Below are 57,671 nucleotides of genomic sequence, written 5' to 3'. Positions count from 1 at the left end.
GTATTGTTTATATTTCTTCCGATATATGCTTTTTATACAGATTTAGCTCCTAGTGCTGTGAGATCAATTTTAGCAGCCTTAATAATCATTTTAATTCCTAAAACTATTATAAAGAATTCAATGAATGTACTCGCACTTTTATTTATAATATTAACGATTATTTATCCTGCTTATGTCTATAATATAGGCTTCCAATTTTCATTTTTAATTACATTCTGCATATTATTTTCACTACCCCTAATAACTCAAGCCTCACCAGTCAAATCGCTTCTAATTATTACTGTAATTGCTCAGTTAGGGTCATTTATGATTAGTGCTATTAATTTTAACCAGATTCAATGGATTGGTTTCTTAGCAAATCTAATTTTTGTTCCTTTTTATACCATAATACTATTTCCACTAGTAATTTTATTTTTTATTCTAAATCATTTTCCATTTGAAATAATTCCACTAACTTATTTACTTAATTTTATTTTAAACTTGCATGATTATATATTAAAATTATTCCTTTATTTAAGTTCGTATAAATGGTATATACCAGAATTAAATGATTTATATATTACTTTAGGATTTGCGTTTTTATTAGCATGTGTAATATTATTTGCACATCAATTTTATAGTTTGTTTATATGTTCCTTTGTTTTATTGTATATAGTTGTTACGGTATTGCCATTATCTAATGATTATAAATTAACAATGCTTGATGTTGGTCAAGGAGATTCAATTTTATTTGAGACAAATAAACAAGAGAGTTTATTGATTGATACAGGGGGCAAGTTATTACAAGAAGGAGAATCAAACCAACATAATATATCAAAATTTCATATACTGCCGACTTTGAAAAAACATGGTATTAAAAAAATAGACTATTTGATTGTTACTCATCCGCATATAGATCATATGGGAGAACTTAATTTTTTGATTGAGAAATATCCTATAAGAAATATAATAATTAATAAAAGCAGCTACTATTTGAAAGAACTAAAGTCACTAGCTATTTTATGCAAGAGCTTTAATATCAAATTATTAGACTTTAAATCAATTCAAAGTTTTGCACTTAATAAAGCGAAAATAAAATTATTAGACGCCACAATTACAAGGTCAAATGATTTAAATGAACAATCAATTATAACTTTAATTGAATATGATAAATTTAAGATTTTACTTATGGGTGATGCTTCAAAAAATAACGAGCAGTTGTTGTTAAATAAATATCAAATTGAAAATATTGATATTTTAAAAGTAGGGCACCATGGTAGTAAAACAAGTTCTAGCTCATCTTTTATAAATGTACTTCAGCCGAAAATAAGTTTGATTTCTGTTGGTCAAAATAATAGATATAAATTACCTAATGAAGAAATAATTGAACGCTTAAAAAGCATTAATTCTCAGATTTTGCAAACAAGTGAAAATGGAGAAATTTCTATTACATTAAATTCGAATTCTGGACTTAGTGCTAATCTAAATCAATGATTTTATGTAGAGAGATAAAGCACTGCATGATATAATGATTAAATGTGTAATAGTGATGAAAGGGTGCTACATATGAGCAATAATATAATTACAATATACGGAGAAGTGCCTGAATTAATTGAAAAGAAATCTACAGAAGTAATAGAAAAATATTTAGATACTCCAAAAGATGATTTCAATTTTGTTAAATATAACCTATATGAAAGCGATTTAGCTCCAATTATAGAAGAAGCTTTAACGATGCCATTTTTCTCAGATAAAAAAGCAGTATTAGTACAAAATGCATATGTATTTACTGGTGAAAAAGCACCTAAAGATGTAAATCATAATATAGATCAACTTATGGAATTTATAGAAAAATACGACGGCGAGACTATGATTGTATTTGAAGTTTATCATTCTAAACTTGATGAGCGGAAGAAGTTAGTGAAAACTTTGAAGAAGAATGCTCAATTGAAAAAAATTGAACAAATGTCTGAAGATGAAATTAAAAATTGGATTAAAAAAGAATTACACGGAAATTATAAAGATATAAAACAAGATGCTCTAGATCTATTTGTAGAATTAACAGGTATTAATTTCAATATAGTAAAACAAGAAATTGAAAAATTGATTCTTTTTCTAGGAGACAGACCAACGATAAACAAACAAGATGTGCAACAAATTGTAAATAGGAGTCTTGAACAGAATGTGTTTTTACTGACAGAATACATTCAAAAAAATAATAAGGCAAAAGCAATACGATTAGTAAAAGATTTGATTGCAATGAAAGAAGAGCCTATTAAATTATTAGCACTTATTACGAGTAATTATCGTTTGTTTTATCAAAGCAAAATTTTGAGTCAAAAGGGTTATAGTGGACAACAAATTGCTAAAACAATAAATGTACATCCATATAGAGTGAAATTAGCATTAAATCAGGCAAGACATTATCAATTGGAAAGTTTATTGAATATCATTGATAATTGTGCGGAAACAGACTATAAATTAAAATCTTCTTATATGGATAAACATTTAATACTGGAATTATTTATTCTATCACTTTAATTATAAATGATTGCGCTAATATTTTTGAAAGTTAATATAGGCTTAAAATCATATAATTATATAAAAAAGCCTGAAACCACGGTGGCTCAGACTTTTCTGGTATACATATAAATCATTTTGCTTAAGCAAATAAAAAAAGTTCAAGCCTTGGCTTGAACTTTTTTATTATTTAGCAGCTGTCATAAGTGAAGATTTGATACGACCAGCTTTGTTTGTGTGGATCAAGTTGCGTTGAGCAGCTTTATCTACTTTTTTCAAAGCGAAGTTTACTAAGTCAGCTTTGTTGTCAGCATTTGATTCAATTGCTGTGTGTGCTCTTTTAACTGCTGTACGCATTTCATTTTTTTGTGAAATGTTACGCTCTTCAGCAGTACGGTTTGTATTAACACGTTTAATTGCAGATTTGATGTTTGGCATGTGTGTCACCTCCTAATAATGATTTCGCTATCAAAATGAATTTGATTACAACAAGAAATATTTTATCAAAACGAGCGCCATTCTGCAATCATTTATTTATCGCAGACGCATAGAATCGATGAAAATGGTACAATACTATTTGGAAAAGAAGAACATTCACTCTATAATGCAAAGTGGAACTTAATATCAAGTATAGCAATTATTTACGGAAAATAGTTGAAAATCGTAGTAAGTTTGCAATTACCTAGTAAAAACGTTATTATATCAAAGAATGTCATACATATTTACGGGCTAGAATTATGAAAGTGAGAAGGATAATACATGGATAAACAAGATCGTTTTAATAAACGCGAAAATATTAGGAACTTTTCTATTATCGCACATATAGACCATGGTAAATCTACGTTAGCTGATAGAATTTTAGAAAACACGAAATCAGTTGAATCGAGAGATATGCATGCACAATTGCTAGATTCCATGGATTTAGAACAAGAACGTGGTATTACGATAAAATTAAATGCTGTGCGCTTAAAATATGAAGCTAAAGATGGTGAAATTTACACATTCCACCTTATTGATACACCTGGACACGTAGATTTTACATACGAAGTGTCTAGATCATTAGCAGCATGTGAAGGTGCAATCTTAGTAGTTGATGCTGCTCAAGGTATCGAAGCGCAAACGTTAGCTAACGTTTACTTGGCTCTAGATAACGAATTAGAGTTACTACCTGTAATCAATAAGATAGACTTACCAGCAGCAGAACCAGAACGTGTAAAACAAGAATTAGAAGATGTCATCGGCATCGATAAAGAAGAGGTAGTGCTAGCAAGTGCAAAATCTAATATCGGTATAGAAGATATTCTAGAAAAAATTGTGGAAGTTGTTCCACCGCCACAAGGTGATTCTGAAGCACCGTTGAAAGCACTTATTTTTGATTCTGAATATGACCCTTACAGAGGCGTTATATCATCTATAAGAGTTATGGAAGGTACAGTTAAACCTGGAGACCGCATCAGAATGATGGCTACAGGCAAAGATTTTGAAGTTACTGAGGTTGGTATTAATACACCAAAGCAATTATCTGTCGATGAGCTTACAGTTGGTGATGTAGGATACATTATAGCTAGTATTAAAAATGTTGATGATTCACGTGTGGGTGATACGATTACTCATGTAAATCGTCCAGCAGAGCAAGCCTTACAAGGTTATAAAAAAATGAACCCGATGGTTTTTTGTGGTTTATTCCCTATAGATAATAAAGATTACAATGATTTGCGTGACGCATTAGAAAAATTACAATTAAATGATGCCTCGTTGGAATTTGAACCTGAATCATCACAAGCGTTAGGATTTGGTTATCGTACTGGTTTCTTAGGTATGCTTCACATGGAAATTATCCAAGAACGTATAGAACGTGAATTCGGTATTGCTCTTATCGCAACAGCACCATCAGTAATCTACCAATGTATTATGAAAACAGGTGAAGAAGTTACTGTTGATAATCCAGCTAATATGCCTGAAAGAGATAAAATTGATACAATCTATGAACCATTTGTTAGAGCTACTATGATGGTACCTAATGATTATGTTGGTGCTGTAATGGAATTATGTCAGCGTAAACGTGGACAATTTGTAAATATGGAGTACATGGATGATATTCGTGTAAATATTATTTACGAAATTCCATTATCAGAAGTCGTCTTTGATTTCTTCGATCAACTTAAATCTAATACAAAAGGTTATGCTTCTTTCGATTATGAATTTATTGATAACAAAGAAAGTGACTTAGTAAAGATGGACATATTGTTAAATGGCGAAAAAGTAGATGCTTTAAGCTTTATAGTGCATAAAGAGTTTGCATATGACCGTGGAAAAATGTTGGTTGAAAAATTAAAAACACTTATTCCAAGACAACAATTTGAGGTTCCTGTTCAAGCAGCAGTTGGCCAAAAAATTGTTGCGCGTACAAATATTAAATCGATGGGCAAAAACGTATTATCTAAATGTTACGGCGGAGATATCAGTCGTAAGAAAAAATTACTAGAAAAACAAAAAGCCGGTAAAGCTAAAATGAAATCTGTAGGGAACGTTGAGATTCCTCAAGATGCATTCCTAGCAGTTCTTAAGATGGATGAAGATTAATATAAATTAAACATTGGGGCCTTAAATCCATTCGATTTATGCCCCAGTTTTTTGTTGTGTTCTCACAACTTCAAAAAATGAAAGTAGGTGAACGCAATATGGAAGTGAAAAGTGCTTATATCCATATTCCTTTTTGCGTGAGGATTTGTACGTATTGTGATTTCAACAAGTACTTTATACAAAATCAACCAGTTGATACGTATTTAGATTGTCTAATCACTGAAATGCAGCAAAGCGAAGTAAGAAAATTAGAAACAGTTTTTGTTGGCGGCGGTACGCCTACAGCACTTGATTATCAACAACTCGAAAAATTATTGGCAGCTATTACAGATACTTTTGAAATAAAAGGTGAATTTAGCTTTGAAGCAAACCCTGATGAATTAACAATTGAAAAAGTTCAATTACTTAAAGATTATGGTGTCAATAGGCTCTCTATGGGCGTTCAAACATTTAAACCAGAATTATTAGAAATACTTGGTAGAACACACAAAACAGAAGATATTTACCAATCTGTTGCTAATGCTCGTCAAGTAGGTATTCCGTCTATTAGTTTAGATTTAATGTACCATTTGCCAAACCAGACTCTAGAGGATTTTCAAGATAGTCTAGAAAAGGCTTTGTCGATGGACATTGATCATATTTCTAGTTATGGTTTGATATTAGAACCCAAAACAAAATTTTATAATATGTATAGAAAAGGCCAATTGAAAGTTCCTAATGAAGATATTGGTGAAGAAATGTATGAATATCTTTTAGAAAGAATGGAACAAACTGAGATGCATCAATATGAAATATCCAATTTTGGTAAAGTTGGACATGAATCTGAACACAATAAAGTATATTGGAAAAATGAAGGTTATTATGGCTTTGGTGCTGGCGCAAGTGGTTATGTAAACGGAGAGCGTTACAATAATGTGAATCCAGTGAATCATTATATTAAAAAAATACAAAACAATGAAAGACCTGTATTAGATTCAACATTTCCTACTGAAACAGAGCAAATGGAAGAAGAAATGTTTTTAGGATTAAGAATGAATATAGGTGTTGATAAAGAAAAATTTTCACAGAAATTCGGAAAAACTTTAGAAGAAGTTTATGGTCAAACAATAGAAGACTTAATTCAACGTGAACTTTTAATTGATCAAGACGGACATATCACGATGACGGAACGTGGAAAAGTTATTGGAAATATTGTCTTTGAATCGTTTTTATTAAATGTATAAAAAATTTTAAAATTGAATGCTTTAACATTGACTTACTTTGACCAATTTGATAAATTAGGATTAGCACTTGGAACAAAAGAGTGCTAATGAGGTGAAAACATGATTAGCGATAGACAATTGAGCATACTTAATGCAATTGTTGAAGATTATGTTGATTTAGGTCATCCAATTGGTTCAAAAACACTGATTGAGCGACACAAATTGAATGTTAGTCCTGCAACTATTCGAAACGAGATGAAGCATCTCGAAGATCTTGAATTGATTGAGAAGACACATACTTCATCAGGGCGGTCACCATCACAGTCAGGCATCAGATATTATGTGAATCAATTATTGCAACAAACATCTCATCAACAGCAAACAAAAATTCAACGTTTGAGTGATTTATTAGTTGATAATCATTACGACATTTCCTCAGCACTGAGCGAATTTGCAAATGAAATTTCAATTGCGTCTCAATATACAACGTTGGTAATGCGTCCAAATCACAAAAAAGATATAATTAATAACATTCATTTGATTCGAGCGAATGCCTATTTGGTTATAATGGTAGTTGTGTTCACATCAGGTCATGTGGAACATCTGCATTTAGCATCCGAAGTTCCATTATCAAATGATGAACTTACAAAAATTTCGAATTTTGTCACTGCTAAATATGATGAATGGAATCATCATCGTTTTGAAAATGAGTTAGATGCTTTTGTTAATTCTGAATTAGAAAAGCATTTTATCAAAGATATGCTAAGCACAATCGAGATTCATTTTGATAATCAAAGTAATGGCATTTTTATGGGCGGAAAGGTTAAACTAATTGATGCGTTGAATGAAACGAACGTGTCATCGATTCAACCTATTTTGCAATATATAGAATCGAATAAAATCACACAATTGCTTGATGACATGTCTAATTCGACAATAAACGTTAAAATTGGACACGAAATAGAATCAAGTTTGAGTGGTATTTCTATTGTCACGAGTCAATATCATATTGATGATAGACTAAAAGGTCAAATTGCGGTTATCGGACCAACGGCAATGAATTATCAGAACGTAATACGATTACTAAATACGATTTGGTAATTAAGTATTGTATTGGAGGGCGGAAAATGACAGAAAAAAATGAATCAGTATTTGATCAAGAAGCAAATGAAGATGTAACTGATAACGAGCAAAATATATCTTCTGAAAATACTGATGAAACTACAGAAGCATCACAAGATAATCTGCAGGAGGACGATTCACAAGAAACTACAGAAGATTTAGATCCTAAAGATGAAGAAATTCAACAATTAAAACAAGATGTTCAAGAAAATGAAGAAAAGTATTTAAGATTATATGCAGAGTTTGAAAATTATAAGCGTAGAATTCAAAAAGAAAATCAAACAATGAAAGCATATAAAGCGCAAGATGTGCTTAATGATATCTTACCAACAATTGATAACATCGAGCGTGCGCTACAAATTGAAGGCGAAAATGAACAATTCCAATCACTTAAAAAAGGTGTAGAAATGATTCGTGAAAGCTTGATTAGTGCATTAAAAGAAAATGGTTTAGAAGTAATTGAAACAGAAGGTCATCAATTTGACCCAAACGTTCATCAAGCTGTAGTTCAAGATGATAATCCTGATTTTGAATCAGGCGAAATCACTCAAGAACTACAAAAAGGTTATAAACTGAAAGAACGTGTATTAAGACCTTCAATGGTTAAAGTAAATCAATAGGTTTTAATATTGATGAAAACACCAATTTATATAAACAAACAGGAGGAAATTATTTATGAGTAAAGTAATAGGTATTGACTTAGGTACAACAAATTCATGTGTTTCAATTTTAGAAGGCGATGAGCCAAAAGTAATCCAAAACCCTGAAGGTGCAAGAACTACACCATCAGTAGTTGCATTTAAAAACGATGAAACTCAAGTAGGTGAAGTTGCTAAGCGTCAAGCAATTACCAACCCTAATACAATCCAATCAATTAAACGTCATATGGGTACTAATTACAAAGTTGATGTTGAAGGTAAATCATACACACCTCAAGAAATCTCAGCAATGGTATTGCAAAATCTTAAAGGTACTGCTGAAGATTATCTTGGTGAAAAAGTAGAAAAAGCAGTTATTACTGTGCCTGCATATTTCAACGACAGTGAACGCCAAGCAACTAAAGATGCTGGTAAAATTGCTGGTTTAGAAGTAGAACGTATTATTAACGAACCAACTGCAGCAGCTTTAGCATATGGTTTAGACAAAACAGAACAAGATGAAAAAGTATTAGTTTTTGACTTAGGTGGCGGTACATTTGACGTTTCAATCCTTGAATTAGGTGACGGCGTATTCGAAGTACTTTCTACTGCAGGTGACAATAAATTAGGCGGAGATGACTTTGACGAAGTAATCATTAACTATTTAGTTTCTGAATTCAAAAAAGAAAACGGCGTAGATTTATCAAAAGATAAAATGGCTTTACAACGTCTTAAAGATGCTGCTGAAAAAGCTAAGAAAGATTTATCAGGCGTATCTCAAACTCAAATTTCACTACCATTTATTTCAGCAGGTGAAAATGGTCCGTTACACTTAGAAATTAATTTAACTCGTGCTAAATTTGAAGAATTAGCTGACGATTTAATCAGAAGAACAATGGTACCAACTCGCCAAGCAATGAGCGACGCAGGTTTATCAAGTTCAGAAATTGATGAAGTTATCTTAGTAGGTGGTTCAACAAGAATCCCAGCAGTTCAAGAAGCTGTTAAAAAAGAAGTAGGTAAAGAGCCTAATAAAGGCGTGAACCCTGACGAAGTTGTTGCTATGGGTGCGGCAATTCAAGGTGGCGTAATCACTGGTGATGTTAAAGACGTAGTATTATTAGACGTTACACCATTATCATTAGGTATCGAAATCATGGGTGGGCGTATGAATACGCTTATCGAAAGAAATACAACAATCCCAACATCTAAATCACAAGTATACTCAACAGCAGCAGATAACCAACCAGCAGTTGATATTCATGTGTTACAAGGTGAACGTCCTATGGCATCAGATAATAAAACACTCGGTAGATTCCAATTAACTGATATCCCAGCAGCTCCACGTGGCGTGCCACAAATCGAAGTTACTTTCGACATCGATAAAAATGGTATTGTAAACGTTACGGCTAAAGACTTAGGTACAAATAAAGAACAAAATATTACAATCCAATCAAGTTCTTCATTATCAGATGATGAGATCGACCGTATGGTTAAAGATGCTGAAGAAAATGCTGATGCTGACCAAAAACGTCGCGAAGAAAGTGATACAAGAAACGAAGCAGATAGCTTAGTATTCCAAGTTGAAAAAACGATCACTGACTTAGGTGAAAATATCAGCGAAGAAGATAAACAAAATGCTGAAGATAAAAAAGAAGCATTAAAATCAGCACTTGAAGGCGAAGATATTGAAGATATCAAAGCTAAAAAAGAAGAATTAGAAAAAGTAGTTCAAGACTTATCAACAAAAGTATACGAACAAGCTGCTCAAGCTCAACAACAAGCACAAGGTGAAGAAGGAAATGCTTCTCAAGATAGTGATGTTGAAGATGCTGATTTCAAAGAAGTAAAAGATGACGACAACCAAGACAACCAAAAATAAGTATAGTCATTGACTAATTAATTGTTATTAATAGAAAAATATGACACAATTGCTTAGCCAAATTAAGTCAAAGTCAATTGAACATTGGCTTTGACTTTTTCCTTTTTTTTAAAAGATTTAATAATACAGTAAAAGGAGAGATATTAGTGGCCAAAAAAGATTATTATGAAGTCTTAGGTGTCAGCAAAGGCGCTTCTAAAGATGAAATTAAAAAGGCTTATCGTAAATTATCAAAGAAGTATCATCCAGATATTAATAAAGAAGAAGGTGCCGATGAGAAGTTTAAAGAAATCTCTGAAGCCTATGAAATATTAAGTGATGAAAATAAACGCGCAAATTATGATCAATTTGGACATGATGGTCCTCAAGGTGGCTTTGGTGGTCAAGGATTCGGCGGCCAAGACTTTAGTGGCTTTGGTGGCGGCGGTTTCGAAGACATATTCAGTTCATTCTTCGGTGGCGGACGTCAACAGCGTGATCCTAACGCCCCAAGAAAAGGCGATGACTTGCAATATACGATGACAGTTACGTTTGATGAAGCTGTATTTGGTAGTGAAAAAGAAATTTCAATCCGTAAAGATGTGTCTTGTCACACTTGTGATGGTGCAGGCGCTAAACCAGGAACTAAAAAGAAAACATGTCAATATTGTAGTGGTGCTGGACATGTTTCTGTAGAGCAAAATACAATCCTTGGCAGAGTTAGAACTGAAAAAGTTTGTCCAGTATGTAGTGGTTCTGGCCAAGAGTTTGAAGAACCATGTCCAACATGTAAGGGTAAAGGTACTGAGAACAAAAACGTTAAAATCAGTGTCACAATACCTGAGGGTGTAGATAATGAACAACAAATTCGATTAGCTGGAGAAGGTGCACCTGGAGAAAATGGTGGACCTCAAGGTGATTTGTATATTGTATTTAGAGTTAAACCTTCAGAAAAATTTGAAAGAGATGGCGATGATATTTATTATTCACTTGATATCAGTATCGCTCAAGCATCACTAGGTGACGAAGTTAAAGTGCCGACACTTAATAGTAGTGTGATGTTAACAATTCCAGCAGGTACGCAAACTGGAAAACAATTCCGTCTAAAAGAAAAAGGAATCAAAAATGTTCACGGCTACGGCTATGGTGATTTGTTCATTAATATAAATGTCGTAACGCCAAGTAAAATGAGTGATCGACAAAAAGAATTATTAAGAGAATTTGCCGAAATTGATGGTGAAGAAATTTCTGAACAAACATCAAATTTTAGAGATAAAGCTAAAAGATTCTTTAAAGGAGATTAGAATATGAACTGGACCGAAGTATCAATCATTGCTAATCATGAGGTAACACCTATAATTACTAATATATTAGAAAATTTTGGTTCGAACGGTGTCGTTATAGAGGACTCTCATGACTTAAATCATGACTTTGAAGATAAATATGGCGAGTTATATGCTCTTAATGCCAACGATTACCCTAAACAAGGGGTGAGGCTAAAAGCGTATTTTAACGAATTGAAATATACTGAAATATTTAGAAAAGATCTTTTAAATACAATTTCGGAAGTTGAATCTCTAGATAACTCTATTTTTAACTACGAGGAACAAATGCTTCAAGAACAAGATTGGGAAAATGAGTGGAAAAATTATTTTCATCCATTTCGTGCGTCAAAACAATTTACAATAGTTCCCAGTTGGGAAACATATCAAAAAGAAGATGTAAGTGAATTGTGCATAGAATTGGATCCAGGCATGGCATTCGGTACAGGTGACCATCCTACAACGAGCATGTGTTTAAAAGCGATTGAAACTTATGTGAAACCAAGTGATTCAGTCATAGATGTTGGTACAGGTTCAGGGATATTGAGTATTGCTGCACATCTTTTAGGTGTTAAACGAATCAAAGCATTAGATGTTGATGAAATGGCAGTAAAAGTTGCTAAAGAAAACTTTTCGAAAAATAATTGTGACAATGCAATTGAAGCAGTTCCTGGTAATTTACTAACGCAGGAAACTGAAAAATTTGATGTTGTTGTCGCCAATATTTTAGCTCATATTATTGATGAAATGATCGAAGATGCTTATAATGTTTTAAACAAGGATGGTTATTTTATAACTTCTGGTATTATAGAAGAAAAATATGAAGCTATTGTTAATCATATGAAGTGTAGTGGTTTTGAAATTGTTTCTATTAATCACGATAACAGCTGGGTTTGTATCGTTGGACAGAAAGTGAGCGAATAACAATGCAAAGATACTTTATTGACCAAAACGCTGATGAAAATCAGCGTTTTTTCATTACAGATAAAGGTGACATACATCATATCGCCAATGTGATGCGTCATCAGGTTGGCGATAAAATAATCATTACATTTGTGGATCATAACGTATATAAGTGTGAAATTATCGATATAACTTCTGAAGGTATTGCACTTTCATTAGTTGAAAAAATTGAAATTGATACTGAATTACCACAACATATTACAATTTGTAGTGGTTTAATTAAAGCTGATAAATATGAGTGGATGCTCCAAAAATCAACAGAATTAGGCGCAAATCATTTTATAGCTGCTGGTATGAAACGTTCAGTGGTTAAATTTAATGATAGTAAGATTGATAAGAAATTAGAGCGCTGGCAAAAGATAATTAAAGAAGCAGCTGAACAAAGTTACCGTTTAGCTATACCATCCATAACTTATGAAGCAAGTTTAAAAGTAGTTTATGATCGTATTGATGAATACGATTATGTACTCATTGCTTATGAAGACGCTGCAAAAACAGGTGAAACGCGCAATTTTAAGTCTGTGGTTCGTGAAATGAAACCTGGTGCACGGGTGTTGGTTATTTTTGGCCCGGAAGGTGGCTTATCAGAGGAAGAAGTAGCATTGTTCGATGGTAGGGCATATCAAATTGGTCTAGGTCCCAGAATATTAAGAGCAGAAACTGCACCACTTTACGTATTAAGTGCTGTAAGTTTTCAAAAAGATTTATTAGATTAAAATTGAAAAATATAGTGTATTAAGTTATACAATGCTTACATTTTAGTGCAAATTTTTGCTTTAAATTAAAAAAATGTAAATTTTACTAATTGACCGCTCTAATCAGATATATTATACTGATTAATACATGGTCTTAACCATGAAATGATAATAAAGTTTCGTTGATATTTGGAGGGAGGGAAATACACATGTCTAAAACAACAGTTAAAAATAACGAATCACTTGAAGATGCGTTACGTCGTTTCAAACGTACAGTTTCTAAAAGCGGTACAATTCAAGAAGTTCGTAAGCGTGAATATTACGAAAAACCTAGCGTTAAACGTAAAAAGAAATCAGAAGCTGCGCGTAAACGTAAATAGTATTTACTAACGGTAGCTTGCACGTAAACGAATATTCTTATAATTAATTGTGTCGTTGACTCCCTCAACACCAACATTAATTATAAATGGTAATAGTCTTAGTTGTTCGACAGCTAAGACTATTATTTTTTTATATAAATTCAGGTTCATGATTTGAAAAGTTTAATATAATTAACTTTTATGCTATAAACGCTATAATCACACATTCATTTCATGTATAATCAAGTTGAGAGCGAGGTGATAGAGTGATTCCTTTGAGTAGTATACATACAATATTTTCAGTCAACTTTGTTGAAAAAGGAAATTGGGTTGATAATGTCGCAAGCGTTATCGTCAGTCCGTTTGGGGCTTTAATTTTAACTTGTATTATCTTCCTAGGATTTTTATATCAATTATACTCTAGTAAGATAAATATTGTGGGTATCGTTGCCACATTAGCCTTATTGATACTCTTTTTAGGGTTTTTTGTAAAAGGCGATGTTAACTTGTATTCAATCATCTTATTTGGAATCGGTGTCATATTAGTAATAATAGAACTTTTTGTTGTTGGTGCGATTATCGGTATTATAGGCATGGGACTAATAATTTTTAGTATTATTACTTTAGGTGACAATTTAATTTATATGATTGCTAGTGTGGTTGTAGCATTGATATTATCAATCATAGAGTGGGTGATACTAGTGAAAATTTTCAAACGTAAGATACCGTTTTTAGATAAAGTGGTTTTGAAGGATTCTACAAATGCAGAGTCAGGCTACACTTCACATGAAGATCGCTCTCATTTAGTTGGGCTTACTGCTAATACATTAACAGATTTAAGACCAGCAGGAATCATTACACTCAATAATGAACGTATCGATGCAGTTTCTGATGGATCATTTATTTTACGAAATAAAGCAGTAACCATTTTAGAAGTTGAAGGTACTAGAGTTGTTGTTAGAGAAAACGAATCATAAAGGAGAGAAAGTATGATCGGATTAGTTGTTATCGTCGTCATAGTAGTAATAGCTTTATTATTACTATTTTCATTTGTTCCAGTCGGATTATGGATTTCAGCAATAGCTGCAGGCGTTAAAGTAGGTATTGGAACATTAGTTGGTATGAGACTTCGTAGAGTTTCACCAAGAAAAGTTATCTCGCCGTTAATTAAGGCGCATAAAGCTGGTTTGAATTTAACAACAAACCAACTTGAATCACATTACTTAGCAGGAGGAAATGTTGACCGTGTTGTTGATGCTAACATTGCAGCACAAAGAGCGGACATCAACTTACCATTTGAACGTGGTGCAGCCATTGATTTAGCTGGCCGTGATGTATTAGAAGCAGTTCAAATGTCAGTTAACCCTAAAGTAATAGAAACACCATTTATCGCAGGTGTAGCGATGAACGGTATCGAAGTAAAAGCTAAAGCACGTATTACTGTTCGTGCTAACATTGCTCGTTTAGTGGGTGGTGCTGGTGAAGAAACAATTATTGCACGTGTTGGTGAAGGTATCGTTTCGACAATTGGTTCTAGTGAGCACCACACGCAAGTTTTAGAAAACCCAGACAATATTTCTAAAACAGTACTTAGCAAAGGTTTAGATTCTGGTACAGCGTTTGAAATCTTATCAATTGATATTGCTGACGTAGATATCAGCAAAAACATTGGTGCAGACTTACAAACTGAACAAGCACTTGCTGACAAAAACATTGCACAAGCTAAAGCAGAAGAACGTAGAGCAATGGCAGTAGCTCAAGAACAAGAAATGAAAGCTAAAGTTCAAGAAATGCGTTCTAAAGTTGTTGAAGCAGAAGCAGAAGTTCCACTTGCTATGGCAGAAGCTTTACGTTCTGGTAACCTAGGTGTTAAGGATTATTATAACCTTAAGAATGTTGAAGCAGATACAGGTATGAGAAACTCAATCAATGAACGTACTAATCAAAAAGATGATGAATCACCGGATAAATAATTAGGGGTGATTAAATGAATATAGGTATTATTATCTTTGTAATATCTGTGATTGTTACAATAATCGGCGCTATTAGCGATAATAGCCATAAAGAAAGAAAAAACCAAAAACCACCAATAAACAATCAACCTAATCGAAATGGTCAACCACATAAAAAAGGCGGTTTCCTTGATGAAATTGGTAAAGCATTCAAAGAAATCGAACAACAAATGAATGAAGGTCCAACGAGGAAAGATATTGAACAACAACCGCAAAAGAGTGCAGAACCTGCTAGGCCAGTTGAAACTAGATCTGAAAAAATGGAATCGCCAAATCCTCAACAATCGACTCGAACAATGCGTACAGACAACGAGACTGAAGCAGAAAAGTTAAAACGTTCGCAAGAGCAAAAAGAGGATAAGCTGCAAAAAGAACTCGAAGCAGATTTGATGGGTGAATTACAAGATGTGCGTACAGAAATAGATCGTGAAAACGAGAAAAAACTGAAGAGAACTGAAAGAAGAGCACGTGCTATTATCTCAGATAAATATTTATCTGAGAGAACAAAACGTTTTCGTTTAAAACAGTTAATGGATGCACAAGCAATTCAGAGTCCAGTTACCAATGAAAAATACAGGTTTGCCAAAGATGAAGTTGTAAATGGTATTATTTGGTCAGAAGTATTAGAAAGACCAAAAAGACTATAACACAGTATAGTTTATAAATTAAACGCCTTACGGAGTCGATATATCGTCTCTCTGTAAGGCGTTTTTGTGTTTTTTCAGTAATTTTAATTAAAAAACTAATCATAATAAATTAAACTAATAGCTCGCGACTAATAAGAATGTAAACATCATGTAAAATTTGATAAATCAGCCTCTATTTAATACACTTTGAAATAATATATAGTTAATTCGTGATATAATGAAGGTGTAATCATCATAGTATGATTGAATTGTTAAATGTTTAAAATAATTTAATGAATGATAATAATTTTTTGTAAGTTAAAATCTAATAGGATAAAATAAGATGAAACGAATATATTTGTAAAGGAGCACCTATATGCCTGGAATTATTCAAATAGATGACATCAATGAAGCTCAAGCGCTCATTGGTAATAATGATGAACACCTTAAATTAATTGAGGAAGGGCTTGATGTCATTGTACATGCTCGAGGTCAAGAAATTTCCGTAAAAGGAGAGCAAGTAGAGCATGTTAAAAAAGCAGAATCAGTACTCATTAACCTTTTGAAAGTTATTCAACAAGGTATTTCAATCTCTTCAAAAGATGTTGAAGCAGCAGTGAAAATGGCAAATAATGGTACGATTCAATACTTATTAGATTTATATGAAGAAGAAATAACTAAAGATGCCTTCGGAAAGACCATCCGTGCAAAAACAATGGGTCAACGTATGTATGTAAATGCTATGTACCATAATGATTTAGTATTTGGCGTAGGACCAGCTGGTACTGGTAAAACTTTCTTAGCTGTAGTTTATGCTGCGAAACAGTTACGAAAAGGAAATGTTAAACGTATAGTGTTAACAAGACCAGCAGTGGAAGCAGGAGAGTCACTGGGCTTCTTACCAGGAGATCTAAAGGAAAAGGTAGATCCATACTTACGACCTCTGTATGACGGTTTAAACACCGTTCTAGGAAGAGAACAAACAGCTCGCTTTATAGAAAGAGGCATCATAGAAATTGCGCCACTAGCCTATATGCGTGGTAGAACATTAGATGATGCCTTTGTTATTTTAGACGAGGCACAAAATACAACGCAGGCACAAATGAAAATGTTCTTAACTCGACTAGGTTTTGATTCGAAAATGGTAGTTACTGGGGATCAAACGCAAGTAGACTTACCTAAAGGTGTTAAAAGTGGCCTTAAAGAAGCTGTTAAAAAATTAAAAGAAGTTAAAGGGTTAAGTGTGCATTACCTAGATCAAAGTGATGTTGTGCGTCACCCATTAGTCAGTAAAATTATTGACCGTTATGAAGGAGAAGAGTAAATGTTTACAATAGACTTTAGTGATCACACTGAAATAGTTACAAGTGAATGGTTAACTCAGATTGAGAAACTCCTCACTTTTGCAAAAGAACAAGAACAAATTGATAATGATGCAGAGTTATCTGTAACTTTTGTAGATAAAACTGAAATTCAAGAAATTAATAAAATGTATCGTGATAAAGATAAAGTAACAGATGTTATATCGTTTGCTTTGGAAGAAGATGAACCAGAAATTATTGGACTTGATATGCCAAGAGTATTAGGCGACATTATTATTTGTACTGACGTAGCTCAGGAACAAGCTGATTCTTATGGTCATTCTTTCGAAAGAGAATTAGGCTTCCTTGCGCTCCATGGTTTCTTACATCTATTAGGTTATGATCATATAGATGAACAAGACGAAAAAGAAATGTTTGGCCGACAAGATCAAATTCTAAATGCTTATGGTTTAACAAGAGATTAGAGGTAGACATGAAACGTTTTAAATACGCTTTTCAAGGTATGTTAGTACTATTAAATAAAGACAGCAAATTTTTAATGCATCTTTTATTAGGGATTGTCACCATCATTTGTGGTGTGGTTTTTGGTATTAGTCAAATAGAGTGGCTTTTTATTATTGTAGCGATAGGAATTGTACTTGCTTTCGAAGCTATCAATACAGCCGTTGAATATGTGGTTGATTTAGTTACAGGTGATTATCATATATTAGCAAAAAAGGCTAAAGATATCGCTGCTTTTAGTGTTGTGCTAGCTTCTATTAGTGCACTTGCTATTGGACTCTTTGTTTTTTTACCATATGTGTTCTAAATTATAGTGCAATTTTATAGAATTTGTTTATACTTAAAGAACAAAGTAATAAAACATTAAACAGATAATTAAGTGAGTTTTTAATTAACGCTTAATCTGGAATAGGAGAGTGTTAACTATGGCTTATCAATCACACTATTTTACAGAAGTAAGAAATGCTCAAGCCAAGTCATATTCACCATACAGTCATTTTAAAGTTGGTGCATATTTAAGAACGAAAGACGGTAAAGTCTATCATGGAGCAAATGTTGAAAACGCCGCGTATTCAATGGCAATTTGTGCAGAGCGATCAAGCTTGGTGGCGGCAATATCAGATGGTTATAAACCTGGTGATTTTGAATCAATTACAGTTACTGTTGATGCAGATGCGCCATCTTCACCATGCGGCGAATGTCGTCAGGTGTTAAAAGAACTGTGCGATGACGACATGCCAGTTTATATGACGAATCATAAAGGCGACATGATAGAATCAACCGTAAATGACTTATTACCATTAGGATTTTCTGGAAAGGATTTAAATTAATGACAGGACATAAATCAGGATTTATATCAATTATAGGTAGACCCAATGTTGGGAAATCTACGTTTGTTAACCGCGTAATCGGACATAAGATAGCTATTATGTCTGATAAAGCACAAACTACAAGAAACAAAATTCAAGGCGTTATGACACAAGAAGATGCTCAAATCATTTTCTTAGATACACCTGGTATTCATAAACCGAAACATAAATTAGGCGACTACATGATGCGTGTCGCTACTAACACGTTATCTGAAATAGATGCTATTATGTTCATGGTAAATGTAAATGAAGATATAGGTCGTGGTGATGAGTATATAATGGATATGCTTAAAACGATTAAAACACCTGTCTTTTTAGTATTAAATAAAATAGATTTAGTACATCCAGACGAACTTATGCCAAGAATTGAAAAATACAAAAAATATATGGATTTCACTGAAATTGTACCGATTTCAGCACTAGAAGGTTTAAATGTAGATCATTTTATAAATGTAATAAAATCTTATCTACCAGAAGGACCTAAGTATTATCCAGACGATCAAATCTCTGACCATCCAGAACAATTTGTTGTTGGAGAGTTAATTCGTGAAAAGATTTTACATTTAACGAGTGAAGAAATCCCTCATGCTATTGGCGTAAACGTAGATCGCATGGTTAAAGAAGATGAAGATAGAGTTCGGATTGAAGCAACAATATTTGTTGAACGAGATTCACAAAAAGGTATTGTTATTGGAAAAGGCGGAAAAAAACTTAAAGAAGTTGGTAAACGGGCACGCCAAGATATCGAAATGTTATTAGGATCTAAAGTTTATCTAGAGCTTTGGGTAAAAGTCCAAAAAGATTGGCGAAATAAAGTTAACTTCATCCGTCAAATGGGCTATTTAGAAGATCGAGATTAATTTGAGAGTCGGTGAGCTAATGTGTTAATCAAGCAAAAAGGTATCATTATTAAAACGGTTGATTATGGCGAATCCGATAAAATTATCACAATTTTAAATGAGCATGGTGCAAAAGTACCACTAATGGTACGAAGAGCTAAAAAAAGCAAAAGTGGTTTACAAGCTAATACACAATTATTTGTGTATGGCTTATTTATTTATTCTAAATGGAAAGGTATGGGAACACTGAGTTCTGTTGATGTAATAGACCAAAATTACAACCTTCGTTTAGATATTTATGAAAGTAGCTTTGCGAGTTTAAGTGCTGAAACAATCGACCGCTCAATTGAAAGTGATGAAATTTCTCAATATAGCTATGATTTGTTACATTTTGTATTATCGAAAATTAAAGAAGGTGTATCTGCACAACTCATGTCAGTCGTTGTTTTACTAAAATGTATGACAAAATTTGGTTTTAATGCAATTTTCGATAAATGTGTGGTCACAGATAATTATGATCAATCTCGTTTGATAGGTTATAGTTTTAAATTTGATGGTGCTATTTCTGAGAATGTGAGACATCAAGATCCACATGCTTTAATTTTAATGAATAAAACACTTTATTTATTGGATATACTGCAAAAATTACCTATAAGCCAAATGAGTTCATTGAGTATTCATGATGATGTGGTTGATGAAATGTCGGAATTAATGATTATGCTATATAGCGAATATGCAGGTATGTTTTTTAAAAGTCAAAAACTAATCAACCAACTACATAGGCTGGATAGTAATTTATAATTATTTATATATCAGAAGAATGTATATATCAAAAAAAAGAGTACAACTTGGATTTTAAATTCAAGTTGTACTCTTTTTATATTAGTTATCTGCTATATCGCAGATATACACTTAATTAGAAATTTAGAATTTTACTTTTTCAGTTAAGAAGCCTTCTAATTCTGAAATTGGCATACGTACTTGTTCCATTGAATCACGGTCACGTACTGTAACTTGTTGATCTTCTAATGAATCAAAGTCAAATGTAATACAGTAAGGTGTGCCGATTTCATCTTGACGACGGTAACGTTTTCCAATAGATTGTGATTCATCGAAATCTATTGCAAAGTTAGCACTTAGCTCTTCAAATATTTTGATAGCTTCACTAGATAATTTTTTACTTAATGGTAAAATAGCCGCTTTATATGGTGCTAGAGCAGGGTGGAAGTGTAATACAGTTCTAGAATCTTTACTTCCTTCAACGCCTTCCTCACTATATGCATCACATAAGAAAGCTAATGTAACACGATCAGCACCTAATGAAGGTTCGATACAATACGGAATATATTTTTCGCCTGATTCTTGATCATGATATTGGAAATCTTCACCTGAATGTTCACTGTGTTGTTTCAAGTCGAAGTCTGTACGGCTTGCGATTCCCCATAATTCACCCCAACCAAATGGGAAACGGTATTCAATATCTGTTGTAGCATTAGAGTAGTGAGATAATTCATCTGCATCATGGTCACGTAAACGTGTAGCTTCTTCGCTTAAATTTAAATCTTTTAACCATTGACTTGCAAATGTTTTCCAATAGTTATACCATTCTATTTCTTCACCAGGTTTACAGAAGAATTCTAATTCCATTTGTTCGAATTCACGTGTTCTGAAAATGAAGTTACCAGGTGTGATTTCGTTACGGAATGATTTACCAACTTGGCCAATACCAAATGGTAATTTCTTACGCATTGTTCGTTGAACGTTTTTATAGTTAACGAAAATACCTTGTGCAGTTTCAGGACGTAAGAAAATTTCATTTGTTGAACTTTCAGTTACACCTTGGAACGTTTTGAACATTAAGTTGAATTGACGAATATCAGTCCAGTTTGCTGTACCACTTACAGAACAAACAATACCTTCTTCATCGATAATACGTTTCATTTCGTCAAAACTTAAGCCATCTGCTACAAAGTTTTCATCACCTTTAACATTTGCCATGTGGTCTTCAATAATTTTGTCAGCACGATAACGAATCTTGCTGTCTTTGTTATCAATCATAGGGTCGTTGAAGTTACCTAAGTGACCTGAAGCTTCCCAAGTTTTTGGATTCATTAAAATAGCTGCATCAATACCAACGTTATATGGTGATTGAGTGATGAATTTTTGCCACCAAGCTTTTTTAATATTATTTTTTAATTCTACACCAAGTGGACCGTAATCCCATGTGTTTGATAAACCACCATAAATATCACTACCAGGGAATACGAAACCTCTATGTTTTGCTAATGAGACAATTGTTTCCATATCTTTTGTCATAAAAACTCTCCTTTTTAACATAAAAACGCCCCAAGACAAAGAAAAAGCCAAAAAAACTTAATCATTGTCTTGGGACGAGTTAATCATTTTTAATCACATATAAAATATACGTGTTTATTTAAATTATTCTTGATAACCCGCGGTTCCACCCAACTTAGTGTGTACACTCGCTTTTGTCTATCATTTAATTGTGGCCAATAGTTCTTGTTAGGCTTTCACTATCCCTAACTCGCTTTAATTTCAATATTAATGTATTGTGCGTTTATTAGCAAGTAATTATATGTATTTGTAGCAATTAAAAATTCCATGTATAATTAAGAAGAATGAGTGAAGGGGTGAAGTCCAATAGAACTAAGTAAAAGACAACAGCAAATAGTTGAAATTGTCAAAAACAACGGTCCTATAACTGGCGAGCATATAGCAGAAAGACTTAGTTTGACACGTGCAACATTAAGACCTGACTTAGCCATTTTAACAATGTCCGGTATTTTAGAAGCTAGACCACGTGTAGGTTATTATTATTCTGGTAAGCCGAAGAATAAATTATTAGCTGATCAATTAAAACAATATATAGTGAAAGATTATGCATCACATCCTGTTGTGGTCAAAAATGAAATGTCAGTTTATGATGCAATATGTACAATATTTTTAGAAGATGTCAGTACATTATTCGTAATCAATAGTAATGGAGATTTTATTGGTGTTTGTTCACGTAAGGATTTACTACGAGCATCTATGATTGGTGAAGATATACACACTATGCCTGTAAATATTATTATGACACGCATGCCGAATTTAAGTTTTATTCTTGAAGATGAAAGAGTCGTTTTTGCAGCTAATTTAATGATTGAAAAAGAAATTGATTCGCTACCCATTGTAACAAAAAAAGAAAATGGCAAGTATGAAGTTAAAGGACGTATATCAAAAACTACAATTACAAAAATCTTTGTATCATTATTAAACGAATAGGTGGTATTTAACTTTATGGAAAATATAAAAATTATAGTCGCATCAGACTCGGTAGGAGAAACAGCCGAACTTGTTGCAAGAGCATGTATTTCACAATTTAATCCAAATCAATGTGATAGTGAGATTAATAGATATCCATACATTGAGTCTTTAGAAAATGTAGATGAAGTTATCCAAGTAGCTAAAGATACAGAAGCTATTGTTATTTACACATTAGTCAAACCTGAAATAAGAAAATATATGGAAGCAAAAATTAAAGAGGATGAAATCAAATCTGTAGATATCATGGGACCATTGATGAATATTCTCTTAGATAAAATTGATGAACAACCTTATTTCGAACCAGGTTTAGTACATCAATTAGATGAGGCTTATTTCAAAAAAATTGATGCAATTGAGTTTGCCGTAAAATACGATGATGGCAAAGATCCTAAAGGCTTATCAAAAGCAGATATCGTATTACTAGGCATCTCTAGAACTTCAAAAACCCCACTATCACAATATCTTGCACATAAAAGTTATAAAGTGATGAATATACCTATCGTCCCAGAAGTAACACCACCGGATGACTTATTTAATGTTGATCCATCAAAATGCATTGCCTTAAAAATAAGTGAGGAAAAACTAAACCGCATTCGTAAAGAACGTTTGAAACAACTCGGTTTAGGTGATAGTGCAAGATATGCAACCGAACAACGTATCGAAGAAGAATTAAATTACTTTCATGAACTCGTAGATAAGATAGGATGTCCGATTATTGATGTTTCTGATAAAGCGATAGAAGAAACTGCCAATGATATTATTAGCATTATTGAGCAAAATAGTTTCAAAAATCAATGAAAAAAGCTATAATGTTGTAATTAATGTCTAATAGGTGATTAAGTTGCGAATTGAACAATCAACAATAAATGAAATAAAAGAAAAGACTGACATACTCGACTTAGTAAGCGAGTATGTCAAATTAGAAAAAAGGGGACGCAATTATATTGGTTTGTGTCCTTTTCATGATGAGAAAACACCGTCATTTACAGTATCAGAAGACAAACAAATTTGTCATTGCTTTGGTTGTAAAAAAGGTGGCAATGTTTTTCAGTTTACTCAAGAAATAAAAGATATACCTTTTACAGAAGCAGTAAAAGAATTAGGTGAACGTGTAAATATTGAAGTTGAAACAGACCAAAGTGCTTCAGGGCAAGATGATACACATCAAGTTGCATCTGAAGATTTGCAAATGATTGAAATGCATGAACTTATGCAAGAATATTATCACTATGCATTGAAGAAAACAGTTGAAGGTGAAGCAGCTTTAAATTATTTAAAAGAACGAGGATTTACAGATGCATTAATCGATGCAAGAAAAATTGGTTATGCACCAAAGAACTCTCATTTTTGCCATGACTTTTTACAAAAGAAAGGCTACGACATTCAATTAGCTTATGAAGCGGGTTTATTGTCTAGAAATGAAGAGAATTTTAGTTATTATGATCGCTTTAGAGATCGAGTTATGTTTCCACTGATGAACGCTCAAGGTAGAACAGTAGGTTATTCCGGTAGAACATATACGAATCAAGAACCTAAGTATCTTAATAGTCCTGAAACACCCATCTTCCAGAAACGAAAATTGTTATACAATGTTGATAAGGCTAGAAAGTCGATACGAAAAAATGATGAAATTATATTATTAGAAGGATTTATGGATGTTATTAAAGTTGACCAAGCAGGAATTAAACAAGTCGTTGCCAGCATGGGTACACAAATTTCACAAGAACATATTGCCTTCATAAAAAAACTTACATCTAATGTAACTTTAATGTTTGATGGTGACTTTGCAGGTAGCGAAGCAACATTGAAATCAGGTCAAGCATTATTAGAGCAAGGATTTAATGTATTTGTGGTACAACTTCCAAAAGATATGGATCCAGATGAATATATTGGAAAACACGGCGCTGATGCATTTAACTATTATGTAGAACATGAAAAGAAATCATTTATTTTATATAAAGTGCATATACATCAAGACGAAATAGACAATAATGATTTATCTTATGAAAGATATTTAAAAGAGATAACAAATGATATATCACTCATGAAGTCATCTATACTTCGTAAAAAGATATTGCAAGAAGCATCGGAATTGTTTAAAGTTAGCCTGGATAGTCTAAATAATGAAGTAGGACACCAACAAGATTATTATCAACCTCAAGCGTACCAATTACCAACAATCCCACAATTTAATAACTTAAACAAAAACGAAAAAGCAGAACGTGCTTTATTAAAACATTTTATGAATGACAAAGACACTTTCTTGAATTATCACAAATTACTTCAAGTAGAAGACTTTACAAATGAGTATTTTAAGCGTATATTTAATGTTTTACACCAGTTTTACTCTGAGAATGATACATTTAATATTAGTGACGTTTTACAGTACATTGATTCCAATGAAATCAAGGAAGCATTTATATCATTAGATAACTATATGATAAATGAAGAACCATTTGAATATGAAATTGATGACTATGTAAATACACTAACATCTAATAGAAATGAAGAAACGATAGAATCGCTTAATCATAAGCTACGGGAGGCTTCAAGGTTAGGTGATTTAGAATTGCAAAAATATTATTTAGAAAAAATTGTAAATCATAATAAAAATAGAATGAATTAATTCAATAATGAATGTATGTGTATATTAATAGGATTAACAGCCTGTATACTAGAATATTATTTTAATTCAGTTTTATAAATTTTGACTATAAAATATTTTGGTATCAAGTTGATATTATATATTCGGGAGGCCTTTTCATGTCTGGAAATAAAGTTAAAGTTAAAAAGCAAACCATCGACCCATCTCTAACTTTAGAAGATGTAAAAAAACAATTGATTGAAAAAGGTAAAAAGCAAGGACACCTAAGTCATGAAGAAATTGCTGAAAAAATGCAAAACTTCGAAATGGATTCTGATCAAATGGACGAACTTTTTGACCAATTAACAGATAACGATATAAGTTTAGTTAATGAAAAAGATAGTTCAGACAAAGATTCAAAATTAAATCCAAATGATTTAAGTGCACCTCCAGGTGTGAAAATAAATGATCCAGTCCGTATGTATTTAAAAGAAATCGGACGAGTGAATTTATTAAACGCACAAGAAGAAGTTGAATTGGCTAAAAGAATTGAAAAAGGCGATGACATTGCTAAATCACGTTTAGCTGAAGCGAATTTACGTCTTGTAGTAAGTATAGCCAAAAGATACGTAGGACGCGGTATGCTGTTCCTTGACCTGATCCAAGAAGGTAATATGGGACTTATTAAAGCCGTGGAAAAATTTGATTTCAATAAAGGCTTTAAATTTTCAACTTATGCAACATGGTGGATACGTCAAGCTATCACGCGTGCGATTGCTGACCAAGCACGTACGATTCGTATACCTGTTCACATGGTCGAAACAATTAATAAATTAATCCGTGTACAAAGACAATTATTACAAGATTTAGGCCGTGATCCAGCACCAGAAGAAATTGGTGAAGAAATGGATCTACCACCTGAAAAAGTAAGAGAAATACTGAAAATAGCTCAAGAGCCAGTATCTTTAGAAACGCCTATAGGTGAAGAAGATGATAGTCATTTAGGTGACTTCATAGAAGACCAAGAAGCGCAAAGCCCTTCAGATCATGCAGCTTATGAGTTGTTAAAAGAACAGTTAGAAGATGTGTTAGATACACTTACTGACCGTGAAGAAAACGTATTACGCTTACGTTTTGGATTAGATGACGGTAGAACTCGTACATTAGAAGAAGTAGGTAAAGTGTTTGGTGTAACTAGAGAACGTATTCGTCAAATCGAAGCTAAGGCACTTAGAAAATTAAGACACCCAAGCAGAAGTAAACGTCTAAAAGACTTTATGGACTAACTTTTTAGCTCTTTTGTACAACGATGTACAAAAGAGCTTTTTACATATACATAGAGGAGAACTTTTTATGATTCCATTAAATCAAAGATTAAAAAAAGTAAGTACTTATATACAAGGTGATTGTTTAGCGGACATCGGTTCGGACCATGCATATTTACCAATTTTTGCAATTGAAAACAACTTGACGCTAAAAGCAATCGCTGGGGAAGTAATTAAAGGACCCTTTGAAGCATCAAAACGCAATGTCGTTGAACATCAACTATATTCAGTTATCGATGTTAGACTCGGAGACGGTTTGTCCGTAATACAAGATAGTGATGATATTTCATCGATTACTATTTGTGGTATGGGCGGACCTTTAATTGCTAAAATATTAGCTGAGGGTTCTGGAAAATTAACAAAACACCCGAGATTAATTATGCAAAGTAATATCCAATCTAGTGCCATACGAAAACAACTTGTAAAAATGAATTATAGTATTATAGCTGAAGATATACTAGAAGAAAAAGGCCATATTTATGAAATTATAGTTGCAGAATATTTAGAAGATGTTGAAACATTATCATCACAAGCATTAAAATTCGGACCTGAATTATTGAAACATAAGAATAATTTATTTTACAAAAAATGGGAACGCGAACGTGATGCATTATATAAAATACAGCAGAATTTAAATCCGCAACATCATGCCGAACGCTTAAATGAAATCAATAATGAAATTAATTTAATCAATGAGGTGATATAAATGAATATTGAACAATTACTTCGTATTATTAATAAACATGTACCATTGAACACGGCTGAATCGTGGGATAATGTTGGCTTACTTATTGGTGATACTTCTTCTAAAGTTACAGGGATTCTGACAGCGCTTGACTGCACTGTTGATGTAGTTGAAGAAGCGTTGATCAATCATTGTAATACAATAGTTTGCCATCATCCACTTATTTTTAAAGGTGTTAAAAGTATTACACAGCAAGATGGCTATGGTGCTATCATACGTAAGTTAATTCAAAATAACATTAACCTTATTGCCTTGCATACCAATTTAGACGTCTATCCAAATGGTGTTAATGCGATGCTTGCCAATAAAATCCAATTACACAATCAACATATTTTAAACCCAGAAACAATTCCGTATTTTAAAGTCCAAGTTTTTATTCCAAAAATAAATTTAGAAACTTTTAAAAATAGTCTAAGTGAAGCTGGTTTAGCACAAGAAGGCGATTATGAATATTGTTTCTTTGAAAGCCCAGGTAATGGACAATTTAAACCAGTAGATAATGCGAATCCACATATTGGTGAATTAGGTTCAGTAGAACATGTTGAAGAGTATAAATTAGAATTTATGATTGAAGACCATCAACGCATTTTAGCTCAACAATTAATCACACAACATCATCCATATGAAACGCCCGTTTATGATTTTATAAAAATGGAAAAAGAAGCAAATTATGGTTTAGGTATGATTGGTGAACTTAAAGAATCTATGTCTGCAGAATCATTTGTTAAACATGTTAAAACACAATTGCATATGCCAAGTGTTCGATTTACTGGTGATTTAAATTCACATATTAAAACGGTTGCGGTTATTGGTGGCTCAGGTATCGGTTTTGAATATGCTGCAGCTAAAAAGGGCGCAGATATATTTGTGACTGGAGATATTAAACATCATGATGCTTTAGATGCTAAAATTGCAGGTGTTAATTTATTAGATATTAACCATTATAGTGAATATGTGATGAAAGATGGATTGCGCCAACTTTTACTAACATGGTTAACCAATGAAAAAATTAATTTCAATATAAACGCATCCCAATTAAATACAGATCCATTTGAATATATATAATACGTGAATAACTCGAATTTACTTATGACAGGTAGATTCGAGTTATTATTATTTACACCGAATGAGTACGACATGCAATATGATTAAATAATTTAGTTCAAAATTAGAAGCTAATGCTTTATAATAGATAAGATGAAGATTTAAGGAGGCCAAGACATGGCGAATCACCCATTTGAGAAATTTAATTTAGAACCAAGTCTATTAGACGCTGTGAAGGATTTGAATTTTACTCAACCAACTGAAATACAAAGTCGAGTAATTCCAAAAATAATGAAACAGGTAAATTTAATAGGTCAATCACAGACTGGTACAGGTAAATCACATGCATTTTTATTACCATTAATGAATGCAATCAATACAGACTATAAAGAACCACAAGCAATTATCGTAGCCCCTACACGAGAGCTAGCACAACAATTATTTGATGTAGCTAGTCACTTAGCCAAATTTAAAGATGAAGTCTCTGTAAAGCTATTTATTGGTGGTACAGATATAGAAAAAGACCGTAATCGAGCAAAAAATCAACCACAACTTATTATTGGTACGCCGACTCGTATAAATGACTTAGCCAAAAATGGGGATTTACATGTTCATTTAGCTTCTTATTTGGTTATTGATGAAGCAGATTTAATGATTGATTTAGGTTTAATCGAAGAAGTAGATTATGTGGCTACAAGATTAGATGAAAATGCACATATTGCAGTTTTCAGTGCCACTATACCAAAATCATTGCACCCATTTTTAAACAAATATTTAGAAAATCCTGAGTATGTTGAAATTGAAAATACTCAAAAAAATAAAAAGAATATCGAATTCTATTTAATTCCAACAAAAGGTGAAGCAAAAGTTGAAAAAACTTTAAAACTTATTGATATTTTAAATCCATATCTATGTATTATTTTCTGTAATAGTCGTGATAGCGCAGACGAATTAGCAAAACAATTAGCTGCGTCCGGTTTGAAATTAGGAATGATTCATGGTGGTTTAACACCAAGAGAGCGTAAACAACAAATGAAACGTGTTAGAAACTTAGAATTCCAATTTGTTATAGCCAGTGACTTAGCTTCACGTGGTATAGACATCGACGGTGTGAGCCATGTAATTAACTTTGACGTACCAAGAGATATTGATTTCTTTACTCACCGTGTCGGACGTACAGGACGTGGTCAATACAAAGGTGTTGCAATTACATTATATAGCCCAGACGAAGAAGAAAATGTTACTTTGATTGAACAACGTGGCTATGAATTTGAAAATGTAGACATCAAAGATGGTGAATTAAAAGCTGTAAAAGCCCATAATACTCGTCGAAAACGTAGAAATAAAGATGATCATTTAACAAATGAATTAAAACATAAAGTAAAAAGTAATAAGAAAAAAGTTAAACCTGGTTATAAAAAGAAATTCAAGCGTGATTTAGACGATCTAAAAATTAAAGAACGTAAACAATTTAGTAAACAACAAAGCCGACAACAGAGGAAAAATAAAAAAGGATAGGTGACTACTATGTTATTGGGATCTCATGTATCTATGAATGGTAAAAAAATGTTAGAAGGTTCAGCAGAAGAAGCACATAAATTGGGCGAATCTACTTTTATGATTTACACAGGTGCGCCTCAAAATACTAGAAGAAAGCCTATCGAAGAATTAAATATTGAAAAAGGTCATGAAATTATGGAACAACATGGTCTTTCAAATATTGTTGTTCATGCGCCTTATATTATTAATATTGCTAACACTATAAAACCACATGTTTTTGACTTAGGTGTGGAATTCTTACAAAGTGAAATAGAACGTACACAAGCGTTAGGTGCAAAAGATATCGTACTTCATCCTGGGTCACATGTAGGTGAAGGCGCTGATGTAGGTATTAAAAAAATCATTGAAGGCCTTAACGAAGTGCTGACTAATGACAATAATGTAAGAATTGCTTTAGAGACAATGGCTGGTAAAGGTTCCGAAGTTGGAAGAAATTTTGAAGAAATAGCCCAAATTATCGATGGCGTCAATCATAATGAAAGATTGTCAGTGTGTTTTGACACATGCCATACGCACGATGCAGGTTACAATGTTAAAGAAGATTTTGATGGTGTACTAAATGAATTTGATAAAATCGTTGGCGTGGATAGAATTAAAGTTGTACACGTGAATGATAGTAAAAACGATATTGGTGCGCATAAAGATAGACACGAAAACATTGGCTTTGGTTATATCGGCTTTGACGCTTTAAATTACATTGTTCATCACGAGTCATTTAAAGATATACCTAAGATTTTAGAAACACCTTTCGTGGGTGAAGATAAAAAGAGTAAAAAACCACCTTACAAACTAGAAATTGAAATGTTAAAACAACAACAATTTGATCCTGAATTACAAAACAAACTTTTGAATCAATAAATTTAATATAAAGCACGAACACTTTTACTAAATAAAAGTGTTCGTTTTTTTGATAAGTCGTAAAGATTACTATTTACATAATGATATCTACGTTGTATAGTATAAAACGAGGTGAAAACATGTCTACGCCAGTATTCGAATTAAAAAATATTGATTATTATTTTGACAATAAACAAGTACTTGAAAATATAAATATTAAAATTAATCGTGGGGAATTTCTAGCAATAGTCGGCCCAAATGGGGCAGGTAAATCAACTTTGCTAAAAATTATACTTGGATTATTGCCTATACAAAAAGGACAAATTTATGTTGATGGTAAAGATTACAATGGAAAACAGTCTATGCTAAAAATAAGTTATGTTTCCCAGAAAGCGCAAGCTTTTAAAGCTGGTTTTCCAGCAAGCGTTAAAGAGGTCGTAATTAGTGGACTGACTAAACGTAAAAAAATGCTTCAATGGTTTAATAAAACCGATGAAGGCAAAGTGAAAAAAGTATTAAAGAGATTGAATATTGAACACTTGATAGATAAAAACATAGCTGAACTCTCAGGAGGACAACAGCAACGTGTATTAATAGCTAGAGCCTTAATTAGCGAGCCATCAGTGTTAATATTAGATGAACCTACAAGCGGTATCGATGCTAAACATGTAAGTGAATTTTATGAAACATTAGAGACACTTAAACATGAAGGTGTAACAATAATTTTAGTGACGCATGATATTGGTGTTGTTGCTGATACAGCTACTGAAGTAGCATGCCTAAATAAACATTTACATTTTCATGGTTCTACTGAAGATTTCAAATCATTGGATGAAGTTGAAATATCGAAAATATATGGACACCCTATTCAATTTGTAGATCACCAACATAGTAGGGAGTGTTGTTCATCATGATAGAAGCATTACTTAATTTTGATTTCATGCGCTACTCTTTAATTAGTGGTGTACTTATTGGTCTGATTGCACCTTTAATCGGTGCTTTTATTGTTGTACGAAGGTTATCACTTATTGCTGATGCATTAAGTCATGTCACTTTAGGTGGTATTTCATTTGGCATGTTTGTCGTTACGATTATACCAGCTTTCACATTTATAAATCCTATGTGGTTTGGTATTCTTTTTGCTATTATAGGAGCACTATTAATTGAAAACCTTAGAACTTCTTACAGTAATTATCAAGAAATTGCGATTCCTATCATTATGAGTGCAGGTATAGCATTGAGTGCGATTTTTATTTCTCTTGCAGATGGTTTTAATCAAGAGATTGTTGGTTTACTCTTTGGTTCAATTAGTGCGGTAACTGAAAGTGATTTAGTCACTATTATCGTTATTGTAATCATTGTGATTGCGTTTATATTATCTTTTTATAAAGAGTTATTTATATTGTCATTTGATGAGGAGTACAGTAAAGTCATTGGCATTCCTAAATGGATACAGTTTCTATTTATAATTATTGTGGCTATGGTCATATCAGCTTCAATGCGCGTCGTAGGCATCTTACTGGTAAGTGCATTAATCACATTACCTGTAGCTATCGCAATGCGCATGACGAAAGGTTTTAAACAGTTAATCATCTTAAGTGTTGTTATTGGAGAACTGTCAGTTATCGGTGGATTAGTTTTAGCGTTTTATATGAACATTTCTCCTGGTGGTGTGATTGTAGTATTACTTGTGCTTATCCTTGCAATAACGATGGTTTACCAGAAATTTAAAATAAGAACGGTAAAAGGGGCTGTTAAAAATGAAAACTGAAGAAGCGATTGACATAATCAAAGCAAACGGTCATAAATATACAAATAAAAGACGAGAAATGATAGATATCTTCGTTGCTGAAGATAAATATATTAATGCAAAGCACATTCAACAAAAAATGGATGAAAATTATCCTGGCATTTCTTTTGATACCATATATCGTAACTTACATCTTTTTAAAAATTTAGGAATTGTAGAAGGTACAGAACTTGATGGAGAGATGAAATTTAGAATTGCTTGTACAGATCATCACCATCATCATTTTATTTGTGAATCATGCGGTGATACTAAAGTGATTGATTTTTGTCCGATTGAGCAAATCAAAGCTTTTCTACCACAAGTAGATATTCATACACACAAATTAGAAGTCTACGGCGTTTGTGAATTTTGTCAAAAAGCTTAGTTTATTTAAACTAAGCCCGAAATGTAATGTACAAGCCGACGTTATAAAACGCGTTTGGCTTGTTTTTTTAGTTTGAAATTAATATGATAAGTTGATTTGAAGGGGATTACTTGTATCTTATTTTATTCAATATCATTTATATACTAGGAGAGTGAGCATGAATAAATTGAGCATACAAAATCAACAAATTCATTATTTCATAACTTGTAAAACATCACAAAATAATTCTTTCTACTAAAAATTAGAGAATTAAACATAGGCCGTTAGTATGAATTAAATTGAATTTTTAAAATAGTTCGTCAAAGATGTTTAAATAGGTCTGATTTGAGATATACTAATAAAGGAACGAAAGATGACAAATATTATTTTATGACTATATAATGCTTTCACAAGCATATTAATTGTTGTCATTAATATAACTTGTTATGCTTTATTTAAGATTAATTAGGAGGATGATTATTTATGGCTTTTGAATTACCAAACTTACCTTATGGTTTTGATGCATTGGAACCACACATTGATCAACAAACAATGGAGATTCACCATGACAAACACCATAACACTTATGTAACTAAATTAAATGCAGCAGTTGAAGGAACTGATTTAGAATCTAAATCAATCGAAGAAATTGTTGCAAACTTAGACAGTGTACCAGAAAACATTCAAACAGCTGTTCGCAATAATGGTGGAGGACACTTAAACCATTCATTATTTTGGGAATTATTAACTCCAAACTCTGAAGAAAAAGGTACTGTTGTTGATAAAATTAAAGAACAATGGGGTTCTTTAGACGCATTCAAAGAAGAGTTTGCTAACCAAGCTGCAGCACGTTTCGGTTCAGGTTGGGCATGGCTAGTTGTAAATGATGGTAAATTAGAAATCGTTACTACACCTAACCAAGATAACCCATTAACTGAAGGTAAAACACCTATCCTAGGCTTAGATGTTTGGGAACATGCTTATTACCTTAAATACCAAAACAAACGTCCAGATTATATTAGTGCATTTTGGAACGTTGTAAATTGGGAAAAAGTTGACGAATTATATAATGCTGCTAAATAATTAAGCAGGCGATTATGACGGCCTTTTCAAAGGTCGTCATTTTTTTTAACTAAAATAATAGAAATATTGTCTGATTTCATATATCATTTGTAGTGAGAACTTTTGAATAGAGGTATGTTGTTTTGCTAAAAAGACTAAAAGAAAAATCAAATGATGAAAAGATTAGAAATACAATGAATAAAAGAATCAGTTTTATTTTTGGTGTTATTGTATTCATTTTCGCAGTAATTGTTTTAAGATTGGGTTATTTACAAATTGCTGAAGGATCCCGTTATGAGCAACTCATTAAAAATAGTGAAAATTTAACTGTTAATGAAGCTGTGCCAAGAGGCCGAATTTTAGATAGAAACGGTAAAGTTCTCGTTGATAATGCATCTAAAAAGGCGATTACATATGCAAGGGGCAGAAAAACATCCCAATCAGAGGTTTTAAAAATTGCTAAAGACTTGTCTCGCTTAATTGAAATGGATACAGATAAAATTACAGACAGAGATAAGCAAGATTATTGGATTCAAATTCACCCTAATAAAGCTGAAGATTTGATGAAAGAAGAGCAAGCGCTTTTAGAAGATGGCAGTATTTCTCAAGATGACTATGATGAATCATTATATAAAAAGATTGGTGCTAAACAAACCGATACATTAACTGGTGAAGATTTGCAGATACTATCTATATATAGAGAAATGATGTCAGGATCGGCTTTAGATCCACAAATGATTAAGAATGAAGACGTTACTGATGAAGAATATGCAGCAGTATCTCAAAAATTATCAGAAATGCCAGGAGTCAATACTACAATGGATTGGGATAGAAAATACCCACATGATGATACGTTGAGAGGTATATTTGGTGATGTTTCCACAAGTGAAGAAGGAATTCCAAAAGAATTAACTGAAAAATATTTATCTAAAGGCTATTCACGTAATGATCGTGTAGGTAAATCTTATTTAGAATATCAATATGATGACGTTCTAAAAGGTAAGAAGAAAGAAATGAAGTATACCACGGATAAATCCGGAGATGTTATTGACTCAAAAGTCATAAATCCAGGCTCACGTGGTGATGATTTAGTTCTAAGTATCGATATAGAACTACAGAAAAAAACTGAAGAGTACCTAGAAAAACAAATCGAAAAATTGCGTAGTGAAGGTGCTAAAGATATGGATAATGCAATGATTGTGGTCCAAAATCCAAACAATGGTGATGTCCTAGCAATGGCAGGTAAACAAATTGATAAGAATGGTGATTTAACTGATTATGATATCGGTACATTCACTTCACAATATGCGGTAGGTTCCTCTATAAAAGGTGGTACACTATTAGCAGGTTACCAAAACGATGCAATTAATGTAGGCGAAGAAATGGTCGACAAGCCATTAGAATTTGCTGGTGGTCTTAAGAAAAGTTCTTACTTTAACCAAGACGGTAAAGTGACTATTGATGACAAAGAAGCATTGATGCACTCTTCCAACGTATATATGTTTAAAACTGCACTGAAAATCGCTGGATCTGCTTATACACCAAACATGACATTGCCTTCAGATATTTCAGAAGCAGGTCAAAAATTACGTAAAGGTTTAAACCAAGTTGGACTAGGTGTTAAAACAGGCATTGATTTACCTAACGAGACAAATGGACAAATTGAACCTTTAACTGATAATCCAGGTAACTTTTTAGATTTAGCAATTGGTCAGTATGACACATATACACCGTTACAATTATCACAATACGCTTCTACCATTGCTAACGATGGCTATAGAGTGCAGCCACATATCGGATTAGAAGTAAGGGATGCTACTAATAAAGACACACTTGGTCCAGTAAAAGAAAAATTTAAAGGCGACGTGTTAAACAAGGTTAATAACACTGAAGAAGAAGTTAACCAAGTACAAGAAGGATTTAAAATGGCCTTTAATGAAGAAGAAGGTACAGGATATGAAAGTTTTAACGATACTGTAGTACCATCAGCAGGTAAAACAGGAACAGCCGAAGTATTCCAAGATGGCGACCCTAAAGTAAATGCAACATATGTTGGCTATGCACCAATCAAAAATCCGCAATTAGCTTTCTCAATTGTATATACCAATCAACCCGTACCTGAACCTTGGTTAAACGGCGGAGATTTAGGTAAAGATGTTATAAACTATTATTTTAAAGAAAAAGACAAAAATTAAAACATTTTAAGGTACTATTTAATAAAAATACCGACATAGTGGTGTTTATTGAAAAATTAATACTTTTCAATTTTATAACTAAATGGTATGATTAGTAGGTCGTATTTTGAAAAGGTAAGGAGGAATTAGCATGCGCGTAAACGTAACTCTAGCTTGTACTGAATGTGGAGAAAGAAACTACATTACTACAAAAAATAAACGTACTAATCCTGAACGTATAGAAATGAAAAAACATTGTGCTCGTGACAACAAACACACTATGCACCGTGAAACAAAATAATTCATATTTTGAACCAGATTCTATTATTAGAATCTGGTTATTTTTTTATGAAAAGTAAATTGATTAATCTTTTAAAAATGCAGTTTAATGACATTGTAATTCATTAACGTTATAATAATAGGAGTATAATTAACGGGAAGGTGTATGTTATGAGTAAAAAAGTATTACGCCAAGATAAGATTGAATTAATGAAATCTTTTATGTCTAATAATCATAAACAAGCTTCAGATGAATATCTTGCCAATCATTTATTTGATACAAGTGAATATAAATCAGCAAAACGCGTAGGCATTGTATTATCTATGCCACATGAAGTAAATACATATTCTATCATTGAACAAATGCTTAATGAAGGTAAGACTGTTTTTGTACCTGAAACAAATTATAAAAGCAAAAAAATGACATTTAAACATGTAGATAGTCTTGATCATATTGGACCAGATGATAAAGAAATTAATCATGTGGTAGCCGATACGGAAATTTCAAATCAATTAGACTTATTAATTGTTCCTGGCGTGGTATTTAATCATAGTGGATATCGCATTGGATACGGTGGTGGCTATTTTGATAAGTTTTTAAGTCAAAATGCCCAACCGACGATAAGTTTACTTTATGACTTCCAACTTGGTGACTTTGAAGTTGAATCACATGATCAGCCCGTTGAAAAATTAATAATAGCAACAACTTAATTATGGAGGCAGAAATGATTACAGAAAAACATTATTGGAAGTGTATCTACACTTGGATTAAATATTTTAATTATCATGTTGTTCATCGTAATCAAGATGATAGTGAAATTTGGTTAGCAAATAAGAAAAAACAGTCTGTTGCTATCTTTGAATTTGGTGCAAATTCCACTCAAGAAGTTAGATTTTCTAAAAGTAGAATTCAAGAAAACGAAGAGAATATCGTTTCGTTTTTAGATTTTTCACCTAAAAATTATGAATTATACATATTCACAGATAAAGTTTTTACCGACGAAAATTTAAATGAGTTAAAACCACTTAAATTTAAAGTGAAAATTATTAGAGAAGCAAGTCACGCTGAAAGAATTATGCCGAATTTCATAATGAAGAAGGTTTATAATCGAGATACTAAACTAACAAAATATCAATATAAGCAACGTGCGTTAAATAATAATCCCATTGAAAAACATATGTTGAAGTTTTCTCCTGTAACCTACACATTAATTGCAATCAATATTATTATCTGGCTTGCAATGGTTCTGTTTTTAAATCGATTTTCAGATTTGAAAATGTTAGATGTGGGTGGACTTGTGCACTTTAATGTTGTACATGGTGAATGGTATAGATTGATTTCATCTATTTTTCTACATTATGATTTTGAACACATTTTAATGAATATGCTAAGTTTATTCATTTTTGGTAAAATTGTGGAGTCTATCGTAGGTCATTGGCGTATGTTTGTTATCTACATTATTGCTGGACTGTTTGGTAATTTTGCATCATTGTCATTCAATATTGACACTGTTTCTGCAGGTGCGAGTGGGGCAATATTCGGCTTGATTGGTGCTATATTCGGCTTTATGTATGTAGGAAAACAGTTTAATCGTAAGCTGATTGGTCAGTTGCTAATTGTTCTTGTAATAATGATAGGATTATCCTTATTTATGCAAAATATTAATATTGTCGCACACATAGGCGGCTTTGCAGGTGGTCTATTAATTACATTAATCGGCTATTATTACAAAACGAATCAAAATCGCTTTTGGTTCTTATTAATTCTAATGCTTGTTTTATTTATAGCAGCACAAATTCGTATTTTTACAATCAATGAAGATAACATATATAATACAATTATTTCGAATGAAATGAAGCAAGGCCAATATAATGAAGCCAAAGATATGGTTGAAGATACGATAAATAAGAACTATGCAGATGACGAAACATATTATCTGCATGGACTTATCAATGCAACCTTAAACTCAAAATCTGAAGGTGTCGCAAGTTGGGAAAGAGGCTTGAGATATTTTCCTGACTCAGGTCTTTTAAATTATCAACTAGCGATTGCAAGTAGGTCTCTTGAAGATGATGACGAAGCAAAAAAATATATAAAAGCTGCGCTAAAGGCAGATCCAAGTAATAATGATTATATTAATTTAAATAAAGAATTGAGCGATGATAGTGAATCAAAAGATTAACAACTTTTATGATGTACTTCAGCTTTTAAAAAAGTTTGGCTTTATTATATATTTTAAAGACAAAAATGATATGTATGAAATGATGGAACAAGAAATAAAATCATTATATGATTATAAATTATTAACAAATGATGAATATTTAAAATGTATATTAATTATAAATCAAAGAAGAATGAATAAATAAGATTCTATCCCTTGTAACCGCTGTGTTTACAGGGGGTTTGCTTTAGTTAAGAATGAAAAAGACCAAAATTTCATGCTAGATATGCTTTCTAGTTATCGAATCATTTGTTTGTCTATGTTTTCTGTAGCTTGAGTATATATTTGTAGCATTGTCTTTTCATGCTTATATCTGCACGTTTCATAATTACTTTTAGTGAAATATTCATTTTTACTAGTAAACTAATATGAGTGAAGCAGAATGGACCCAATGTAACTTTTTTATTAATTCCTAATTTCAACACATCCTCTTTTTGAGAGGTTTTATTTTTTTGTTCAAAAAAACTATACTCATATGTTTTCATTTGCCTGTGTATGAGGCTTTAATCTTCACGTAGTAGTGATATTTAATATTACTTTGCGTATTTTTAAATATTTCTGTTCATGTTACTATTATTTGCTAAAAATGCTATAAATATAAAAGGCATTATTAAATTCTCATAAAAAAGACTAGACGAGTTAACATCTGGTCTATCCTGATTTAACCGGGGATGAGCTACTTTATTGATTAGAAAGTAGAATAGTTACCACGAACTGTTACTTGTGATATACCAAATGCTTCAGACATAATCACTTCATAAACAGAATGATATGATGGATGAAATCAAACAAGATTTGAAGAAGTATTCGAACGAAATACGGTTTGACTCCTAGAAAGGAGTAGCATGACTGATTATGAAATGCTGATGGTTGTTTTATCAATCATTGGTTTAGTATTAATTAGTGAAAATGACTATAAAAAATAACCATCGCTAACTTTGGTAGGTTCGATGGTTATTAAGTATATAATTTAAGAACAAGACCACCGTCTTTTTAATGGGCTCATTTGGACGATGCACGTATGTGTGTTGCCCTTTTCTATTTATAAGTTAACAAAACATAAAATTATAATCAAATTTTATGAAATTGGATAAATATTAGTAAAGTCCTACCTAGATAAACAGGTGTGTATTGTTCATTATAATTGCAATTGAGAATTGATTAAGATTAAAATGTATATAAGGAAATATCTAATGATATTTTAAGTGTAAAAAAGGGTTAATTATTTTAAAAACGGTGGAAACCATGAAGTACATATTGGTGTAAAATCTCCAAAACCCTTGATATATAAGAGTTTTTAAACTACAGTGAAAGAAAGTAGACCCTTTCAAAAAAACAGAGAAGGATGAATAAATAAATGAATAAAATCATATTAGCAGCAGATATTGGTGGAACAACATGTAAATTAGGTGCTTTTGACGAAAATCTTGATCGCATAGCAAAATGGTCAATTGATACTGATACGTCTGATGCTACCGGCTATTTACTACTAAAAAATGTTTATGATTCTTTCGTAAATTATATAGATGAATCTGACTATACTTTTTCTAACGTCATCGGTGTCGGTATAGGTGTCCCAGGTCCAGTGAATTTTGAAACGGGCGAAGTAAATGGGGCAGTTAATTTATATTGGACTGAAAGTGTTAATGTACGACATATATTCCAACAGTTTGTAGATTGCCCAGTTTACGTTGATAATGATGCGAATGTTGCAGCATTAGGTGAAAAACATAAAGGCGCTGGTAATGGTTCAGATGATGTTGTGGCTATAACACTAGGAACTGGCTTAGGTGGCGGTATTATTTCTAATGGAGAGATTGTACATGGTCATAATGGTTCTGGTGCAGAGATTGGACACTTTAGGGTAGACCATGATCAGCGTTTCCGTTGTAATTGTGGTAAGTCAGGTTGTATTGAAACCGTTGCGTCTGCAACCGGTGTAGTTAATTTAGTCAATTTTTACTATCCTAAGTTAACGTTTAAATCATCAATTTTACAGTTAATTAAAGATAATGAAGTAAGTGCAAAAGCAGTATTCGATGCGGCGAAAGCTGGAGATCAATTCAGTATTTTTATTACTGAACGTGTAGCAAATTATATTGCGTACTTATGCAGTATTATTAGTGTTACAAGTAACCCTAAATATATTGTTTTAGGTGGTGGCATGTCCACAGCTGGTTTAATATTAATTGAAAATATTAAAACAGAGTATCATAATTTAACATTTACACCAGCACAACAAGGTACAGAAATAGTTCAAGCACAACTTGGAAATGATGCTGGTATTACCGGAGCAGCCGGTTTAATTTATACTTATATAATTGAAAAGGATGGTGTTAAATAATGGCTATAGTTGATGTAGTTGTTATACCAGTCGGTACAGATGGTCCGAGTGTTAGTAAATATATTGCAGAAATACAAACAAAATTAAAAGAATATAAAGCGCAAGGCAAAATAGATTATCAATTGACGCCTATGAACACATTAATTGAGGGTGACTTAAAAGATTTATTTGAGGTCGTTCAAGCAATTCATGAATTACCTTTTGATAAAGGTTTAGACCGTGTTTGTACGAATATAAGAATTGATGATCGTCGTGATAAGTCTCGCAAAATGAATGATAAGGTGAAAGCTGTCCAAAATCATTTGGAAAATGGGGGCAACTAGGGTGAGAATTTCGAGTTTAACTTTAGGTTTGGTTGATACAAATACGTATTTTATTGAAAATGATAAGCAAGTCATTTTAGTAGATCCTGCCAGTGATAGCGAGTTAATAATTAAAAAGCTAAATCAAATTAATAAATCGTTAAAAGCGGTATTGTTAACACATGCACATTTTGACCATATTGGCGCGCTAGATGATATTATTAATAAATATGATGTGCCAGTTTATATGCATAAATCAGAATTTGATTTTTTAACAAATACTGAAAAAAATGGTTCTGAAAAGTTCAAACAATATGGCATGCCAATTATAAAGAGTAAAGCGACACCAATAGCACTTAAAGAAGGTAAAGCACAAATCGCTGACTTTAATTTCGAAGTCCTTCACACACCTGGACATTCTCCAGGTAGTTTATCATTCGTTTTCAATGAATTTGCGGTTGTTGGTGATACATTGTTCAATCAAGGTATAGGCAGAACAGATTTGTATAAAGGTGATTATGAAACTTTAGTTAATTCCATACTGGATAAATTATTCAAGCTAGACGATGATTTACCATTATTCCCAGGTCATGGGCCGCATACTACAGTTGAGGATGAGCAATTAAATCCTTATTTACACGGTTAATATATAGTCATGTCAATTAAGATTATAAATTTGGCTAAAAAATATAATAAGCAAAGTAATTTCGTCACCTCCTACGTGTTTATAAGTAGGAGGTGATTTTTTTGAAGTTATTATTCAACAATGTACTTGAGAAAGCGATCCAGAGAAATGCTACTGATATACACTTTATACCTTCTGATAAGGAGGTGTATATCAAATTTAGAATTCAGGATGATTTAACTTTTATTGAGTCGATTCAGACACATGTTTATAGAAAACTGCTTACTTATATGAAATATCAAGCTGGATTAGATGTATCGAAACATAATTCCGCACAAAGTGGCAGATACATATACAAACTAAAACAAATATTTTATTTAAGAATCTCTACGTTACCATTGTCTCTCGGTAATGAAAGTTGTGTTGTAAGAATCATTCCCCAATATTTTCAAAAGCAAAATATCACCCAGAATATCGAAAATTTGTATGCATTAATGAATAAAAAGCAAGGTTTAATACTATTTAGTGGTCCAACTGGGTCTGGTAAAAGCACACTAATGTATCATATGGTTATGTATGCAAAAGAAAAGTTAGGATTAAATATCATAACAGTAGAAGATCCTGTGGAACAGTTAGTTGAAGGTATTACTCAAGTCTCAATCAATGAAAAAGCAGGTATTAATTATGAGAGTTCTTTTAAGGCGATACTAAGGTGTGACCCAGACATTATACTTATTGGAGAGATTAGAGACCCCATGATTGCAAAATATGTAATTCAAGCAAGCTTAAGTGGTCACTTGGTACTAACTACAATACATGCTAACAATTGTAAGGGTGCATTATTAAGATTATTAGAAATGGGCATAACCAAACAAGAAATGAATCAATCTATTTTGAGTGTGTTAAATCAAAGACTGATTACAACATATAACAGTGAAAGAAAATTAATATATGAGCAGTTACTACAACACGATATAAGTTATTTTTTTAATAATGATTACACATTACCAAAGCATTTTCATAATTTATCGTTTCATTTAAATCAAATGTCTAAAGAAGGTGTGATTTGTGAAGAAACAGTTTATCGCTACGTTTAAAACACCCAAATATAAGATAATAACCGCAAAAAATCAAATAGAGCTTCTAATAAGATTGAAAGATTTACTTGAACATGGATTCACACTTTCTGAAGCCTTTAGCTTTTTATTACAACATATTAAAGTTAAATCACCTAAAGTAACTGCCTTAATTGAAGAAGAATTAAAAAATGGTGCGAGCTGTCATCAAATACTTCACATATTAAAATATCCAAAGCCTGTGGTGATGCTTATTTATTTCTCGGAGATATTTAGTGATTTACCTATGAGTTTAGCTCATGCGCATGATTATTTATTGAGAAATTATAAAGCTAAAAAAGCGCTACTAAAAACACTACAATATCCTTTATTATTATTAATGATATTCATCACGATGTTAATCGTTGTAAATCACACTATTATTCCAGAATTTCAAAATTTATATAGCAATATGGATGTGCAAACATCGACTTTACAACAATTTTTATCGACATTAATTATCGGTCTTCCTACTTTCATAACTTACTTCATTATATTTCTGTTAATTACTTCAATAGCATTTATACTTTATTACAACACTTTATCCATACAGCATAAACATAAAGTTGTTTTAACATTTCCTATCATTCGCAAATTTTTCAAACTTTATAAAACATATCGAATTGCTTCTGAATTCTCTTTGTTTTATAAAAATGGTGTGAACTTACAAAAAATAGTAGAAATTTATGCTCAACAACACAATGATAAGTATTTAAATTTTTTAGCTGAGCGAATCGCACTTGGCACTCAAAACGGATTAAAACTCAGTGAAATTTTAACTAATATCGCTTGTTTTGAAAAAGGATTAACAGAATTTATAGAAGAAGGAGAGAAAAAAGGTAGAGTTGAAATAGAATTAAAATTATATAGCGAGATGATTATTTCACAAATAGAACGTTACTTGCAACTCCTCATAAAATTTATTCAACCTTGTATTTTCACATTATTAGCTTTTCTCATCGTATCTTTATACCTCGTTATTATGTTACCAATGTTTGATTTAATGCAAACAATTAAATGAAAAGGAAAGAAGCATATGCACTTTATGAAAAACTTTAAAAAACTATTTAATAAAGAAGCATTTACACTCATCGAAATGTTGCTTGTTTTATTAATTATAAGTTTACTGCTTATTTTAATTATTCCTAACATTGCAAAACAATCATCACATATACAAACTACTGGTTGTGAAGCTCAACTGAAAATGATAGACAGTCAAATTGAAGCTTATTCTTTAAAATACAATAAAAAGCCAACATCAATTGATGATCTTGTATCAGAAGGCTATATTAACGAAAACCAAAAACGATGTAAAACTGGTTCGATAATTTCAATAAATAATGGTGAAGCAGTTGCTAATTAGTAGGGCATTTACTTATATAGAAATGCTATTGGTTTTAGGTATTGCAAGTTTGTTATTATTTTTACAAGTAAGATACATCTCTCTAAATGATTATTCACTTCAATCGAATAATCATTCTATGACTAATTTAATTATGCAATTTAACTATTTAAAATCTAAAGCAATTAAAGATAATCAACCAATCACTTTAATCTTCAACACTTTTTCCTCGAAGATTATTATTAGAGAACCTCAACATGAAAATCCTACTATACAGTTAACTAAAAATACCTATATTCATCCGAGCACAAATATAAATTATTTAACTTTTAATAAAAATGGTGATACTAATAAATTTGGAACACTTTATCTATCTATAAATAACCGATTATATAAAATCATTTTCCACATTGAAAAAGGAAGGATGAGATTTGAAAAAATATAATGTCACTGCTTCTTTATTTTTAGATGCTATTATATCTTTCTCTATTATTACTACTATCTGTGTATTATTTTTACCAATGTTATTACAATTAAATCAAGTTACGAAAGAAAAATTATCACAAATTGAAATGAAAAGAATCTTATTACTTTCAATGCATCACTACAGTACACCAGAATTGAAAAAGGGATTGATTTTGGATGAATATAATTTAACTTTGAAAGAGCATAAAATTTGTATAATAAAAAGGAAAACAAGAAATGCACTTTGCTATTATAAAAAAGATTAATGCTTTCACTTATATCGAGGTGCTATTTGCATTAATGATAACTGTATTGTTACTAACGATAATTCCTCCATTATTCAAATCAACTACAACTTTGAGTATTCTAGCTAATGATCATTTAAATATAGAAAGTGAATTTTTTGCGAGAGATTTAACTCAAGATTTAATGAACAGAAAGGCTAATATAATTATAGATAAATCAAAAGAAACTCAACTTTTAATTAAAGAGAAAAATAAACTGATTTCTTATAGATTTAAAAATAATAAAATTATTAAATCTATTAATGGAAAAGGGAATATTACATTACTTAATAACGTAAAAGCTATGAAATTTCAGTTTTCAGAAAATAAATCTTTAGTTGTTAACTTAAAAATATTTGATAAGGATAAGACATTTGAAAAACAAATTCATTTTTAATATATCGGGCTACATATATCCTTTTGTGATGGTTATTTTTATGCTATATTTATCTTTAATAACAATCTATACGTTTCAATTTAGCGTCCAGCTAAAAACGTTAGACAATATTGAATCTTATTATGAAAAACAAATCAATTTATTTATAAAAAAGGAAGATATTTTTGAAGAATAACATTTTAGAGCCAATTATCCTTATAGGATTTATGGGAACTGGTAAGACAACTTTAGGTAAATATCTTGCTAAAGCTAATCACCTCACTTATGTTGATTTAGACGCCTATATCATTCAACAAGAGAACAAAACAATTCCTCATATTTTTGAACAATTAGGTGAAAGTGGTTTTCGTTCATTAGAATATAAGTACTTAAAACAGTGTATTGATCGTTTTGATATCATTTCTACTGGTGGTGGCATTATAGAAGGCGACAAGTCATACACCCTCTTAAAACAACAAACTAATATTATTTGGTTAGATTGTGATTTGACAATTGTTTACAATAGAATCAAAAATGATAACAACAGACCGAATGCTAATAATAAATCATTTTCCGATTTAAAAAGCTTGTATTCATCTAGGGTTTCAAGATATAATGAAATCGCATTCAGAAAAATGAATAGTAGTAATTCTCTTTCAGATTTACACAAAGAAATCATGGAAGAGTTAACATGCGAATGACCAGTATTAGAGAGAATGGCAAGTTATATTATATATAACATTAGCCCATCGCCGAAGGTGCAAGTTTAACGAAACTCTCAGGCAAAAGGATAATACTGTGACGCATTCCTGGAGTATCTTAAACAGGGTAGCTTAGTCTACTCTGTTTTTTTTTATAAAATTTTTAGGAGGTTTCTTCATGTCTAACGAACTAAAACATACGCCGCTTTACCAAAATTTTGTTGATAGTGGTGCTAAAATTGTAGAATTTGGTGGCTGGGCAATGCCAGTTCAGTTTTCAAGTATAAAAGAGGAACATAATGCAGTAAGAACTGAAATTGGCTTGTTTGATGTAAGTCATATGGGAGAAATTATTATTAAAGGCTCTGAAGCAGATGAGTTAGTACAATATCTTCTTTCAAATGATATTGAGAACTTAACTACTACTAAAGCTCAATATACCGCGTTATGTAACGAAAATGGTGGGATTATTGATGATTTAATTACTTATAAGTTAGATGAAAAAGTTTATCTATTAGTAGTAAATGCTGGGAATACAGATAAAGATTTTGAATGGATGAAAGAAAATGCTACAAATTTTGATGCAGAAGTAATTAATGCATCAAATGACTATGGTCAATTAGCAGTTCAAGGTCCTAAAGCACGTGATTTAGTTAAACAACATGTTAACGTTGACGTAGCAGAAATGAAACCTTTTGATTTTAAACAAAACGTTGAATTCTTTGGAAAGAATGTAATCCTTTCGCAGTCAGGTTATACAGGTGAAGATGGATTCGAAATTTATTGTAATGCAGAAGATACACCTTACTTATGGGAAAAAATTCTTGAATTCGGTGTACAACCTTGCGGACTAGGTGCAAGAGATACATTAAGACTTGAAGCTGGACTGCCACTACATGGTCAAGACTTAACGGAGTCTATAACACCATATGAAGCTGGTATTGCATTTGCTGCAAAACCATTAATCGAAGCTGACTTTATTGGTAAAAGTGTACTAAAAGACCAAAAAGAAAATGGTTCAAAACGACGAACTGTTGGTCTAGAAATGATAGACAAAGGTATCCCAAGAACTGGTTACACAGTCTATGATGTAGATGGCAATGAAATTGGTGAAATCACTTCTGGTACACAGTCGCCATTGAGTGGTAAATCAATTGGTTTAGCTTTAATCAATCGCGACGCTTTTGAAATGGGTAAAGAAGTGATTGTACAAGTTAGAAAAAGACAACTTAAAGCTAAAATTGTTAAGAAAAACCAAATTACTAAATAATCCAAAGGGGTGTTACTATGAGTCATCGTTATATTCCATTAACAGAGCAAGATAAAAAGGAAATGTTAGATACTATTGGAGCTAATTCTATTGAAGAACTTTTTGGAGACGTTCCAAAAGAGATTTTACTGGGAAGAGAGTTAGCTATACCTGATGCTGAATCAGAAACAACATTGAGTAAGCGATTAAGCAGAATTGCTAACAAAAATATTACTAAAGAAACGCATTCGTCATTTTTAGGTGCAGGGGTATATGATCACTATGCTCCAGCTGTTGTTGATGCAATGATTTCACGTTCAGAATTTTATACTGCGTATACACCTTATCAACCAGAAATTTCCCAAGGTGAATTACAAGCAATTTTCGAATTTCAAACGTTAATTTGTGAATTAACTGATATGGATATAGCTAACTCATCAATGTATGATGGCATTACAAGTTTTGCAGAAGCATGTATATTAGCTTTCAACCAAACTCGTAAAAATAAGGTTGTTGTATCTAAAGGTTTACATTATCAAGCCTTACAGGTATTAAGAACATATGTTAAAACACGTGAAGAATTTGAAATCGTTGAAGTTGATTTAGATGGTACGATTACAGATTTAGAAAAGCTTGAAGCAGCGGTTGATGATGATACAGCAGCAGTTGCTGTACAATATCCAAACTTCTATGGCTCTGTTGAAGATTTAGAAAAAATCAATTCATTCATTGAAGATAAAAAGGCTTTAATGATTGTATATGCAAACCCACTTGCATTAGGTTTATTAACACCTCCGGGTAGTTTTGGAGCAGATATTGTTGTCGGAGATACCCAACCATTTGGTATACCTGCACAATTTGGCGGTCCTCATTGTGGTTTCTTCGCGACAACTAAAAAATTAATGAGAAAAATACCTGGACGTTTGGTAGGACAAACTGAAGATGGAGAGGGCAATCGTGGTTTTGTATTAACTTTACAAGCACGCGAACAACATATTCGTCGTGATAAAGCGACATCAAATATTTGTTCAAACCAAGCATTAAATGCTTTAGCTTCCTCAATTTGTATGTCAGCTTTAGGTAAACAAGGTATTTATGATATCGCGGTACGAAACTTTGAAAATGCTAATTATGCTAAAGATCAGTTCAAACAAGCTGGTTTTGAAGTTGCTAATGGCACATCTTTTAATGAGTTTGTAGTTAAATTCGACAAACCAGTTAAAGAAGTTAACGATGCACTAATTGAAGAAGGAATTATCGGAGGATTTGACTTAAGCGAAGCTTCTGACGACTTTAATAATCATATGTTAATTGCTGTAACAGAATTAAGAATGAAAGATGAAATAGATACATTTGTTAAGAAAGCAGGTGAATTAAATGGTAGTAAGTAAATCTAGTCCACTAATTTTCGAACGTTCTAAAAAAGATCGTTATGCATACTCGTTACCACAGAAAGAAATTAATAATGGTGCTGTAGATAAATTGTTAGATGATAAATTCATCAGAAAAAACAAAGCAGAATTACCAGAAGTTGCAGAATTAGATTTGGTACGCCATTATACTGAACTCTCAAACAAAAACTTTGGTGTTGATTCAGGTTTTTATCCATTAGGTTCATGTACGATGAAGTATAACCCTAAAATTAATGAGAAAATTGCTAGAATACCAGGGTTTGCAGAATCACATCCATTACAAGATGAATCACAAGTACAAGGTTCATTAGAAATTATTCATAGTTTGCAAGAAGAGTTAAAAGAAATTACAGGTATGGATGAAGTTACATTACAACCAGCTGCTGGTGCACATGGTGAATGGACTGCATTAATGATTTTCAAAGCTTATCATCAAAAAAATGGTGAAGGTCATCGTGATGAAGTTATCGTTCCTGACTCAGCACATGGTACGAACCCAGCTTCAGCTGCATTTGCAGGATTTAAAGCAGTTACAGTGAAATCGAACGAACGTGGTGAGGTTGATATTGATGATTTGAAACGCTTAGTTAATGAAAAAACGGCTGCAATTATGCTCACAAATCCTAATACTTTAGGCATTTTTGAAAAGAATATCATGGATATCAGAAATATCGTTCATGAAGCAGGCGGCTTATTATACTATGATGGTGCTAACCTAAATGCGATCATGGATAAAGTAAGGCCAGGTGATATGGGCTTTGATGCTGTTCACTTAAATTTACACAAAACGTTCACAGGGCCTCATGGTGGCGGTGGACCTGGTTCAGGTCCAGTAGGCGTTAAGAAAGAACTTGCTAGTTTCCTACCAAAACCTATGGTTGTTAAAGAAGGCAATGAATATAAATACGATAATGATATTGAAAATTCAATCGGGCGTGTTAAACCGTTCTACGGCAACTTCGGCATTTATTTAAGAGCCTATACTTACATTCGTACGATGGGTAATAAAGGTCTTGAAGAAGTTTCAGAAGCTGCTGTGTTAAATGCTAACTATATTAAAGCTCGATTAAAAGACCACTTTGAAATTCCATATGAACAACATTGTAAACATGAATTTGTTTTAAGCGGTTCTAAACAAAAAGAACACGGTGTGCGTACATTAGATATGGCTAAACGTTTATTAGATTTCGGTGTTCATCCACCTACAATTTATTTCCCACTTAACGTGGATGAAGGTATGATGATTGAACCAACAGAAACTGAATCTAAAGATACTTTAGATTATTTCTGTGATAAAATGATTGAAATAGCTACGGAAGCTAAAGAAGATCCTGATAAAGTATTGGAAGCACCTCATACTACAATTATAGATAGATTGGATGAAACGAAAGCTGCACGTCATCCAGTATTGAAATTTGAAAATCTGCGTTCAGAAAAAGAATAAAACACTTGGGTAATGAATACTCTTTCTCATAATAAAAGTACTACTCCGTTAAAATTTTAATAGGAGTAGTACTTTTTTCGTTATATAATTCTTATGATCCATTCAATTCACCTTATTATGCCGAAGTGTTTAATTAAACAATCATACTTCTTTTGTAACGTGCTAAAGCCTGCAAGGGAATAATGACTGAAAGTTTACTGAATCACAATCTCTTTTATTAACTTTTATAGATATGAAAATAGCGGATTATTAACCCAACAAGGTCAATAATCCGCTATAAAAATGAGTATGTAGATTTAAGCTAATATAAATCAAATTTTATAAACTCAATACTTGTTTATATATTTATTTTTTTGACTTAATCTTACCAGTCCACTTTTTATATCCACCTTTTAGCATGTAGATATCTGTATAACCATTCTTCTTTAATGTTCTAGCAGCACGATAACTCGCAATGCCATTAGCATCACATAGATAAATAGGTTGATCTGTTCTCAAGCCCTGATATCTTTGCTTAAACATTGTAATTGGAATGTTACGTGCACCGTTAATGTGTCCGTAATCATAATCAACTTTTTCTCTTACATCAATAACTTGAGCTTTGCGTAAACCATTATGGAATTCATTTTGGCTTAATTCTGTGACTGCTCTCTTGTTAAGAAGATAATTGATTAGCATGTAAGCGATGATTATTATTAATGCTGCTAACGCTATAAACCAAAAATTACTCATCTTGCATCCTCCCTAATTAACCGATATTATATATTATAAGACTGTTAGCACAATTTATCAAAATTTTTTTATTAAATTTATTGGATAATGCTGACAAACTTAGACAATTAGTGCAAACGATAACATAAAATGAGTGTTAGCACAATTTAATTTATTGATTGGGGTTTTTAGTGTGACTGAATCTTGGAATTTTATAAATACAGGAAGTAATGATCCATATTTCAATATGGCAATGGATGAAGCGCTACTTAATTTTGTTTCTAGAGGAGAAATAGATCCAGTTATTAGATTTTATACGTGGAATCCAGCAACATTATCTGTCGGTTATTTCCAAAGACTGACTAAAGAAATAGATATAGAAAAAGTACAAGAAAAAGGGTATGGTTTAGTCAGACGTCAAACAGGTGGCAGAGGCGTGCTACATGACAAAGAACTTACATATAGTGTTATTGTACCAGAATCTCATCCAGAGATGCCCACGACTGTAACAGAGGCATACAGAGTCATATCGGAAGGCTTGTTAGAAGGCTTTAAATCTTTAGGCTTCGAAGCATCCTTTTCTATCCCTCGCTCAAAAGAAGAACGAGCGAAACTAAAACAGCCGAGAAGTGCAGTATGTTTTGATGCTCCTAGTTGGTATGAATTAGTTGTAGAAGGACGTAAAATAGCGGGCAGTGCGCAGATTCGTCAAAAAGGAGTCATTTTACAACATGGTTCATTGTTGCAAGATGTCGACATTGATGATTTATTCGATATGTTCATTTTTAAAAACGAACGTTTAAAAGATAATATGAAACAATCTTTCGTAGAAAAAGCAGTAGCAATTAATGATATTTCAGACCGTCATATTACAATCCCTGAAATGGAAGAGGCATTTGAGATAGGTTTCAAGAAAGGATTGAACATCGATTTCAAACCACTGAACTTAACGCATAAACAACAAGAAGAAGTGAATGAACTCACTGAAAAATATAAAGCTGACGAATGGAACTACCGTAAATAAGCTCTTTAAAGTCAAAAATGTGAGGGTACAGTCTTTAATGACTGCATCCTCACATTTTTTGATTACATATAAAGTTAGATAGATTTGAATAAAAGTTTTAAGAGTAAGATAGCACGATAAAATTATTTTTTTCTATTACGTCTTTTATATTTTCTTTGTGCTCGTTTATACTTTCGTTGATCTTCTGTTAAAAAGAAGAAGTAATATATCGCATATATAATCCCTGCAAATACAGCAAAACTAATTGCCATACTAACAAAGCTGAATATAAACGCATCTAAATTGAGGATCAACCCAACTGCTGCTATTGCGATTATTATATAAAATATTGCTCGTTTCAATTTATAACACTCCTATTTAGTTGTTAACTTTGTTTATTATCGATACTAATGGTTGATAAGGTTTTTTGCCCTTTTTTAAGTTTCTTCTTATCTTTCTCGCTATAACCATCTCTAATATCATTCATTGCTGAACTAAGATCTTTATTTAATTTAGTGATGTTTTTCTTTTTACCCTCGTCTTCATCACTCATTTTATCTTTATCAATATCATTTTCATATGTAGTGTGCGCAGAATCGATTTTATTAGTAATATCAGTCAACTTCCCAAGAATCTTTTTGTCATTTTTATTTTTTGTTACATCACTTTCAATATCATTATACTGATCAATTGCTTTTGCTATATTTTGATAATATTTAGATGATGCTTTTAAATTTGTTACTTTCTTTTTATTACTTTGAGCTTGTTTAATGTTTTCTTTATCTTTCTTAAGTGAAGCTACATTTGTTTTTTCTTTGTCGATAGTTTGCTCTAATTCTTGAATATTACTTTTTAATTTATGATTTTCATCACGGAGTTGTGTAGTCTTTTCTTCTAAAGGACCCAAATTTTGACTACCACAACCTACTAGTAAACATGAAGCACCTAATATAGCTACAATTTTTTTCTTCATAACTCTCTCCTAATTCAAAAACTATATATTTACATAATAATTATGCTATCATTTTAATGTATAAAAAGAAAATGTACAAATTTATTGAATGGGAGGAAGACAGATGACTAGAATAGATAAACTGAATTCTGCCTTAAAAACAAAACATTTGGAAGCAATTGTTGTATTAACTGATTTTAATAGAAGATATTTATCAGGATTTACAGGCACGAGTGGTGCGCTCGTTATTACAAAGGATAAAAATTTATTAATTACAGACTTTAGGTACATAGAGCAAGCAACTTCCCAAACTACACAATTTGAGATTATTAAGCAAAAAGGTGGTCTCATAGAAGAAGTTAAAGCACAATTGGAAAAATTAGACGTGCAAAATGTAGGTTTTGAAGGTGATTTAGTCAGCTATGATACATACTTACAATTAAGCAAATCCTACATCAGCTTAATCAGCGTTTCAGGTTTGATTGAAAAAATTAGAGAAGTTAAAGATGATAGCGAAATTAAACTTATTCAAAAAGCTGCGGAAATTGTTGACGAGACGCATGAGTATATCTTAACTGTTGCAAAATCAGGTATGACTGAACAACAATTAAAAGCTAAATTAGAAAGTAAAATGCTAGAACTAGGCTCAGAAGGTACTTCATTCGATACAATTGTCGCCTCAGGAGTCAGAGGTGCATTACCACACGGTGTCGCAAGTGATAAAGTAATTAATCAAGGCGAACTGATTACTTTAGATTTCGGTGCGTATTATAAAGGCTATTCATCTGATATCACACGTACGTTTGCTATAGGCGAGCCTGATCCTAAACTAAAAGAAATTTACAATATTGTCCTAGAAGCTAATATAAAAGGCATTGAAGCCGCTAAAAAAGGTATTACAGGCAAAGCTTTGGATGCTGTCGCTAGAGATTATATTACTGAACAAGGATATGGTGAAGCGTTTGGTCATTCACTGGGACATGGGATAGGTTTAGATGTACACGAAGGGCCCAATCTATCTAGAAAATCAGAAGCTAAATTAGAGATAAATAACTGTGTTACAATTGAACCTGGTATTTATTTAGACGGATTAGGTGGCGTTCGCATTGAAGATGATGTTTTAATTACAGAAAATGGTTGTGAATGCTTTACTAAATGCTCTAAAAACCTTATTATTTTATAGAAGACCTTATAATTGAGGAGGAAACTGAATGATTTCGGTTAATGATTTTAAGACAGGCTTAACAATTGCAGTAGACAATGGTATTTGGAAAGTATTAGATTTCCAACACGTAAAACCAGGTAAAGGATCTGCATTTGTGCGTTCAAAATTACGTAATTTAAGAACTGGTGCTATCCAAGAAAAAACATTCAGAGGCGGCGAAAAAGTTGAAACTGCTATGATTGAAAATCACCGCATGCAATATTTATATGCAGATGGTGATACACATGTTTTCATGGATAACCAAACATTTGAACAAACAGAATTAGAAGCTGACTATTTAGAAAATGAATTAAATTTCTTGAAAGCTAACATGGAAGTTCAAATTCAAACTTACCAAAGTGAAACACTTGGTGTTGAATTACCAAAAACTGTTGAACTTACAGTAACAGAAACAGAACCTGGTATAAAAGGTGATACTGCTAACGGAGCAACAAAATCAGCTACAGTAGAAACTGGTTATACTCTAAATGTGCCGTTATTTGTAAATGAAGGCGACACACTTATAATTAACACAGGTGACGGCAGTTATATTTCAAGAGGTTAATACTTATAAAAGTAATCATAATTATTATTTTTTAATTTATCCCATATCTATTAATAACCTTTCCAATTCATGAAGTGTTGGAAAGGTTATTTTATTTTTTCATTTTATAATAAAACAAACTACTGTTATAGTAGTGTTATTCAAAAGAATTTAAAATTAATATCAATTATTTGCAATAACATAGCCCTATTACATTAAAAAAACGTTATAATAAATAGAATTATCATTAAATTATATCTATATAGAACTCTATAAAAGATAAACACTTTATTATTGAAAGCATGTATATGCTTGAATTGAACATTTCACTAAAGTAAAATAAACTAGGTAAATGAAAATAATCTGAAGGAGTCAGTACTTATGAATTTTAAAGAAATTAAAGAATTAATAGAAATTCTTGATCAATCTAGCTTGACTGAAATTAATATAGAAGATAAAGGCAACATTGTTAATTTAAAAAAAGAAAAAGAAACTGAAATCATTACACCTCAAATTTCACAACAACCAATGCAACAAGTTTCTCCACAACAAGGTGTAATGTCAACTCCTGTAGGTATCCAAAGTGCAGAGGAAGTAACTACAAACGCAGTGGAAGACAACTTACAAACAATTAATGCACCAATGGTAGGGACATTTTACAAATCACCATCACCTGAAGAAAGTGCATATGTAAAAGTTGGAGATTCAGTTACAAATGAATCAACAGTATGTATATTAGAAGCAATGAAGTTGTTTAATGAAATACAAGCTGAAGTAACTGGAGAAATTGCTGAAATTTTAGTAGAAGACGGTCAAATGGTAGAGTATGGCCAACCGTTATTCAAGGTGAAATAATGAATAAGATATTAATTGCTAATAGAGGAGAGATTGCGGTAAGAATCATTCGTGCATGTCACGATTTAGGATTACAAACTGTGGCTATATACTCTGAAGGAGATAAAGACGCTTTACATACTCAAATTGCTGATGAAGCATATTGCGTTGGCCCAACACAATCTAAAGATTCTTATTTAAATATCCCAAATATTTTATCTATCGCAACGTCAACAGGATGTGACGGTATACATCCTGGTTACGGATTTTTAGCGGAAAATGGTGATTTCGCTGAACTATGCGAAGCCTGCCAACTGAAATTTATTGGTCCAAGTTACGAATCTATCCAAAAAATGGGTATTAAAGATGTTGCTAAAGAAGAAATGAAACGTGCTGAAGTGCCGGTTGTCCCAGGTAGTGAAGGCCTTGTAAAAGATATCAACGATGCAAAAGGCATTGCCGATAAAATTGGTTATCCAGTAATTATTAAAGCAACTGCTGGCGGTGGCGGTAAAGGTATCCGTGTCGCTCGTGATGAAAAAGAATTGGAAAATGGCTTTAAAATGACACAACAAGAAGCAGAAACTGCATTCGGTAATGGTGGTCTTTATCTTGAGAAATTCATCGAGAATTTCAGACATATAGAGATTCAAATAATGGGAGATAGTTTTGGTAACGTTGTCCATTTAGGTGAGCGTGATTGTACTATACAACGTAGAATGCAAAAACTTGTAGAGGAAGCGCCATCTCCAATTTTATCTGAAGAAAAACGTCAAGAAATGGGTAATGCTGCAGTTAGAGCAGCAAAAGCTGTTAATTATGAAAACGCAGGCACAATTGAATTTATATATGATTTAGATTCTAATGATTTTTACTTCATGGAAATGAATACACGAATCCAAGTTGAACACCCAGTAACAGAAATGGTTACAGGCGTAGATTTAGTGAAATTACAATTGAAAGTTGCAATGGGCGAAAAATTACCTTTTAAACAAAAAGATATCAAAATCGAAGGACATGCAATGGAGTTCCGTATCAATGCAGAAAATCCATATAAAAACTTCATGCCTTCTCCAGGTCAAATCACCCAGTATTTAGCACCAGGTGGCTTTGGCGTTAGAATTGAATCAGCATGTTATACTAATTATACGATTCCACCATATTATGATTCAATGGTTGCCAAACTCATTGTACATGAGCCAACTAGAGAAGAAACGATTATGACAGGTATACGCGCGTTAAGTGAGTATCTCGTTTTAGGTATAGATACTACGATTCCATTCCATATTCGTTTATTAAACAATGAAATTTTCAGAAGCGGAGAGTTTAATACTAATTTTCTTGAAAAATATAATATCATGGATGATCAAACTAAATAGGAGGTATGTGAAATGGTCAAAGTATCAGAAACCTCACATTCCAATTTAGGGAAAATAGAAATTGCACCTGAGGTATTAACAGTTATAGCAAGTATTGCAACAGCTGAAATAAAAGGTATACAAGGTCATTTTAAAGAATTAAAAAATAGTAGTATCGAAAGATTTACTAGAAAGCAGTTGAGCAAAGGTGTTAAAGTTGATACGAGAGAAGATGGTATCTATATCGATGTATATTGTTCATTGTCATACGGTATCAACATTTCAGAAACTGCGAAAACGATCCAAAGCACTATTTTTAATTCTGTAACAACGATGACAACAATTGAACTTAGCCAAATCAACGTTCACATCACACATATTGAACCAACAAATTAAAATTATATAAGCAAATTTACTTTAAATACATTTTATGGATATGTAATAACGAATATTTCAATATATTTGTTATTACTTTTCACAAATAATTTACAAAAATACAATGCTTGAAGGAGTTTATAATGAGTCGAAAAGAATCCAGAACACAAGCCTTTCAAACTCTTTTTCAACTTGAAATGAAAAATAGCGAATTAACAATAGAAGAAGCAATTAGTTTTATTAAAGATGAAAACCCAGACTTAGAATTTGATTTTATCAACTGGTTAGTAACTGGGGTGAAAGATC

General features: G+C 32.1%; 63 protein-coding genes and 1 riboswitch (2 of these 64 only partly in view). Of the genes, 58 read left to right on the top strand and 5 right to left on the bottom strand.

Going from position 1 to position 57,671, the window contains the following annotated elements; all coding sequences use genetic code 11:
• Nucleotides 1-1,473, top strand: the 3' portion of a protein-coding gene (locus tag M4L39_RS03970) for a DNA internalization-related competence protein ComEC/Rec2 (protein ID WP_277580856.1). It extends 576 nt beyond the left edge of the window; the window shows 1,473 of its 2,049 coding nt (coding positions 577-2,049); its start codon lies off the left edge, out of view; its stop codon occupies nt 1,471-1,473.
• A gap of 72 nt (nt 1,474-1,545) precedes the next feature.
• The gene (holA, locus tag M4L39_RS03965) at nt 1,546-2,520 is read left to right on the top strand and encodes a DNA polymerase III subunit delta (protein ID WP_277580855.1); all 975 of its coding nucleotides are present in this window, start codon (nt 1,546-1,548) and stop codon (nt 2,518-2,520) included.
• Between the two features lie 165 nt (nt 2,521-2,685).
• On the opposite strand, the gene rpsT is transcribed toward holA, so the two are convergent.
• Nucleotides 2,686-2,937 carry a 30S ribosomal protein S20 gene (rpsT, locus tag M4L39_RS03960; protein ID WP_277580854.1) on the bottom strand — a complete coding sequence of 84 codons (252 nt, stop codon included), beginning with the start codon at nt 2,935-2,937 and terminating at the stop codon, nt 2,686-2,688.
• Between the two features lie 321 nt (nt 2,938-3,258).
• Here rpsT and lepA point away from each other — a divergent pair, with 321 nt between their 5' ends.
• The 18 genes from lepA (at nt 3,259) to recO (ending at nt 20,214) form a co-directional block, all read left to right on the top strand.
• Nucleotides 3,259-5,082: a translation elongation factor 4 gene (gene lepA, locus M4L39_RS03955; RefSeq protein ID WP_277580853.1), complete on the top strand. Its 1,824-nt coding sequence runs from the start codon at nt 3,259-3,261 to the stop codon at nt 5,080-5,082.
• 98 nt (nt 5,083-5,180) lie between these two features.
• Nucleotides 5,181-6,305 (top strand): radical SAM family heme chaperone HemW, encoded by a 1,125-nt coding sequence (gene hemW, locus M4L39_RS03950; RefSeq protein WP_277580852.1) that lies wholly within the window; start codon nt 5,181-5,183, stop codon nt 6,303-6,305.
• 99 nt (nt 6,306-6,404) lie between these two features.
• Complete coding sequence (gene hrcA, locus M4L39_RS03945) at nt 6,405-7,385, top strand: heat-inducible transcriptional repressor HrcA (RefSeq protein WP_277580851.1); 981 nt, start codon at nt 6,405-6,407, stop codon at nt 7,383-7,385.
• Between the two features lie 26 nt (nt 7,386-7,411).
• Nucleotides 7,412-8,026: a nucleotide exchange factor GrpE gene (gene grpE, locus M4L39_RS03940; protein ID WP_277580850.1), complete on the top strand. Its 615-nt coding sequence runs from the start codon at nt 7,412-7,414 to the stop codon at nt 8,024-8,026.
• A 55-nt stretch (nt 8,027-8,081) separates the two neighbouring features.
• Nucleotides 8,082-9,926 carry a molecular chaperone DnaK gene (gene dnaK, locus M4L39_RS03935; RefSeq protein WP_277580849.1) on the top strand — a complete coding sequence of 615 codons (1,845 nt, stop codon included), beginning with the start codon at nt 8,082-8,084 and terminating at the stop codon, nt 9,924-9,926.
• A 146-nt stretch (nt 9,927-10,072) separates the two neighbouring features.
• Nucleotides 10,073-11,209 (top strand): molecular chaperone DnaJ, encoded by a 1,137-nt coding sequence (gene dnaJ, locus M4L39_RS03930; RefSeq protein ID WP_277580848.1) that lies wholly within the window; start codon nt 10,073-10,075, stop codon nt 11,207-11,209.
• 3 nt (nt 11,210-11,212) lie between these two features.
• Nucleotides 11,213-12,151, top strand: coding sequence for a 50S ribosomal protein L11 methyltransferase (gene prmA / locus M4L39_RS03925; protein WP_277580847.1), 939 nt, complete (start codon nt 11,213-11,215; stop codon nt 12,149-12,151).
• Between the two features lie 2 nt (nt 12,152-12,153).
• Nucleotides 12,154-12,906 (top strand): 16S rRNA (uracil(1498)-N(3))-methyltransferase, encoded by a 753-nt coding sequence (locus M4L39_RS03920; protein ID WP_277580846.1) that lies wholly within the window; start codon nt 12,154-12,156, stop codon nt 12,904-12,906.
• 188 nt (nt 12,907-13,094) lie between these two features.
• Nucleotides 13,095-13,265, top strand: a complete 171-nt coding sequence (gene rpsU, locus M4L39_RS03915) for a 30S ribosomal protein S21 (RefSeq protein WP_277580845.1) — start codon at nt 13,095-13,097, stop codon at nt 13,263-13,265.
• 272 nt (nt 13,266-13,537) lie between these two features.
• Nucleotides 13,538-14,221, top strand: coding sequence for an NfeD family protein (locus M4L39_RS03910; protein WP_431197623.1), 684 nt, complete (start codon nt 13,538-13,540; stop codon nt 14,219-14,221).
• Nucleotides 14,222-14,233: 12 nt separating this feature from the next.
• On the top strand, nt 14,234-15,217 hold the full coding sequence (gene floA / locus M4L39_RS03905) for a flotillin-like protein FloA (RefSeq protein WP_277580843.1): 984 nt from the start codon (nt 14,234-14,236) through the stop codon (nt 15,215-15,217).
• Nucleotides 15,218-15,231: 14 nt separating this feature from the next.
• Complete coding sequence (locus M4L39_RS03900; protein WP_277580842.1) at nt 15,232-15,903, top strand: hypothetical protein; 672 nt, start codon at nt 15,232-15,234, stop codon at nt 15,901-15,903.
• Between the two features lie 355 nt (nt 15,904-16,258).
• Nucleotides 16,259-17,206, top strand: a complete 948-nt coding sequence (locus M4L39_RS03895; protein ID WP_277580841.1) for a PhoH family protein — start codon at nt 16,259-16,261, stop codon at nt 17,204-17,206.
• Nucleotides 17,207-17,668: an rRNA maturation RNase YbeY gene (ybeY, locus tag M4L39_RS03890; protein WP_277580840.1), complete on the top strand. Its 462-nt coding sequence runs from the start codon at nt 17,207-17,209 to the stop codon at nt 17,666-17,668.
• An 8-nt stretch (nt 17,669-17,676) separates the two neighbouring features.
• Nucleotides 17,677-18,012 (top strand): diacylglycerol kinase family protein, encoded by a 336-nt coding sequence (locus M4L39_RS03885; RefSeq protein ID WP_277580839.1) that lies wholly within the window; start codon nt 17,677-17,679, stop codon nt 18,010-18,012.
• Nucleotides 18,013-18,130: 118 nt separating this feature from the next.
• Nucleotides 18,131-18,535 (top strand): cytidine deaminase, encoded by a 405-nt coding sequence (gene cdd, locus M4L39_RS03880; protein WP_277580838.1) that lies wholly within the window; start codon nt 18,131-18,133, stop codon nt 18,533-18,535.
• On the top strand, nt 18,535-19,434 hold the full coding sequence (gene era, locus M4L39_RS03875) for a GTPase Era (protein WP_002507481.1): 900 nt from the start codon (nt 18,535-18,537) through the stop codon (nt 19,432-19,434). Before cdd ends, era begins: the two co-directional genes overlap by 1 nt.
• 21 nt (nt 19,435-19,455) lie before the next feature.
• Entirely contained in the window at nt 19,456-20,214 is a 759-nt protein-coding gene (gene recO, locus M4L39_RS03870; protein WP_277580837.1) for a DNA repair protein RecO, read from the top strand.
• A 123-nt stretch (nt 20,215-20,337) separates the two neighbouring features.
• Here recO and M4L39_RS03865 read toward each other — a convergent pair whose 3' ends face one another.
• On the bottom strand, nt 20,338-21,729 hold the full coding sequence (locus tag M4L39_RS03865; RefSeq protein WP_277580836.1) for a glycine--tRNA ligase: 1,392 nt from the start codon (nt 21,727-21,729) through the stop codon (nt 20,338-20,340).
• Nucleotides 21,730-22,074: 345 nt separating this feature from the next.
• Between M4L39_RS03865 and M4L39_RS03860 the strand changes: the two genes are divergently transcribed.
• From M4L39_RS03860 to gcvPB, 31 genes are all read left to right on the top strand, one after another.
• Nucleotides 22,075-22,698 carry a helix-turn-helix transcriptional regulator gene (locus M4L39_RS03860; protein ID WP_071561808.1) on the top strand — a complete coding sequence of 208 codons (624 nt, stop codon included), beginning with the start codon at nt 22,075-22,077 and terminating at the stop codon, nt 22,696-22,698.
• A gap of 15 nt (nt 22,699-22,713) precedes the next feature.
• Entirely contained in the window at nt 22,714-23,538 is an 825-nt protein-coding gene (locus M4L39_RS03855) for a pyruvate, water dikinase regulatory protein (RefSeq protein WP_277580835.1), read from the top strand.
• Nucleotides 23,539-23,581: 43 nt separating this feature from the next.
• A complete protein-coding gene (gene dnaG, locus M4L39_RS03850) occupies nt 23,582-25,366 on the top strand; it encodes a DNA primase (protein WP_277580988.1) in 1,785 nt (594 codons plus the stop codon).
• 137 nt (nt 25,367-25,503) lie between these two features.
• Nucleotides 25,504-26,610 (top strand): RNA polymerase sigma factor RpoD, encoded by a 1,107-nt coding sequence (gene rpoD, locus M4L39_RS03845; RefSeq protein ID WP_057512306.1) that lies wholly within the window; start codon nt 25,504-25,506, stop codon nt 26,608-26,610.
• A 67-nt stretch (nt 26,611-26,677) separates the two neighbouring features.
• Nucleotides 26,678-27,355, top strand: a complete 678-nt coding sequence (locus M4L39_RS03840) for a tRNA (adenine(22)-N(1))-methyltransferase (protein ID WP_277580834.1) — start codon at nt 26,678-26,680, stop codon at nt 27,353-27,355.
• A complete protein-coding gene (locus M4L39_RS03835) occupies nt 27,356-28,459 on the top strand; it encodes a Nif3-like dinuclear metal center hexameric protein (protein ID WP_277580833.1) in 1,104 nt (367 codons plus the stop codon).
• Nucleotides 28,460-28,615: 156 nt separating this feature from the next.
• Nucleotides 28,616-29,956, top strand: a complete 1,341-nt coding sequence (locus tag M4L39_RS03830; protein WP_277580832.1) for a DEAD/DEAH box helicase — start codon at nt 28,616-28,618, stop codon at nt 29,954-29,956.
• 9 nt (nt 29,957-29,965) lie between these two features.
• Nucleotides 29,966-30,856 carry a deoxyribonuclease IV gene (locus M4L39_RS03825; protein WP_277580831.1) on the top strand — a complete coding sequence of 297 codons (891 nt, stop codon included), beginning with the start codon at nt 29,966-29,968 and terminating at the stop codon, nt 30,854-30,856.
• A gap of 119 nt (nt 30,857-30,975) precedes the next feature.
• Nucleotides 30,976-31,749, top strand: a complete 774-nt coding sequence (locus tag M4L39_RS03820; RefSeq protein ID WP_277580830.1) for a metal ABC transporter ATP-binding protein — start codon at nt 30,976-30,978, stop codon at nt 31,747-31,749.
• Complete coding sequence (locus M4L39_RS03815) at nt 31,746-32,606, top strand: metal ABC transporter permease (RefSeq protein ID WP_277580829.1); 861 nt, start codon at nt 31,746-31,748, stop codon at nt 32,604-32,606. Before M4L39_RS03820 ends, M4L39_RS03815 begins: the two co-directional genes overlap by 4 nt.
• Entirely contained in the window at nt 32,596-33,009 is a 414-nt protein-coding gene (locus tag M4L39_RS03810) for a Fur family transcriptional regulator (RefSeq protein WP_277580828.1), read from the top strand. Before M4L39_RS03815 ends, M4L39_RS03810 begins: the two co-directional genes overlap by 11 nt.
• A gap of 462 nt (nt 33,010-33,471) precedes the next feature.
• Complete coding sequence (locus tag M4L39_RS03805; protein ID WP_046465435.1) at nt 33,472-34,071, top strand: superoxide dismutase; 600 nt, start codon at nt 33,472-33,474, stop codon at nt 34,069-34,071.
• Nucleotides 34,072-34,193: 122 nt separating this feature from the next.
• Nucleotides 34,194-36,245 carry a peptidoglycan D,D-transpeptidase FtsI family protein gene (locus tag M4L39_RS03800; protein WP_277580827.1) on the top strand — a complete coding sequence of 684 codons (2,052 nt, stop codon included), beginning with the start codon at nt 34,194-34,196 and terminating at the stop codon, nt 36,243-36,245.
• Between the two features lie 130 nt (nt 36,246-36,375).
• Nucleotides 36,376-36,525, top strand: a complete 150-nt coding sequence (gene rpmG, locus M4L39_RS03795) for a 50S ribosomal protein L33 (RefSeq protein ID WP_002483181.1) — start codon at nt 36,376-36,378, stop codon at nt 36,523-36,525.
• A 149-nt stretch (nt 36,526-36,674) separates the two neighbouring features.
• Nucleotides 36,675-37,214 (top strand): 5-formyltetrahydrofolate cyclo-ligase, encoded by a 540-nt coding sequence (locus M4L39_RS03790; RefSeq protein WP_277580826.1) that lies wholly within the window; start codon nt 36,675-36,677, stop codon nt 37,212-37,214.
• Between the two features lie 14 nt (nt 37,215-37,228).
• Nucleotides 37,229-38,686, top strand: a complete 1,458-nt coding sequence (locus M4L39_RS03785; protein ID WP_277580825.1) for a rhomboid family intramembrane serine protease — start codon at nt 37,229-37,231, stop codon at nt 38,684-38,686.
• Nucleotides 38,670-38,870 carry a YqgQ family protein gene (locus M4L39_RS03780; protein WP_002512453.1) on the top strand — a complete coding sequence of 67 codons (201 nt, stop codon included), beginning with the start codon at nt 38,670-38,672 and terminating at the stop codon, nt 38,868-38,870. The genes M4L39_RS03785 and M4L39_RS03780 overlap by 17 nt, the downstream gene beginning before the upstream one ends.
• 700 nt (nt 38,871-39,570) lie before the next feature.
• Nucleotides 39,571-39,651, top strand: coding sequence for a hypothetical protein (locus M4L39_RS14590; RefSeq protein WP_431197624.1), 81 nt, complete (start codon nt 39,571-39,573; stop codon nt 39,649-39,651).
• Between the two features lie 431 nt (nt 39,652-40,082).
• Nucleotides 40,083-41,069 carry a glucokinase gene (locus M4L39_RS03775; protein ID WP_277580824.1) on the top strand — a complete coding sequence of 329 codons (987 nt, stop codon included), beginning with the start codon at nt 40,083-40,085 and terminating at the stop codon, nt 41,067-41,069.
• The gene (locus tag M4L39_RS03770; RefSeq protein WP_277580823.1) at nt 41,069-41,392 is read left to right on the top strand and encodes an MTH1187 family thiamine-binding protein; all 324 of its coding nucleotides are present in this window, start codon (nt 41,069-41,071) and stop codon (nt 41,390-41,392) included. The genes M4L39_RS03775 and M4L39_RS03770 overlap by 1 nt, the downstream gene beginning before the upstream one ends.
• Before the next feature lies 1 nt (nt 41,393).
• Nucleotides 41,394-42,017, top strand: a complete 624-nt coding sequence (locus M4L39_RS03765; RefSeq protein WP_277580822.1) for an MBL fold metallo-hydrolase — start codon at nt 41,394-41,396, stop codon at nt 42,015-42,017.
• 101 nt (nt 42,018-42,118) lie between these two features.
• On the top strand, nt 42,119-43,093 hold the full coding sequence (gene comGA / locus M4L39_RS03760) for a competence type IV pilus ATPase ComGA (RefSeq protein WP_277580821.1): 975 nt from the start codon (nt 42,119-42,121) through the stop codon (nt 43,091-43,093).
• Nucleotides 43,065-44,132 carry a competence type IV pilus assembly protein ComGB gene (comGB, locus tag M4L39_RS03755; protein WP_277580820.1) on the top strand — a complete coding sequence of 356 codons (1,068 nt, stop codon included), beginning with the start codon at nt 43,065-43,067 and terminating at the stop codon, nt 44,130-44,132. The genes comGA and comGB overlap by 29 nt, the downstream gene beginning before the upstream one ends.
• A gap of 24 nt (nt 44,133-44,156) precedes the next feature.
• Nucleotides 44,157-44,474, top strand: coding sequence for a competence type IV pilus major pilin ComGC (comGC, locus tag M4L39_RS03750; protein WP_277580819.1), 318 nt, complete (start codon nt 44,157-44,159; stop codon nt 44,472-44,474).
• Nucleotides 44,452-44,898 (top strand): competence type IV pilus minor pilin ComGD, encoded by a 447-nt coding sequence (gene comGD / locus M4L39_RS03745; RefSeq protein ID WP_277580818.1) that lies wholly within the window; start codon nt 44,452-44,454, stop codon nt 44,896-44,898. Before comGC ends, comGD begins: the two co-directional genes overlap by 23 nt.
• Complete coding sequence (locus tag M4L39_RS03740; protein WP_277580817.1) at nt 44,885-45,184, top strand: hypothetical protein; 300 nt, start codon at nt 44,885-44,887, stop codon at nt 45,182-45,184. Before comGD ends, M4L39_RS03740 begins: the two co-directional genes overlap by 14 nt.
• 34 nt (nt 45,185-45,218) lie before the next feature.
• The gene (locus tag M4L39_RS03735; RefSeq protein ID WP_277580816.1) at nt 45,219-45,599 is read left to right on the top strand and encodes a ComGF family competence protein; all 381 of its coding nucleotides are present in this window, start codon (nt 45,219-45,221) and stop codon (nt 45,597-45,599) included.
• A gap of 164 nt (nt 45,600-45,763) precedes the next feature.
• Nucleotides 45,764-46,279, top strand: coding sequence for a shikimate kinase (locus M4L39_RS03730; RefSeq protein ID WP_277580815.1), 516 nt, complete (start codon nt 45,764-45,766; stop codon nt 46,277-46,279).
• Nucleotides 46,276-46,382: riboswitch (glycine riboswitch) on the top strand. Its footprint overlaps the gene before it by 4 nt.
• Nucleotides 46,383-46,457: 75 nt before the next feature.
• Nucleotides 46,458-47,549, top strand: a complete 1,092-nt coding sequence (gene gcvT / locus M4L39_RS03725; RefSeq protein ID WP_277580814.1) for a glycine cleavage system aminomethyltransferase GcvT — start codon at nt 46,458-46,460, stop codon at nt 47,547-47,549.
• A gap of 17 nt (nt 47,550-47,566) precedes the next feature.
• Nucleotides 47,567-48,919 carry an aminomethyl-transferring glycine dehydrogenase subunit GcvPA gene (gene gcvPA / locus M4L39_RS03720; protein ID WP_277580813.1) on the top strand — a complete coding sequence of 451 codons (1,353 nt, stop codon included), beginning with the start codon at nt 47,567-47,569 and terminating at the stop codon, nt 48,917-48,919.
• Nucleotides 48,906-50,384: an aminomethyl-transferring glycine dehydrogenase subunit GcvPB gene (gcvPB, locus tag M4L39_RS03715; RefSeq protein ID WP_277580812.1), complete on the top strand. Its 1,479-nt coding sequence runs from the start codon at nt 48,906-48,908 to the stop codon at nt 50,382-50,384. The genes gcvPA and gcvPB overlap by 14 nt, the downstream gene beginning before the upstream one ends.
• A 345-nt stretch (nt 50,385-50,729) precedes the next feature.
• Here the strand turns inward: gcvPB and M4L39_RS03710 are convergent, their stop codons facing one another.
• A complete protein-coding gene (locus tag M4L39_RS03710) occupies nt 50,730-51,116 on the bottom strand; it encodes a rhodanese-like domain-containing protein (RefSeq protein ID WP_277580811.1) in 387 nt (128 codons plus the stop codon).
• 172 nt (nt 51,117-51,288) lie between these two features.
• On the opposite strand from M4L39_RS03710, the gene M4L39_RS03705 reads away from it, so the two are divergent.
• Nucleotides 51,289-52,119 (top strand): lipoate--protein ligase family protein, encoded by an 831-nt coding sequence (locus tag M4L39_RS03705; protein WP_277580810.1) that lies wholly within the window; start codon nt 51,289-51,291, stop codon nt 52,117-52,119.
• A 122-nt stretch (nt 52,120-52,241) separates the two neighbouring features.
• On the opposite strand, the gene M4L39_RS03700 is transcribed toward M4L39_RS03705, so the two are convergent.
• Nucleotides 52,242-52,460: an SA1362 family protein gene (locus M4L39_RS03700; protein ID WP_277580809.1), complete on the bottom strand. Its 219-nt coding sequence runs from the start codon at nt 52,458-52,460 to the stop codon at nt 52,242-52,244.
• Nucleotides 52,461-52,483: 23 nt separating this feature from the next.
• Nucleotides 52,484-53,071: a hypothetical protein gene (locus M4L39_RS03695; protein ID WP_277580808.1), complete on the bottom strand. Its 588-nt coding sequence runs from the start codon at nt 53,069-53,071 to the stop codon at nt 52,484-52,486.
• Nucleotides 53,072-53,174: 103 nt separating this feature from the next.
• On the opposite strand from M4L39_RS03695, the gene M4L39_RS03690 reads away from it, so the two are divergent.
• From M4L39_RS03690 to nusB, 6 genes are all read left to right on the top strand, one after another.
• The gene (locus M4L39_RS03690; protein ID WP_277580807.1) at nt 53,175-54,233 is read left to right on the top strand and encodes a M24 family metallopeptidase; all 1,059 of its coding nucleotides are present in this window, start codon (nt 53,175-53,177) and stop codon (nt 54,231-54,233) included.
• 28 nt (nt 54,234-54,261) lie between these two features.
• A complete protein-coding gene (gene efp / locus M4L39_RS03685) occupies nt 54,262-54,819 on the top strand; it encodes an elongation factor P (protein WP_277580806.1) in 558 nt (185 codons plus the stop codon).
• 360 nt (nt 54,820-55,179) lie between these two features.
• A complete protein-coding gene (gene accB / locus M4L39_RS03680) occupies nt 55,180-55,653 on the top strand; it encodes an acetyl-CoA carboxylase biotin carboxyl carrier protein (RefSeq protein WP_277580805.1) in 474 nt (157 codons plus the stop codon).
• The gene (gene accC / locus M4L39_RS03675; protein WP_277580804.1) at nt 55,653-57,011 is read left to right on the top strand and encodes an acetyl-CoA carboxylase biotin carboxylase subunit; all 1,359 of its coding nucleotides are present in this window, start codon (nt 55,653-55,655) and stop codon (nt 57,009-57,011) included. The genes accB and accC overlap by 1 nt, the downstream gene beginning before the upstream one ends.
• 12 nt (nt 57,012-57,023) lie before the next feature.
• On the top strand, nt 57,024-57,386 hold the full coding sequence (locus M4L39_RS03670) for an Asp23/Gls24 family envelope stress response protein (RefSeq protein WP_277580803.1): 363 nt from the start codon (nt 57,024-57,026) through the stop codon (nt 57,384-57,386).
• Nucleotides 57,387-57,508: 122 nt separating this feature from the next.
• A protein-coding gene (nusB, locus tag M4L39_RS03665) for a transcription antitermination factor NusB (RefSeq protein ID WP_277580802.1) crosses the window boundary here: on the top strand, nt 57,509-57,671 show its beginning. Its footprint extends 224 nt past the window's final position; the window shows 163 of its 387 coding nt (coding positions 1-163); it begins with the start codon at nt 57,509-57,511; its stop codon lies off the right edge, out of view.

This window comes from Staphylococcus equorum (genome assembly GCF_029531845.1).
GTDB classification, from domain to species: domain Bacteria; phylum Bacillota; class Bacilli; order Staphylococcales; family Staphylococcaceae; genus Staphylococcus; species Staphylococcus equorum_C.
The sequence above is the reverse complement of the archived record's forward strand: the minus strand, read 5'-3'. Positions and strand labels throughout refer to the sequence as shown.

Coding starts and splice junctions, on each gene's coding strand:
- holA (WP_277580855.1), top strand. CDS start 1,546: ATGAGCAATAATATAATTACAATATACGGAGAAGTGCCTGAATTAATT.
- rpsT (WP_277580854.1), bottom strand. CDS start 2,937: ATGCCAAACATCAAATCTGCAATTAAACGTGTTAATACAAACCGTACT.
- lepA (WP_277580853.1), top strand. CDS start 3,259: ATGGATAAACAAGATCGTTTTAATAAACGCGAAAATATTAGGAACTTT.
- hemW (WP_277580852.1), top strand. CDS start 5,181: ATGGAAGTGAAAAGTGCTTATATCCATATTCCTTTTTGCGTGAGGATT.
- hrcA (WP_277580851.1), top strand. CDS start 6,405: ATGATTAGCGATAGACAATTGAGCATACTTAATGCAATTGTTGAAGAT.
- grpE (WP_277580850.1), top strand. CDS start 7,412: ATGACAGAAAAAAATGAATCAGTATTTGATCAAGAAGCAAATGAAGAT.
- dnaK (WP_277580849.1), top strand. CDS start 8,082: ATGAGTAAAGTAATAGGTATTGACTTAGGTACAACAAATTCATGTGTT.
- prmA (WP_277580847.1), top strand. CDS start 11,213: ATGAACTGGACCGAAGTATCAATCATTGCTAATCATGAGGTAACACCT.
- M4L39_RS03920 (WP_277580846.1), top strand. CDS start 12,154: ATGCAAAGATACTTTATTGACCAAAACGCTGATGAAAATCAGCGTTTT.
- rpsU (WP_277580845.1), top strand. CDS start 13,095: ATGTCTAAAACAACAGTTAAAAATAACGAATCACTTGAAGATGCGTTA.
- floA (WP_277580843.1), top strand. CDS start 14,234: ATGATCGGATTAGTTGTTATCGTCGTCATAGTAGTAATAGCTTTATTA.
- M4L39_RS03900 (WP_277580842.1), top strand. CDS start 15,232: ATGAATATAGGTATTATTATCTTTGTAATATCTGTGATTGTTACAATA.
- M4L39_RS03895 (WP_277580841.1), top strand. CDS start 16,259: ATGCCTGGAATTATTCAAATAGATGACATCAATGAAGCTCAAGCGCTC.
- ybeY (WP_277580840.1), top strand. CDS start 17,207: ATGTTTACAATAGACTTTAGTGATCACACTGAAATAGTTACAAGTGAA.
- M4L39_RS03885 (WP_277580839.1), top strand. CDS start 17,677: ATGAAACGTTTTAAATACGCTTTTCAAGGTATGTTAGTACTATTAAAT.
- cdd (WP_277580838.1), top strand. CDS start 18,131: ATGGCTTATCAATCACACTATTTTACAGAAGTAAGAAATGCTCAAGCC.
- era (WP_002507481.1), top strand. CDS start 18,535: ATGACAGGACATAAATCAGGATTTATATCAATTATAGGTAGACCCAAT.
- M4L39_RS03865 (WP_277580836.1), bottom strand. CDS start 21,729: ATGACAAAAGATATGGAAACAATTGTCTCATTAGCAAAACATAGAGGT.
- M4L39_RS03855 (WP_277580835.1), top strand. CDS start 22,714: ATGGAAAATATAAAAATTATAGTCGCATCAGACTCGGTAGGAGAAACA.
- rpoD (WP_057512306.1), top strand. CDS start 25,504: ATGTCTGGAAATAAAGTTAAAGTTAAAAAGCAAACCATCGACCCATCT.
- M4L39_RS03840 (WP_277580834.1), top strand. CDS start 26,678: ATGATTCCATTAAATCAAAGATTAAAAAAAGTAAGTACTTATATACAA.
- M4L39_RS03835 (WP_277580833.1), top strand. CDS start 27,356: ATGAATATTGAACAATTACTTCGTATTATTAATAAACATGTACCATTG.
- M4L39_RS03830 (WP_277580832.1), top strand. CDS start 28,616: ATGGCGAATCACCCATTTGAGAAATTTAATTTAGAACCAAGTCTATTA.
- M4L39_RS03825 (WP_277580831.1), top strand. CDS start 29,966: ATGTTATTGGGATCTCATGTATCTATGAATGGTAAAAAAATGTTAGAA.
- M4L39_RS03820 (WP_277580830.1), top strand. CDS start 30,976: ATGTCTACGCCAGTATTCGAATTAAAAAATATTGATTATTATTTTGAC.
- M4L39_RS03815 (WP_277580829.1), top strand. CDS start 31,746: ATGATAGAAGCATTACTTAATTTTGATTTCATGCGCTACTCTTTAATT.
- M4L39_RS03810 (WP_277580828.1), top strand. CDS start 32,596: ATGAAAACTGAAGAAGCGATTGACATAATCAAAGCAAACGGTCATAAA.
- M4L39_RS03805 (WP_046465435.1), top strand. CDS start 33,472: ATGGCTTTTGAATTACCAAACTTACCTTATGGTTTTGATGCATTGGAA.
- rpmG (WP_002483181.1), top strand. CDS start 36,376: ATGCGCGTAAACGTAACTCTAGCTTGTACTGAATGTGGAGAAAGAAAC.
- M4L39_RS03790 (WP_277580826.1), top strand. CDS start 36,675: ATGAGTAAAAAAGTATTACGCCAAGATAAGATTGAATTAATGAAATCT.
- M4L39_RS03785 (WP_277580825.1), top strand. CDS start 37,229: ATGATTACAGAAAAACATTATTGGAAGTGTATCTACACTTGGATTAAA.
- M4L39_RS14590 (WP_431197624.1), top strand. CDS start 39,571: ATGACTGATTATGAAATGCTGATGGTTGTTTTATCAATCATTGGTTTA.
- M4L39_RS03775 (WP_277580824.1), top strand. CDS start 40,083: ATGAATAAAATCATATTAGCAGCAGATATTGGTGGAACAACATGTAAA.
- M4L39_RS03770 (WP_277580823.1), top strand. CDS start 41,069: ATGGCTATAGTTGATGTAGTTGTTATACCAGTCGGTACAGATGGTCCG.
- comGC (WP_277580819.1), top strand. CDS start 44,157: ATGAAAAACTTTAAAAAACTATTTAATAAAGAAGCATTTACACTCATC.
- comGD (WP_277580818.1), top strand. CDS start 44,452: ATGGTGAAGCAGTTGCTAATTAGTAGGGCATTTACTTATATAGAAATG.
- M4L39_RS03735 (WP_277580816.1), top strand. CDS start 45,219: ATGATAACTGTATTGTTACTAACGATAATTCCTCCATTATTCAAATCA.
- gcvT (WP_277580814.1), top strand. CDS start 46,458: ATGTCTAACGAACTAAAACATACGCCGCTTTACCAAAATTTTGTTGAT.
- gcvPA (WP_277580813.1), top strand. CDS start 47,567: ATGAGTCATCGTTATATTCCATTAACAGAGCAAGATAAAAAGGAAATG.
- gcvPB (WP_277580812.1), top strand. CDS start 48,906: ATGGTAGTAAGTAAATCTAGTCCACTAATTTTCGAACGTTCTAAAAAA.
- M4L39_RS03710 (WP_277580811.1), bottom strand. CDS start 51,116: ATGAGTAATTTTTGGTTTATAGCGTTAGCAGCATTAATAATAATCATC.
- M4L39_RS03695 (WP_277580808.1), bottom strand. CDS start 53,071: ATGAAGAAAAAAATTGTAGCTATATTAGGTGCTTCATGTTTACTAGTA.
- M4L39_RS03690 (WP_277580807.1), top strand. CDS start 53,175: ATGACTAGAATAGATAAACTGAATTCTGCCTTAAAAACAAAACATTTG.
- efp (WP_277580806.1), top strand. CDS start 54,262: ATGATTTCGGTTAATGATTTTAAGACAGGCTTAACAATTGCAGTAGAC.
- accB (WP_277580805.1), top strand. CDS start 55,180: ATGAATTTTAAAGAAATTAAAGAATTAATAGAAATTCTTGATCAATCT.
- accC (WP_277580804.1), top strand. CDS start 55,653: ATGAATAAGATATTAATTGCTAATAGAGGAGAGATTGCGGTAAGAATC.
- M4L39_RS03670 (WP_277580803.1), top strand. CDS start 57,024: ATGGTCAAAGTATCAGAAACCTCACATTCCAATTTAGGGAAAATAGAA.